At 72.2% G+C, this 57539-nt stretch carries 48 protein-coding genes and 2 pseudogenes (2 of these 50 running past the window's edge); 26 read left to right on the top strand and 24 right to left on the bottom strand.

What is annotated here, in order from left to right; genetic code table 11:
- The 3 genes and pseudogenes from B4N89_RS44010 to B4N89_RS44000 form a co-directional block, all read left to right on the top strand.
- A protein-coding gene (locus B4N89_RS44010; protein WP_143658304.1) for a hypothetical protein crosses the window boundary here: on the top strand, window positions 1–714 show its 3' portion. Its footprint begins 138 nt before the window's first position; the window shows 714 of its 852 coding nt (coding positions 139–852); its start codon lies beyond the left edge, outside the window; its stop codon occupies window positions 712–714.
- Between the two features lie 207 nt (window positions 715–921).
- Window positions 922–1428 (top strand): annotated as a pseudogene (locus B4N89_RS53620) (serine/threonine-protein kinase); the annotation flags it as partial.
- Window positions 1429–2464: 1036 nt separating this feature from the next.
- On the top strand, window positions 2465–3028 hold the full coding sequence (locus B4N89_RS44000) for a helix-turn-helix domain-containing protein (RefSeq protein WP_078982218.1): 564 nt from the start codon (window positions 2465–2467) through the stop codon (window positions 3026–3028).
- Window positions 3029–3070: 42 nt separating this feature from the next.
- Here B4N89_RS44000 and B4N89_RS52350 read toward each other — a convergent pair whose 3' ends face one another.
- A complete protein-coding gene (locus B4N89_RS52350; protein WP_161501028.1) occupies window positions 3071–4162 on the bottom strand; it encodes an AraC family transcriptional regulator in 1092 nt (363 codons plus the stop codon).
- A gap of 386 nt (window positions 4163–4548) precedes the next feature.
- On the opposite strand from B4N89_RS52350, the gene B4N89_RS43990 reads away from it, so the two are divergent.
- Both B4N89_RS43990 and B4N89_RS43985 read left to right on the top strand, forming a co-directional pair.
- Window positions 4549–5565, top strand: coding sequence for a helix-turn-helix domain-containing protein (locus tag B4N89_RS43990; RefSeq protein ID WP_143658303.1), 1017 nt, complete (start codon window positions 4549–4551; stop codon window positions 5563–5565).
- Window positions 5552–6745: a hypothetical protein gene (locus tag B4N89_RS43985; RefSeq protein ID WP_078982215.1), complete on the top strand. Its 1194-nt coding sequence runs from the start codon at window positions 5552–5554 to the stop codon at window positions 6743–6745. Before B4N89_RS43990 ends, B4N89_RS43985 begins: the two co-directional genes overlap by 14 nt.
- A 40-nt stretch (window positions 6746–6785) precedes the next feature.
- On the opposite strand, the gene B4N89_RS43980 is transcribed toward B4N89_RS43985, so the two are convergent.
- On the bottom strand, window positions 6786–7691 hold the full coding sequence (locus B4N89_RS43980) for a hypothetical protein (RefSeq protein ID WP_078982214.1): 906 nt from the start codon (window positions 7689–7691) through the stop codon (window positions 6786–6788).
- Window positions 7692–8195: 504 nt separating this feature from the next.
- Between B4N89_RS43980 and B4N89_RS43975 the strand changes: the two genes are divergently transcribed.
- Window positions 8196–9191, top strand: a complete 996-nt coding sequence (locus tag B4N89_RS43975; RefSeq protein WP_078982213.1) for a hypothetical protein — start codon at window positions 8196–8198, stop codon at window positions 9189–9191.
- A 101-nt stretch (window positions 9192–9292) separates the two neighbouring features.
- On the opposite strand, the gene B4N89_RS43970 is transcribed toward B4N89_RS43975, so the two are convergent.
- On the bottom strand, window positions 9293–10438 hold the full coding sequence (locus B4N89_RS43970) for a Glu/Leu/Phe/Val family dehydrogenase (protein ID WP_078982212.1): 1146 nt from the start codon (window positions 10436–10438) through the stop codon (window positions 9293–9295).
- 164 nt (window positions 10439–10602) lie between these two features.
- Between B4N89_RS43970 and B4N89_RS43965 the strand changes: the two genes are divergently transcribed.
- Both B4N89_RS43965 and B4N89_RS43960 read left to right on the top strand, forming a co-directional pair.
- Entirely contained in the window at window positions 10603–11589 is a 987-nt protein-coding gene (locus B4N89_RS43965) for a LysR family transcriptional regulator (protein WP_078982211.1), read from the top strand.
- Window positions 11590–12209: 620 nt separating this feature from the next.
- Window positions 12210–13040 (top strand): hypothetical protein, encoded by an 831-nt coding sequence (locus B4N89_RS43960; RefSeq protein ID WP_078982210.1) that lies wholly within the window; start codon window positions 12210–12212, stop codon window positions 13038–13040.
- A 736-nt stretch (window positions 13041–13776) separates the two neighbouring features.
- Here the strand turns inward: B4N89_RS43960 and B4N89_RS43955 are convergent.
- The 6 genes from B4N89_RS43955 to B4N89_RS43930 all read right to left on the bottom strand — a co-directional run bounded on the left by B4N89_RS43955 (window position 13777) and on the right by B4N89_RS43930 (window position 21480).
- Window positions 13777–15732 carry an endo-1,3-alpha-glucanase family glycosylhydrolase gene (locus tag B4N89_RS43955; protein WP_235619339.1) on the bottom strand — a complete coding sequence of 652 codons (1956 nt, stop codon included), beginning with the start codon at window positions 15730–15732 and terminating at the stop codon, window positions 13777–13779.
- Between the two features lie 257 nt (window positions 15733–15989).
- Window positions 15990–16913, bottom strand: coding sequence for a hypothetical protein (locus B4N89_RS50385; protein ID WP_161501027.1), 924 nt, complete (start codon window positions 16911–16913; stop codon window positions 15990–15992).
- Window positions 16914–17076: 163 nt separating this feature from the next.
- On the bottom strand, window positions 17077–17808 hold the full coding sequence (locus B4N89_RS43945) for a hypothetical protein (protein WP_143658302.1): 732 nt from the start codon (window positions 17806–17808) through the stop codon (window positions 17077–17079).
- A gap of 88 nt (window positions 17809–17896) precedes the next feature.
- Entirely contained in the window at window positions 17897–18943 is a 1047-nt protein-coding gene (locus tag B4N89_RS43940; RefSeq protein ID WP_161501026.1) for a carboxylate-amine ligase, read from the bottom strand.
- Window positions 18944–19153: 210 nt separating this feature from the next.
- On the bottom strand, window positions 19154–20077 hold the full coding sequence (locus tag B4N89_RS43935; protein WP_078982205.1) for a hypothetical protein: 924 nt from the start codon (window positions 20075–20077) through the stop codon (window positions 19154–19156).
- Entirely contained in the window at window positions 20074–21480 is a 1407-nt protein-coding gene (locus tag B4N89_RS43930; protein ID WP_078982204.1) for a vWA domain-containing protein, read from the bottom strand. Before B4N89_RS43930 ends, B4N89_RS43935 begins: the two co-directional genes overlap by 4 nt.
- A 523-nt stretch (window positions 21481–22003) precedes the next feature.
- On the opposite strand from B4N89_RS43930, the gene B4N89_RS43925 reads away from it, so the two are divergent.
- From B4N89_RS43925 to B4N89_RS43910, 4 genes are all read left to right on the top strand, one after another.
- On the top strand, window positions 22004–23221 hold the full coding sequence (locus B4N89_RS43925) for a carboxylate-amine ligase (protein WP_078982203.1): 1218 nt from the start codon (window positions 22004–22006) through the stop codon (window positions 23219–23221).
- A gap of 197 nt (window positions 23222–23418) precedes the next feature.
- Window positions 23419–24234, top strand: coding sequence for a class I SAM-dependent methyltransferase (locus B4N89_RS43920; RefSeq protein WP_078982202.1), 816 nt, complete (start codon window positions 23419–23421; stop codon window positions 24232–24234).
- A gap of 132 nt (window positions 24235–24366) precedes the next feature.
- Window positions 24367–25218, top strand: coding sequence for a metalloregulator ArsR/SmtB family transcription factor (locus B4N89_RS43915; protein WP_078982201.1), 852 nt, complete (start codon window positions 24367–24369; stop codon window positions 25216–25218).
- Window positions 25215–25835: a dihydrofolate reductase family protein gene (locus B4N89_RS43910; RefSeq protein WP_078982200.1), complete on the top strand. Its 621-nt coding sequence runs from the start codon at window positions 25215–25217 to the stop codon at window positions 25833–25835. Before B4N89_RS43915 ends, B4N89_RS43910 begins: the two co-directional genes overlap by 4 nt.
- Window positions 25836–25855: 20 nt before the next feature.
- Here the strand turns inward: B4N89_RS43910 and B4N89_RS43905 are convergent, their stop codons facing one another.
- On the bottom strand, window positions 25856–27178 hold the full coding sequence (locus B4N89_RS43905) for a phosphoribosyltransferase (protein WP_078982199.1): 1323 nt from the start codon (window positions 27176–27178) through the stop codon (window positions 25856–25858).
- 298 nt (window positions 27179–27476) lie between these two features.
- Here B4N89_RS43905 and B4N89_RS43900 point away from each other — a divergent pair, with 298 nt between their 5' ends.
- Both B4N89_RS43900 and B4N89_RS51030 read left to right on the top strand, forming a co-directional pair.
- Window positions 27477–28448 carry a universal stress protein gene (locus B4N89_RS43900; protein WP_078982198.1) on the top strand — a complete coding sequence of 324 codons (972 nt, stop codon included), beginning with the start codon at window positions 27477–27479 and terminating at the stop codon, window positions 28446–28448.
- Window positions 28449–28962: 514 nt separating this feature from the next.
- Window positions 28963–29337, top strand: a complete 375-nt coding sequence (locus B4N89_RS51030) for a hypothetical protein (RefSeq protein WP_201261174.1) — start codon at window positions 28963–28965, stop codon at window positions 29335–29337.
- Between the two features lie 70 nt (window positions 29338–29407).
- Here the strand turns inward: B4N89_RS51030 and B4N89_RS43885 are convergent, their stop codons facing one another.
- From B4N89_RS43885 to B4N89_RS43875, 3 genes are all read right to left on the bottom strand, one after another.
- A complete protein-coding gene (locus tag B4N89_RS43885; RefSeq protein ID WP_078982196.1) occupies window positions 29408–29881 on the bottom strand; it encodes an SRPBCC family protein in 474 nt (157 codons plus the stop codon).
- A gap of 176 nt (window positions 29882–30057) precedes the next feature.
- Window positions 30058–30513 carry a MarR family winged helix-turn-helix transcriptional regulator gene (locus B4N89_RS43880; protein ID WP_078982195.1) on the bottom strand — a complete coding sequence of 152 codons (456 nt, stop codon included), beginning with the start codon at window positions 30511–30513 and terminating at the stop codon, window positions 30058–30060.
- Between the two features lie 67 nt (window positions 30514–30580).
- Complete coding sequence (locus B4N89_RS43875; RefSeq protein ID WP_078982194.1) at window positions 30581–31489, bottom strand: LysR substrate-binding domain-containing protein; 909 nt, start codon at window positions 31487–31489, stop codon at window positions 30581–30583.
- Window positions 31490–31575: 86 nt separating this feature from the next.
- Between B4N89_RS43875 and B4N89_RS43870 the strand changes: the two genes are divergently transcribed.
- Complete coding sequence (locus B4N89_RS43870) at window positions 31576–32913, top strand: aspartate aminotransferase family protein (protein ID WP_078982193.1); 1338 nt, start codon at window positions 31576–31578, stop codon at window positions 32911–32913.
- A gap of 135 nt (window positions 32914–33048) precedes the next feature.
- Window positions 33049–33696, top strand: coding sequence for a TetR/AcrR family transcriptional regulator (locus B4N89_RS43865; RefSeq protein ID WP_078982192.1), 648 nt, complete (start codon window positions 33049–33051; stop codon window positions 33694–33696).
- A gap of 12 nt (window positions 33697–33708) precedes the next feature.
- Here B4N89_RS43865 and B4N89_RS43860 read toward each other — a convergent pair whose 3' ends face one another.
- Both B4N89_RS43860 and B4N89_RS43855 read right to left on the bottom strand, forming a co-directional pair.
- Window positions 33709–34923, bottom strand: coding sequence for a GDSL-type esterase/lipase family protein (locus B4N89_RS43860; RefSeq protein WP_078982191.1), 1215 nt, complete (start codon window positions 34921–34923; stop codon window positions 33709–33711).
- A complete protein-coding gene (locus B4N89_RS43855; protein WP_078982190.1) occupies window positions 34920–35537 on the bottom strand; it encodes a TetR/AcrR family transcriptional regulator in 618 nt (205 codons plus the stop codon). The genes B4N89_RS43860 and B4N89_RS43855 overlap by 4 nt, the downstream gene beginning before the upstream one ends.
- A gap of 426 nt (window positions 35538–35963) precedes the next feature.
- Here B4N89_RS43855 and B4N89_RS43850 point away from each other — a divergent pair, with 426 nt between their 5' ends.
- Window positions 35964–37529, top strand: a complete 1566-nt coding sequence (locus tag B4N89_RS43850) for an ABC transporter substrate-binding protein (protein ID WP_078982189.1) — start codon at window positions 35964–35966, stop codon at window positions 37527–37529.
- A 122-nt stretch (window positions 37530–37651) separates the two neighbouring features.
- Here B4N89_RS43850 and B4N89_RS43845 read toward each other — a convergent pair whose 3' ends face one another.
- Window positions 37652–38416 carry a class I SAM-dependent methyltransferase gene (locus B4N89_RS43845; protein WP_078982188.1) on the bottom strand — a complete coding sequence of 255 codons (765 nt, stop codon included), beginning with the start codon at window positions 38414–38416 and terminating at the stop codon, window positions 37652–37654.
- A 172-nt stretch (window positions 38417–38588) separates the two neighbouring features.
- Between B4N89_RS43845 and B4N89_RS43840 the strand changes: the two genes are divergently transcribed.
- The gene (locus tag B4N89_RS43840) at window positions 38589–40289 is read left to right on the top strand and encodes a DUF885 domain-containing protein (protein WP_078982187.1); all 1701 of its coding nucleotides are present in this window, start codon (window positions 38589–38591) and stop codon (window positions 40287–40289) included.
- 82 nt (window positions 40290–40371) lie between these two features.
- On the opposite strand, the gene B4N89_RS43835 is transcribed toward B4N89_RS43840, so the two are convergent.
- On the bottom strand, window positions 40372–41553 hold the full coding sequence (locus B4N89_RS43835) for a cytochrome P450 (protein ID WP_235619338.1): 1182 nt from the start codon (window positions 41551–41553) through the stop codon (window positions 40372–40374).
- Window positions 41554–41859: 306 nt separating this feature from the next.
- Window positions 41860–43452: an amidase family protein gene (locus tag B4N89_RS43830; RefSeq protein WP_078982185.1), complete on the bottom strand. Its 1593-nt coding sequence runs from the start codon at window positions 43450–43452 to the stop codon at window positions 41860–41862.
- A gap of 211 nt (window positions 43453–43663) precedes the next feature.
- On the opposite strand from B4N89_RS43830, the gene B4N89_RS43825 reads away from it, so the two are divergent.
- Complete coding sequence (locus B4N89_RS43825; RefSeq protein ID WP_201261173.1) at window positions 43664–44521, top strand: oxidoreductase; 858 nt, start codon at window positions 43664–43666, stop codon at window positions 44519–44521.
- 40 nt (window positions 44522–44561) lie between these two features.
- Here the strand turns inward: B4N89_RS43825 and B4N89_RS43820 are convergent, their stop codons facing one another.
- Window positions 44562–45113 (bottom strand): GNAT family N-acetyltransferase, encoded by a 552-nt coding sequence (locus B4N89_RS43820; RefSeq protein ID WP_078982184.1) that lies wholly within the window; start codon window positions 45111–45113, stop codon window positions 44562–44564.
- Window positions 45114–45356: 243 nt separating this feature from the next.
- Here B4N89_RS43820 and B4N89_RS43815 point away from each other — a divergent pair, with 243 nt between their 5' ends.
- On the top strand, window positions 45357–46178 hold the full coding sequence (locus B4N89_RS43815; RefSeq protein ID WP_078982183.1) for an alpha/beta fold hydrolase: 822 nt from the start codon (window positions 45357–45359) through the stop codon (window positions 46176–46178).
- Window positions 46179–46337: 159 nt separating this feature from the next.
- Here the strand turns inward: B4N89_RS43815 and B4N89_RS43810 are convergent, their stop codons facing one another.
- On the bottom strand, window positions 46338–47501 hold the full coding sequence (locus B4N89_RS43810; RefSeq protein WP_078982182.1) for a cytochrome P450: 1164 nt from the start codon (window positions 47499–47501) through the stop codon (window positions 46338–46340).
- A gap of 295 nt (window positions 47502–47796) precedes the next feature.
- Between B4N89_RS43810 and B4N89_RS43805 the strand changes: the two genes are divergently transcribed.
- Window positions 47797–48213 (top strand): nuclear transport factor 2 family protein, encoded by a 417-nt coding sequence (locus B4N89_RS43805; RefSeq protein ID WP_101897580.1) that lies wholly within the window; start codon window positions 47797–47799, stop codon window positions 48211–48213.
- Window positions 48214–48283: 70 nt separating this feature from the next.
- Here B4N89_RS43805 and B4N89_RS43800 read toward each other — a convergent pair whose 3' ends face one another.
- Window positions 48284–49366 (bottom strand): MerR family transcriptional regulator, encoded by a 1083-nt coding sequence (locus B4N89_RS43800; protein ID WP_078982180.1) that lies wholly within the window; start codon window positions 49364–49366, stop codon window positions 48284–48286.
- 106 nt (window positions 49367–49472) lie between these two features.
- On the bottom strand, window positions 49473–49871 hold the full coding sequence (locus tag B4N89_RS43795) for a VOC family protein (RefSeq protein WP_078982179.1): 399 nt from the start codon (window positions 49869–49871) through the stop codon (window positions 49473–49475).
- Window positions 49872–50146: 275 nt separating this feature from the next.
- On the opposite strand from B4N89_RS43795, the gene B4N89_RS43790 reads away from it, so the two are divergent.
- The 5 genes and pseudogenes from B4N89_RS43790 (at window position 50147) to B4N89_RS43770 (ending at window position 55512) form a co-directional block, all read left to right on the top strand.
- Window positions 50147–51091, top strand: a complete 945-nt coding sequence (locus B4N89_RS43790; RefSeq protein ID WP_078982420.1) for an endonuclease/exonuclease/phosphatase family protein — start codon at window positions 50147–50149, stop codon at window positions 51089–51091.
- A gap of 173 nt (window positions 51092–51264) precedes the next feature.
- Window positions 51265–52059 carry a DUF1206 domain-containing protein gene (locus B4N89_RS43785; RefSeq protein ID WP_101897579.1) on the top strand — a complete coding sequence of 265 codons (795 nt, stop codon included), beginning with the start codon at window positions 51265–51267 and terminating at the stop codon, window positions 52057–52059.
- A gap of 89 nt (window positions 52060–52148) precedes the next feature.
- Window positions 52149–52471 (top strand): annotated as a pseudogene (locus B4N89_RS52345) (DUF5701 family protein); the annotation flags it as partial.
- A gap of 130 nt (window positions 52472–52601) precedes the next feature.
- Window positions 52602–54926 (top strand): xanthine dehydrogenase subunit D, encoded by a 2325-nt coding sequence (gene pucD / locus B4N89_RS43775; RefSeq protein WP_078982176.1) that lies wholly within the window; start codon window positions 52602–52604, stop codon window positions 54924–54926.
- A gap of 103 nt (window positions 54927–55029) precedes the next feature.
- Window positions 55030–55512 (top strand): nucleoside deaminase, encoded by a 483-nt coding sequence (locus B4N89_RS43770; protein WP_078982419.1) that lies wholly within the window; start codon window positions 55030–55032, stop codon window positions 55510–55512.
- Between the two features lie 92 nt (window positions 55513–55604).
- Here the strand turns inward: B4N89_RS43770 and B4N89_RS43765 are convergent, their stop codons facing one another.
- Complete coding sequence (locus tag B4N89_RS43765; protein WP_078982175.1) at window positions 55605–56600, bottom strand: RICIN domain-containing protein; 996 nt, start codon at window positions 56598–56600, stop codon at window positions 55605–55607.
- Window positions 56601–56676: 76 nt separating this feature from the next.
- Window positions 56677–57539, bottom strand: partial view of a right-handed parallel beta-helix repeat-containing protein gene (locus B4N89_RS43760; RefSeq protein ID WP_078982174.1) — the 3' end only. 1768 nt of this gene lie beyond the right edge of the window; 863 of the gene's 2631 nt are visible here — the last part of the coding sequence; the start codon falls outside the window, past its right edge; the stop codon is at window positions 56677–56679.

The following is a 57539-nucleotide window of genomic DNA, read 5'->3' as shown; positions in this document are numbered from 1 at the left end:
GCGGCGACCGCACGCCTCCTGCGCCGTCCGGTGCGGGCCACCGCCGTCGAGCCGGACGGCACCGTGTTCCCGCTCATCGTCGCCGAGAACGGCGAGGTGGCCGCGGCGAACGACCCGGCCGCCCCACCACACAAGCGGCGCTCGCGCCCCGGCCGACGCAAGCGCGGCCCGGACGCCACCACCGCACCGGCCCCGCGGTTCGGCGAACCAAGCGGGCCGACGACCGCGTTGGGCGCCCCCGAAGCCCCGATGCGGGGTACCTCGCGACCGTCCGCCTCGGTGGATGCGCCGGGGCCGACCGTCGAGCAGGCTCGGAGCGTTGCCGAGATCGCGCGGTTGTTGCGGGCCGGCGACGGTGAGCGGGCGATGACGCTTGCCGCCGCCCTCGATGCGGCCGTCGAGGCGGGGGATGATCGTCGGGCCGTGCCCGCCGCGCGCGAGGTGCACGCGTATGTGGCGCTGATGACCGATCGGCCGGGACTCGCGGTGCAGTTGTACGCCGATGCCGCACTGGCCCGGGTCGACCGGCCCGAGGAGACCGCCCGGATGGCCAGGAACGCGCACTACTCGTGGTTGCGCGTCGCCGAGCCGGAGTCCGCGTACGGTCTCGGCTCGGTCGTATTGCGCGCCTACGAGGCCGTGCCCGACGACCCCGGGTGCGAGGCGGTTCGCGACCGGATGCGCTCGTTGCGCTCGCGGCCGTCCGACGCATAGCCCGCAGGCGCCCCGGAACGCCCCGGCGCGGCCCCGGAATCCGCGTCGTCCCGATCGCGTGACGACGATGATCCGGATCGCGTTCGCGAACCCGGGCCTACCCACGGGTAACGGGGTGAAGAGGGGCCGGAACCCCTGCGCTAGGGTGACGCCGTGCCCTCACCGCTCGCCGGCCGTTTCACCCTCGTCGACCCGGTCGGGACCGGAATGTCCGGCTCGGTATGGCGGGCGTTCGACCATCGGTTGGGCGGCTACTGTGCCGCCAAGCTGGTGCGTCCGGCCGACGCGGGTCTACTGCTGCGCGTGGTGCGCGAACAGGGCTTCCGGCTGGAGCACCGGCATGTCGCGTCGCCCTACACGTGGGTGGCCGACGGCGATGTCCTGATCGCGATGGAGTTGTTCGCGGGCGGGTCGCTGGAGTCGCTGATCCGCGACTACGGCGCGCTGCCGGAGCCGTACGCGGCGGCGATTCTCGGCCAACTCCTCGACGCCTTGGACCACGTGCACACGGTGGGCCTCCTGCATCGCGACATCAAACCGGCGAACGTGCTGCTCGATGTGACCGGACACGACATGCCCCGCTGCCTGTTGGGCGACTTCGGCCTGGCGCTGCCCCGCGAGGGACCGAGGCTGACCGAGTCCGGCCACGTGGTGGGCACTCCGGGCTACCTGCCGCCGGAGGCGTCGCTCGGCGCGGCGCCGGACGTGCGGCGCGACCTGTACGCGCTGGGCGTGCTGGCGTGGCAACTGCTCACCGGCCACGAGGCTCCGCCCGACGAGTCGCCGACCGCGCCGGTGGGAGCCGGTCCGCTGTGGGACCTGGTGGGCGCGCTGTCCCGCGCCGACCCGCGCGAGCGGCCCGAGAGCGCCGCGCGGGCCCTGGCGCGGTTGCGGGAGATCGAGGGGAGCGTCGGAGAACGCGAGCCGGCGGTCCCCGCGTTCACCGCCGACGGGGAGCCGATCGAGGTCTTCGACGTGCTCGGCCCGCTCCCCGAGTACGCTCCGGCGGGGCCGACCCTGCGGGGCGTGCCGCGCGATCCGCAGGCCCGGGCGGACGGTGGGCCGGGGGCGCGGGGGAGCGCCGCGCTGCGCTTCGTGCCGCTGCCCGGGCCGATGCCCGAACCCGTGCCGGGGCCCACCTCCGGACCCGGGCCCCGGCCTACGGCCGCACCCACGCCCGCGCCGACGCCCGCGCCGACGAGCGATGCGCCGCCGCGCCACGTACTCGGCGCTGCCGAAGGCCTTCGGGGTACGTTCGCACCCGCCTCGCCGCCGGCCGGAAAGGCGCGTCCGTCGACACGTGTCGTGCGGCGGCGCGGCCTGCTGCTCCTGGGCGGACTGGCCGTCATGGGGGCGACCACGGCGTGGTTGACCATCGGCGGGGACCCGGCCGACCCGGCCGCACCGGAGTCGCCTCCGCGGATGACGGGCTCCACCGTGACGGAGGCGGTGTCCCCCGGCACCCGTCCGGCGCCCACCCCCACGCCGGCACCGGGTCCCCGTCGCCCGTCGCGGGCGGCGCCCCCTGTGACTGGTACGAGGTGTCGGCCGAGGCACGGACCACGTCGGGCACGCGGGTGCGCTGCACCTATCGCGACGACGGCACGTTTCGCTGGACCCCGCTCGGGACACCGTGAAGCGAGCCGGAACCCGCGCGATTTCCGATCCTGTGCCGAAGGCCACGCGACGACCGGTCACCGGAGTCGAAATTGCAATTGCAAACGTGTCGTCCGGGGAGCATCATGCGACGATGACGAAGGCACCGGGGGACCAGGAAGCCATCGCGCGCAACCGCGCGCGGCAAACCCAGTGGTACGGCGAGCCGTTGCAGGATCGCTTCCGCCGACTCCTGGGACGACTGGGCAAGTCGCAGCTGGAACTCGCGGCCGTGCTGGGCCTGTCCGCGCCGATGCTCTCCCAACTGATGTCCGGTCAGCGGGCCAAGATCGGCAATCCGGCCGTGTTGTCCCGGCTCCAGGAGATCGAGGCGCTGGTCGCCTCCGCCGACTTCGAGCGGCTGCCGGCCGCCGACCGGACCGTCGCGCTGGAGCGGATCAGATCGCATCAGCCCAGCACTCGTACGGCGTTGCGGCTGAACGGGCCGGAGGTGCTGACCGGGCCGCCCGCCGATCCGGTCGCCTCGGTGCGGGCCGTGCTGCGGGCGGCGGCCTCGGCCGCCGAGATCGAGGCCGCGGCCGAACTGCTCGCGGCGGAGCACCCGGGCCTGGCCGAGGTGTTGCGCGTGTACGGCACCGGGCGCACCGCCGACGCCCGTGAGCACTTCCGGGCCACCGTGCCGCCTCCGCCGGGGTGAGCCGGCGGCCGGCGGCGCCGCCGACCGCCCGATCGCGCCCGGTCATCCCGCGGCGCGCGACACCTTGTCCTCGGCGGCCCCGTGCCGCAGGGTGTACGACGGCAACTGCCCATAGGTTTCGCGGTACATCGACCCGAAGCGCCCGAGGTGGCCGAAGCCCCAGCGCAGGGCGATGTCGGTCACGGTGTCCCGGGACCTGCCCTCGGCCACGTTGACCAGGTCGGCGTGCGCGCCCGCCAGACGCACCCGGCGCAGGTGGCCGACGGGGGTCACGCCCAGGTGCACGCGGAACTTCTCCTGGAGGGTGCGCACGCTCATCCCGGCCGCCGCGGCCACGGCGCCGACCGAGATCGGCTCCCCGGCGTGTTCGGCGCAGTACGCCAACGCCCGGCGCAGCCCGTTGGGTTCGTCGGCCCCCGAGCCGGTCCGCAGCGGACCGGTGCCGTGGGCGGGCGCGCAGGAGAGCAGGCCGTGCACGAGGACCTGCTCGAAGTGCCGGGTGGCCGTGCGCGAACCGACCAGGTGCCCGCCGCCCGAGTCGACCATCGTGGCGAAGTCGCGGGCCAGGGAGAGCCACTGCCGCACCCCGAGGTCGCCGGCGTCCAGGTAGGGCCCCAACTCGCGGGAGCCCCAGGGCGAGCGAACCACTCCGGTGCCCATGGCGCGCTGCATCACCTCGCCGGGGATGCGCAGGAGCACCACGGAGGTGTCGGGCTCCCAGGACAGGCGCGACGGGCGATCGGGGCCCAGGACACAGGGGGAGAGCGTGTTCTCCGTGCCGTCGATGAGCACCCGGCCCCAACCGCGGTGGCGGATGGGGATGAGGTAGTCCGGCGAGCTGCCGTCGAGGTACACGTCGGCCCGAGCGCCGTAGGCGAGTTCGTGGATGGTGACGACGCCCTCGTGCAGGGCCCGGAAGGTGGCGTTGATCCGACCGCCGGGCACGCGCAGGCGGTGCGGGCCCAGGCGGGACGCGACCGCCGCGTGCACGGCGGCGGGGTCGGTACCCCGGTAGAGCACACGTCGGTGGGGGCCGGCATCGCTCGGCCGGGGGCGCGGTATCGCGGGCGCGGAGCCGGGGCCGGCCTGCTTCCGCTCGACCAGGACGGGTCGGAAGTCTGTCGATGCGGACATGATCTCCTGGCTCTTCACGTCGCGGGGACGGTTCACGGGTGATGCGGCGCGCCCGTCGTCGCGGCGCGGCGCGGCAGCCGACGCGACGGACGGGTCCCGGATCGGCGACCCGGCGACCGGGCCGCGGGCAGCGTCGCGGCCGCCCGTGGGCGGGAGAATCAGGCGTCGGTGATACGTACCCGTCGGCCCCATTTGCCCGTCCCGCATTGCGTCCGCCGATCGTTTGGGACATTCGAATGTCACGGACCGCGTTCGATTGAACGCCGGTTTGTAGATTGTGTATCGGAGTGGGAATCGACATAAGGTCGAGGACGTTACCTAGGACTGGTAAATTCACCGGTAACTACGTGGGCCGCGTAGGGTCGGCTCAGTCACGGGGGCTCAGAATGTCTAAAATTGAAGACCGAAACCCGCTGCCTACCGCACTGTTGGCCACCCCGGCCATGATCAGGGCCTGCGCCGACCGCGATCTGGGGGCCATATTCCGGCTCGCCCAGGATGACCTCGGATTTACTCTGAGCAAATTGGCGCGGCTGTGCGAGATGACGCCGAGCCGAGTCGCCGATTACGTCAAGGGAAGGGCTCAGGTCCGCCAACAGCACGTGGTCGAGCGTGTTTCCCAGGGCCTGCGCATTCCCGGCGAGATGCTGGGTCTGGCCCCGCAGCCGTGGGAGGAGGACGTGCCCGCGGAGGCGCCGGCCCCGGTCGCGCCCGGCACCTGGACCCGCGCGCGGCGCACCGCCGGCGCCGATCGGCGCGAGCCCGGGCAGCGGGGCGAGGCCGACTACTGGGAGCCGACCCCCCGGGACCCCTCCCCGGATGCGCCGCACCCGTTCGGCGACGCGGTCGAACTCTCGCTCGACGTGGACATCGTGGTGGACCGGGACGGACACGTGCGGCTGACCTACCGCCAGGTGGTGCTCAATCTGACCGGCCGCCCGCTCACCCGGATGGTCCGGGAGTTGTGGTTCGAGCGCACCCGCGGCCGGCTCACCATCACCCCCACCGACGCGTGCGACCGACAGATCGCGATCCAGCGGCTGTACGACACCACCGGGCTGACCAAGTTCGCCTGCCAGATCTCGCCCCCGGTGCCGCCCGGGGAGACTACCGTCATCGAATACGTGTGCGAGGGAGGGATGTTCGTGGACGCGACGTACTGGCACCAGGCCATCGCGCGGCCCACGCGACAATTCTCCCTGAGCGTGACCCACCACGGTGTCGCCGAGTTCCGCGGGTGCGGCGCGGTCGAGGAACATCCGGACGGCTCGGAGAACTCGATCACCCAGCACACCCGCTGGAGCCTCGACGAGGACCGACTGCACGTGACGCTCTCCAGGCAGGACCTGGTCGCCAACGAATACGTGACGCTGCGTTGGGATGTGGTTCATGACAGTGCGTAACGAGGTCGAAGCGGCGATCCGCGCCTGGCACCGCTTCGAGATCGAGCGGGGCGGTGCCGCGATCATCGACTTCGACTTCTTTCCGCGGGCCGATCCGGTGCCGGCGGCCGGCAGTCGGCTGGAGGTGCACGCGCGGCTGACCGCGCTCGCGTCGGCGCCGGAGGTGGCCGAGGTGCCCGGCCTGGCCGGCCGGCTGGCCGCCGATCTCGCCTACCTGGGAACGCAATTGGGCGAACGGCCCGCCCTCGGCCCGTATGTGCGGGCCACCCAGGGATGCGCGGTCGCGGGCTGGTCGGCCGACTACGTCGGCGAACGCGGCCTGCTGGCCCAGCGGCTCCTGGACAAGCTGGGGATCGGCTGGCACGAGGCCACCGATCGGGACCTGTGCGTCCTGGAGGAGCCGGTGGCCGGCGAGCAGGTGTCCGCCGAGATCCGGGCGGCGGCCGCCGGGTACGAGCCGGCCGTCCGTGCGCTCACCGGCTCGCACGCGGCGTACGAGCTGAGTATCGAATGTGTCGACGTCGACGCCTACTGGGCCTACTGGCTCGACGGCGCCGGGTTGAACGTGCGGCTGCGGCTCAATCCGCGCAACGCCCGCTTCACCCGGGCCGGCACCCGGCAGTTCGCCCTGCACGAAGTGCTCGGCCACGGCCTCCAGGCGGCGAGCTTCGCGGACCGCTGCGGCAGCGAGGACGTGCCGTGGGTGCGGGTGTTGTCCGTACACGGGCCCACCCAGGTGGTCCTGGAGGGCCTGGCCCAGGCGATGCCGCTGCTCGTGGCACCCGACGACGACGTGCTGATCGCCCGGGTACGCCTCGACCACTATCTCCAACTGGTGCGCAGCGAACTGCACCTGGCGATCAATCGGGGCGTCGGCGCCGGCGCGTGTGCCGCGCACGCCCGCGCGCGCGTGCCGTTCTGGGACGACCAGGAGATCGCCGACCTGATCGGCGACCGCGGGGCCAACCCGCTCCTGCGCTCTTACCTCTGGGCGTATCCCGCCGGATTCGACTGGTTCGTCCGACTGATCGAGGAGGGCGGCCCGGTGGCCCGCGAGGTGGTGCGCGAGGCATATCGCAGCCCGCTGACCCCCGACGACCTGCACCGCCTCTGGGCCGGGGGACCGTGCGTCGGCGGCAGCGGAAACCCGGCGCCGCCGCGCCCGCTCGCCCACCCCTGACCGCGCCGCACCGGGCCCGCGATCGGGCCCGGTCGGCCGCTCAGGAACCGGTCCGCGCCGCCGTCAGCCGCCGCCGCGCCGCGCGTGCCCCCGGCGAATCCGCGGCCCCGCCGACCGCGTACGCGTGCAGCACCAACGCGCCCGCCGCGTCCGCCGCCACCGGGTCGGTCACGCGCAGCCAGCAAAAGTGCGCGTTGGCGGCCATCCGGGCCGGCGCCTCCCCGCTCCCGCCGTCACCGAGCGTGGCCGCCTCGGCGTACAACCGCACCGCCACCTCGGGATGCCCGGTGGCCAGCGCCACGTACCCGTGGACCTCGCGCGCGGCCAATCGCTCCGCCGCACCGGCCGCCGTCGTGCCCGTGCGGGAGTCCAACTCGGCGGCCAGCGTCAGCGCGCCGGCGTGGTCCCCGGTGCCCATCGCCGCCCGGATCAGGTCGAGCAGTCGGCGCTGCTCGGCGCCGGGCACCGGCACGCCGGCGCCGAAGGCGTGCGCCGCGGGGGCCGGCGGACGCGCGTTCGCGGCCGGCCGCGGCGGGGTCCACGACGGCGTCGCCACACCGGCCTCGACCGGCGTCGCCACGGCGCCCGGTGCCACCGTCGCCGGCGGCGCGCCCTCGGCCGGGGTCGGCTCGGCGGCCGAGGGGGACCCGGGGCGACGCAGGCCGAATATGCCGCGCCGACGCGCGGCCGGGATCGGCGCCCCCGCCTCGGCGATCGAGCGATCCGCGTACACGTCCAACGGGAAGATCGTGCCGTCCGCCTCCCGCGCGTGCACCCGCACCGGCTGCCCGAGCAACCGCGCCCGCTCGGCGACCACGGCCAGCGCCGCCCCGCGCGGATCGTCCCCCGGGGACACGACGACCACCTCTCCGGCCACGCGCACGGAGTGATCGGCCGAGATCTCGACGAGGACGACGGGTCGGTCGGCTGCGACGTCAATTGCCACGGGGGGCTCCTCGATATCAGGAATCGGCACTTACGCGACATGGGGGTGACGCGCAGTGGAAATCCGGTTACGGCGGCGATCGACGGGAGGTCGCGATCGAATGCCCCCGGCGCCGCGTCGATGCGCGGACCGGCCGGAATGAAACGGGACGGAACTGAGCGGAACTGAGCGGAACTGAATCGGAGCATACATAGGAGAGCGTTCGACGAACAGCGGCAGGACCTCGAACGGCGCAACAGTTCGACGTCGAACTCTTGGCTTCCGATATTTCCCGGCGGCCGATTCACGGCATCGATGTTTCCGGCGTATTACCATCCGTCGACAGCACCGGACCGCCGCTCGTCGCGGGCGATCCGGCGGCCCGGGTCCGCAATGTCCCGCATTCCATGCGGTTACCTTTCGGTTTACCGAGAACGGGTAACCGTGGCGACCTTTGCGTGCCCGCTCCCTGCCGGGATCCTGGCAACCGCCAGGCACGATCTCGCATCGGCGGAGAGACGACGCATGAAACTCACGAACAAGGTCGACGTTCTCGGCGGGCCCAGGGACACGATCGAGTTCCCGTCCCCGGCCCGGACGGCCGCGGCGGTCCGACGCCTCGCGGCGGTATACCCGCACACCGCGCTGCCGAGCATCCACGAGGAACTGGTCGCCGTCCGGCGACACGCCACCACCCTGCGGGCACCGGGCGACCCCGACGACTCGCGCGTCGACCCGCTGACCAAGGCCCTGGCACGCGGCGTGTCCGCGTGGGCCCTGCACGACCTCGGCGACACGCGCGAAGCACTGGCAATGGCCCAGGCCGGCCTGCTCGACGCGGTCGTGGAGGCGCGCGACCCCAGCGCCGAGGTCTGGCTGCGCGGCGTACAGTCGCTGATCGCCTACCGCGCCGGCTGGGTCCACGAGGCACTGCGCTACGCCCGACTGGGCGCCTCCGTACGCGACATGGGGGTGGGCACCGCATCGGTCTGGCTGCACTCCCTGGTCGCCCTCACCCAGGCCACCCTCGGCGACGCCCTCGCCGCCTCGGCGGCACTGCGCGCCGCGGCCGACGCCCGCAAGTCGGGCCGCCGCGACGAACTGGACGAGATCGGCGGCCTGCTCGTCTTCGACCCGGCCGAACAAAGCGCCTACGAGGCACTGACCCGGGTGTTCATCCCCGGCGCCGAACGCCGCGCGATCGAATGCGGCGAGACCGCGCTCGGCATGTACGCCTCGATCACGCCCGAACGCTATTCGAGCGCCGACGAGATGATCGCCCGGGTGTCCATCGCACTCGCCTACGCGAACCTGGACGAGATCGACGCGACCACCGAGGCGCTACGCCCCGTGCTGCGCATCGAACCGTCCTGGCGCGTCGACGGATTGCGCTCCCTCGTCATGCTGGTGCACGAGCGCCTGCGTCGGCCGATGCGCGTGCGCGAGACGCGGGTGCGCGAACTCCAGGAGGAGATCGAGACCTTCTGCCAGATGCCGCTGTCCCTGGACACCCACACCTGAACCCGATGACCTCCCGGGAACCTCGCCGGCGGCGTCGCGCGGAGCCGCCGCGCCCGCGGACGGGTGACCCCGGGCCCGGAGTTCGCGCCGCGACGCAACGGTCAGGAGGCCACCCGTCCCTTCAGCCGCATCGCCGCCAGGACCCGCTCCTGCGCCAACGCGCGAGCGGCCTCGTGCGACGTGACCCCACGACGCGCGCTCTCCTCGTGCACCCGAACCGCGTTCTCCCGCAACTTCGTGGACACGCTCGCCCGGATCACCTCCGCGTCGGGCCGGAACGCGGAATACCGCGCGTCCATCGCGAACCCGGCGGCCACCACGCCACCCGCGTTCGCGATGAAGTCGGGCACCACCACGACCCCGCGCTCCGCGAGGACGCGCTGCGCGGCCGGCGAGGTGGGCAAATTGGCGCCCTCCACCACCAATCGGGCGGTGATCCGACCGGCCACCCCCTCGTCGATCACGTCCTGCAGCGCCGCCGGGACCAACACCTCCGCCGGCACGACCAGTTCGGAGCCCAATGCCTGCACCACCCCGCCGGCGTACTCCTTGACCGCGAGATCGCCGAACTCCGCGTGCAGGCGCAACAGGCGCTCGACGTCCAGACCGGCCGGGTCGCACAACGCCCCGTGCACGGAGGAGACCGCGACCACCGTCGCACCCAGCTCGGCGAACCGGCGCACCGCGGCCGAACCGACCGCGCCCAACCCCTGGACCACCACCCGCGCCCCGTCCAGGGTCAGGCCGATGCGCGCGGCCAACGCGTCGGCCACCTCCGCGACCCCGTACCCGGTCACCCCGAGCCGGTCGTAGGGCACCCCGCCCAATACGGCGTCCGTGCCCACCGCGGCCCCGCGGTCGCCCAGTTCGTCCTGGATGATCGCGGCGTCGTCCTCGGTCAGCCCCATGTCCAGGCCGAACACGTACTCGGCGGGCACCTCGTTCGACAACGCCCGGGCGAACGCCCGCAGTACGGCCTCCTTGTCCCGACCGGTGGGATCGCCGACGATCCCGGCCTTGGCGCCCCCGTAGAAGAGGTCCACCGCGGCCCACTTCCACGTCATCACCCGGGCCAACCGGGCCACTTCGCCGGTGGTCACCGTGGGGGACATCCGGGTACCGCCCTTGCCCATCCCACGGGCGGTGTTGTCGATGACCAACACGCCCTTCATACCGGTTCGGGTGTGTGACACGGAGACGACCTTCTCCGGCCCCCACTGATCCATCAGCGACAGGACATCCGACATGGCGAAGCACTCCTCGAGAGCCAACGATCGATTCGGTCGACGTGCTCCATCAGCGTCGTGGCCGGCACCACAGGTGCCAAGATCCGCCAGACCGCGACCTCTTTCGAGCCAGGGCAAGGAACTCTGATGCTCAACCCCCGTTCGAGCCAGGCCAAGGAAATGTGATGCTCAACCCCCTGCATCTGCGCACGCTCGTCGAGGTGGTGGTCACCGGATCGTTCGCCCGCGCCGCACGCCGCACCGGATACACGGCCTCCGCCGTGTCCCAACAGATCGCCGCCCTGGAACGCGCGGTGGGCACACCGCTGTTCGAGCGCGAGGCGCACGGGATCCGGCCGACCGGGATGGCCTTCACGATCGCCGAGCGGGCCCGTGAGTCGATCGCCGTACTGGACAGCCTGGAGCGCGACATCCGCGACGTGGTCCAGGGCCGCAGCGGGCGCCTGCGCCTGGGCACCTTCCCCACCGCCGGGGAACGCCTGGTCCCCTCGGCGGTGGCGGAGTTGACCCGTTCGCATCCCGGCGCGGAGATCCTGCTCGACGAGGCCGAGCCCGACGACCTGCTGCCGCAGGTGCAAAAGGGCGACCTGGACCTGACCCTGGTCTTCGCCTACGACCTGGTGCCCCGGGTGTGGCCCGTCGAACTCACGGCGTTCCCGCTGATCGAGGAGACCTTGGTCGTGCTGGTACCGACCGGGCATCACGCGCTGCGCCATGCCGACGGCATCGACCTCGCCGCCCTGGCCGACGAGCGGTGGGTGGCCAGCAGGCCGGGAACCGCGGGCGCCACCAGCCTGTTCCGGATCTGCGCGGCGCACATGTTCGCCCCCAGGGTGGCCTTCCGGAGCAACGACTACGACGTGGTCCAGGGCCTGGTCGCGGCCGGCGCGGGGGTGGCCATCGTGCCCGGCCTGGCCTACCAGCCCCGCGAAGGCATGGTCGCCGTACCTCTGGCGCAGACCCCGTCGCACCGCCGGGTGTCCGCGCTGTATCGCACCGCCAACCACAACCCGCTCCTGAAGGCCGCCCTGGACGCGTTCGTGCTCGCCGGGCGCGGCCTGGAGGGCCCTTTCGTGCGCGCCGACGAGTCGATCCGATCGGCGCCCGGAGAGGACGAGGCGCCGACGACCGAACTCGAGGAGGCGGTCTGATCGGCGTGTTCGAGTAATGGGTGGTTGCCAGGTGACGGAAAGCGGGTTTCCGACTTCCGCCGCGCGGTCGGGATTTCGATATTCGAGGCGGCGGTCCGGCATCTGCCGTGATCGCCGATTCGAAATGCTTCGGGAAAAAGGGGAGTGGTTCCCGGGGGCATGGCCCCGGGTGACGGTGGGTGGCCTGTACCGGTGTCGAAACGGATGAAGAGAGGGGGCAAAACGGAAGGAACCGGACTGATTGCCCAGCGATGCGACCCCGACGCGCCCGCTCGTGGGCGTCGCTCTCCGTGGACGCAGGCTGTCGCGGGCCGGGTGATCCGGTCTCCGGGCCCGGGGGGACAGGGACGGCGCCGCATTACCGATCCATTCGCCCGCCTCAGTGAAGCAAAGGGCGGATCCCGACGTCAAGGACACCGGACGAATATCCATTGTGCGCGGCCGGCACTCATCGGCGGCATTCCGATTTCGGCACGGAAATACGCGTCCATCGGTGTGGATGGCCCTATGGTGTCCCCGATGCGCGATCGCCGACTCGCGCCGTCGCACGCGCAGGGAGGTCTCGATCGAGACCGGACGACGCGGGCGCGGCGCGCGTCGACAATCCACGGGAGGCGCACATGATCGACCCGGCTTCGGTGCCGGCCCTACCGGTGATCGTGATCGAGACGACCGCGCGGGGCGAGACGGTGGTGGACGGTGTACTCGTGCCCGCGCCGGTGGAGTTCGCCCGCACGGAGGCGATTCGTCGGGTCTCGGTCGAGGCGCTGAGCCTTGGCCGGGCGGTGCGGGCCGTGGCCGTCGAGGCGGACGGCACCCGATGGCCGCTGATCGTCGACGGGAACGGCGAGGTGACGGCCGTGGACGCGCATCCGGCCCCGGACACCCCGCCCCGTCCACCGCGACCGGTGCTCGTCGAGGGACCGCCCGGCCGGCCGGCCGCCGGCCGACCCGACGCCGCGCCGGTGGAGGTCGAGACGGTCGAGAGCCCGCACACGACCGGCGTCGAGCCCGTCCCCGAACCGATCCCCGACGCCTCCGCCGCCGAGCGCCGACACGCCCTGCTCGTGCGGATCCGAGCCGCGGTGGAAGCCGAGGACTGGACCGAGGCGCGCACCCGTGCCGTGCAGCTCACCGCGGACGATCCCCGTCCCCCACGGGGCGCCCGGGAAGTGCGCGCCTACGTCGCCGCCCTGACCGGGGAGCCCGAACTGGCCGCGAGGATATACGCGGACCTGGTCCTCGAACCGGAGGCGGACGCCGAGTCGGATACGGCGCTCCGGCACCTCGCGGACAACGCGTATACCAGTTGGCGGCGCGTGGCGCGGCTGCGAGCCAGGCTCGACGTCGGTCCCTCGGTGCTCCGGGCCCAGGTACGGGCACGCGGCGCCGACGACCCGGTGACAAAGGCCGCGCGGCGTTGGTTGGAAGAGCTGCGCCTGTTGGACTGACGGGCCCGGCGCCGGCCGGTGCCCACCCCGGTCCGCAAGCGCCAGAGCCGCTTGTCCTTCACGCCATATTCCTTCAGCCTGTGGGCACTTGGCCCGATGCGCGACATGGCGCAGGCTGGTCGCATCGAAGAGCCCGACCCCGACTGCAGCGGGTGCTCGCCTTCGACGAGAACCCACGGTTCTCCCGAACCAACCCTCGCCATCCTTCGGGAACGGAAGGAAATCCGACATGATTTGCTCTGCTTCGTCCATGGGTGGAGGCCGCGGAGGTCGCGGTGGCGGCACCCGAGGCGGTACTCGCACCGGCGGCACGAAGCCTCCGCAGAGCGTGCAGCGGTCGGTCGAGTTCTGCGACCGGTCGGCCGACCACCCGACGTCCGCCGAGGCGGCTTCAGGGAACTGAGCGGCGCGGGCTCGGACGACGGCCGGGCGTTCCCCCTCAACGGCGCGGGGGAGACGTACCCTCCCGGCACTCGTTGCCCGAGCCCGCACCGCCCGTACCCGTACGGCGTTCGGAGTCTCACCCCCGTCCGATCCCGTGCGAGTCCACGACGGCCCGGATGCGCGACCCCCATCGCGCATCCGGGCCGTCGTGTTTGTGTGTCGTGAACCGGACCGAGGTCGGAGCGCGCAGCGTGCGATGGTCCCGACGCCGAGCCGAGAGTGTGCCGAACAGGCGACGGGGCCGGGCCTGTTCGGGCCCGGCCCCGCCGGTCGTACTTCCTGCCGTGACGCGTCAGCCGGCGTCGGGCCGGCCGCTGCTCGTGCCTCGGTAGCCGAGATCCTGCGCGGCGAAGTCCTTGCGCACCACGTGTGCGGAGGAGACCGTCGCGACCGTGGCCGCTCCGCGCGCGATCGACGCCGAGTTGGTGCCGTAGGCGAGCGGGAACAGCCTCGCCTGCACACCGGCGGCGGCCTGGTAGCTCTGGCCGGCGCCGCCGATCGTCGCGTTCACCGTCGCCGGGGCGACGAGGAACGTGAGCACCTCCACCGAGTCCCTGGGCGGGTTGGTCCCCGCCCTGGGGGTCATCAACTTCGTCTGACCGCCCGTCGGCCGGGCCGCCGCGAACTGGACGCGATGCGTGAGATACGCCGTGTCCCGGGTGATCGCGGGCCACGCCCCGGTCTTGAGCCGGACCAGGTAGTAGTCCGAGATGTCGACCCAGGTGTGCCCCGAGTTGGCCGAGGGCGCGAACTGCGTGCCCTCGGAGTAGTCGTTCCAGGTGGTCAGTTGCACCCAGTCGGCGCCGCCGGAGATGGTGTTGTCCCAGGAGACCCGCAGGTTCTCGGTGTTGTTCGCCTCGTCGTAGATCCCCTGGTTGGGACGCTCGTCCTGCACCGCGACCGGCTGCATCCAGATCTTGCCGAGGCTGTGCGCCTTGGCGATGTCCGACCGGATGTTGCCCTGGCGGTTGGGACTGCGATTGCCCCAACTGGAGAACCCGTAGCTGACCGAGGCGTACTTGTCGGCGTTCGCCGAGAAGTTCAGGAACACCGGGACCAAGGCCACCTCGATCCGATGGGACTTCTCCATCGCGGTGATGAACTGCCCCCACCACTGCGGTGTCTGCTGCTCCGCCTTGAAGGGGGAGATCACCACCCGACCGTCCGCGAGACGCCGGACGGAGGCAGAGGACGCCAGATCGGCCATCGCCGTGGCCAGACCGGCGGGAGTGACGTCCTTGAGCGAGGTCATGTCCGGCATCGGCACGATCGTGAAGCCGGGATCGGTGCTCTCGGCCGCCTTGATCAGCGTCTTGAGCCTGCTCCAGTGCGCACCGGTGGTGTTCAGTACGTCGACGGTGAAGCCGTCCACACCGGCCGCGGTCGCATCCCGGATCTCCCGCCGCATGTCCGCGAGTTGCCAATCCCCGGACAGCGGCGCACGCGGCACCGGCCGATCCCGCAGCAGACCTCCGTAGGCGGCGTGCTTGCCGCTCTCGCCCGCCGGGTCGAGGTAATTGCGCTGGTAGTAGTCCTGATTCGGCTCCTTGTTGTCGAGGGAGGCGGGGTAGGGGGTGAAGTAGTGCGCGTACACCTTCTTCTCGCTCGCGCGCAGTGCCGCCGTGGACGGCATCTCGAAGGGCAGCGCCCCGGTGGTGGGGGTGGACGGATCGGTCCAGCGGACCGAGAGCCGGGGAGCCTGGGCGGCTCCCGCGCGCGTGGACTGGAAGACGCCCTGCGCACCCTTGGCCGCGGTCAGCGCGAAGGCGTACGAACCGTTGCCGGTGAACGCCGAGGACACGTCGATGGATCCGACCTGCCCCGCGGCGAACCCGTCGCGCGAGCCCACCTCGTCCCCGAACGCCGGCTGCCGGTTCCAGGTCAGCGTCTTCGCCGACCAGGAACCGGTGACCTTGTGCACCTGTACGGAAGTGTCGGTGGTCCGGGCCGAGTACAGGTCCAGATCGAGCCGCACATCCCGGGCGCCGGCGGGCACGCCCGCGACGGTGAACCGAAGGAAGGCGCGACGCTCGGAGCGCGCGACCCCCTCGCAGGTCTCCGGACACACCGACAACCAGGTCTGCGAGTCGTGGGTCCTGGCCGGAGCCACCTGGCTCACATAGGCGTTCTCGGTGGTGGGCACCGTGGCCTTGGAGTTGTCCGAGTTCCCCGACGCGACCCCGAAGGTGACGGCACCGCCGACCAACAGGAACGCGGGCAACACGAATTTGAGCGAACGAAATCGCAAGAAGCCCTCCACGGTACTTCGAGGCAACCGAAGTCGACTTACCCGCGATCGGCAGGGGCCCGTGAACGGGCCACGACACATCACGGCCCGGCCCCGAAAGGGACACCGGCGCGGTGCGACGTCGGGAGCCTAGGGCAACGTCCCCCGGGGTGCGAGGAGCGTCGGGCGATCCGCGTGTTCGGGATGTCGGGCCCCGAGCGGGCCGCCCGTTCGCGGGCGGACCGGCCCAAGGGCCCGGGAGGTCCGGGGTCGGGCGATCAGCCCGCGGCGCCCGGCCGGCGGGGGTCGCGCCGGTGGGGGCGACGGCCGATCAGCAAAAGTGCGCCGACCCCGGAGACGAGCACCGCCGCGGACGCGCCGGCGATCCGGAGCACGCCGTCATTCGCGCCGGTGTGAGCCAGTTGGCCCGGCGCATCGCCCGAGGCGGGCGGAGTGCGCTGGTCGTCGGGAGGCGTCGAGGCCGACGCCGACGCCGAGGGCGAGGTGGAGGGGGGCTTCGACGTCGCGGAGGCGGAGGTCGAGGGGCTCGGCTTCGAGGTCGACGGGCCGGCACTGGGCACGGCGGTGGTCGGCGGAGCCGTGCTGGACGGCGGCGCCGACGTCGGCGGTTTGGTCGACGGCTTCGGCGACGACGGCGCGCATTCCTTGCCGCCGTTCCAACCCGCGATCAGGTCGGTGGGGAACTTCGCGTCCGGATAGCGCGGCAGCGGATTGGCCTTCCCGTCGAAGACCTTGTCGTTGCCGTACAGGTCGATCTGGCCGAAGCACGGCGGTGCGTGGCGGGCGATGTCGAGAGCGGCGCCGCGGTGCGCACCGGTGAGGGACACCGTGCGGGATCCGAGATAGCGCTGCACCCCCGAGGTCTTCCAGGTGGGGCCCTCCGCGCTGTACGCGGCGAGGGTGACCTTGTACGTGCAGGACTTCGGCACGTTGCCGGCGATCCGCACGCTCACCTTGGTGGCGAGGGACCCCAACAGGCCCGCCTTGGACCAGGTCTTGCCGTCGTCGACGGACCATTCGATGGCGACCGTCCCGCACGCCTTGGCGTCGTCTTCGGTCGCGTGGGCGGTTCCGGCGCCGGCCACGCTCGCGACCAGCGCCACGGCGCCGGCGCCCAGGCCCGTGACGAATCTGCCGGGCACGCTTGGTCGGGCCGTCGTGTCGGTGTGACTTCGTTGCACTGTGCTGCTCCCCGGATTGGGTGAGGGGTGACGACTCGATCCACGGGCGGAGGGAGTCCGGGGGCAGGTTCGCGCCGCGGGTGTGTCCGAGGAAGGGCGAGTCGATCACCCGGGACGGGTATACGCGCGGGTAGCCGCCGTCCGCCGTCCCCGTCGTGCGCCGTCAGGCCGACCGGGCTCCGACGCCTTCCGGCAACACCCGGCCCACCCAATCCCGTACCGCGGCCTCGGTGGACGCGGTGTCGGTCGACTCGCGTCGGTCGAAGACCCGGAACCGAGCCGCGTCGTCGGTCGCCAGGCGCTCGAACAGGACGGCCTTGTGGTGGAGTTGCGCCGGGTCGAGCAGCTTTTCGTGGTCCTGCGCGCGCAACCGCTCGACGACGGCTTCCGGTTCGTCCACATTGATCAGGACGACGTCGGGGAGCGGTCGCCATTCGGCGACGGTCGCCAGGAACCGGCGCGCGCTGCGGTGCGCTCGGTCGACGTCGTCGGGGTGCCGGGTGACCGCGTCCTCCACAGCCGCCGTGTAGATGCCCCGCTGCTCGACGACCGTGCGCCCGGCGGCCAGGAACAGCCGGGCGGATTCGTAGCGGTGGGTCTGCATCGCGATCAGGGTCAGCGTCTCCGAGGCGGACCGTCCGCCCCTGATGTACGGGTCGCCTCCGACCGCCTCGGCCAGTGCCATCAAGGTGGCGAAGTCCGGCCGGGCGTTCGGTTCACGGGTGGATCCGACGAAGATGCGCGGGGGCGAGATGATCGACCGCAGCAGCGCCGAACTCACCTCGTACGCCTCCAGTCCCTCCACCCCCACGAGCAGGCCGGGGCGTCTGACGCGCCCGCCCGTGGTGACCTTGGATTCGCGTTCTCGGGCGGGCTGCCGCGTTTTCTGAGACATGGTGGAATGCTGCGCCGGGGGACCGATCGACAACAGGCCGCGACGGGCATCAGCGACGGGTAAACCGCATGGTAATAAGGAGAGTTCGTCAACCGTGCGCGGTGAGCCGGGCGGTGGGTGCCGGGGCGGTGTCGGTGACGGCCACGCAGGCCATGGTGCGGGCCAACTCCCGGTCCACGGCGGCGCTCGGGCCACCGGCTCGCGCGGCGCCGCGCTGCCGCGCGGCCCCGGTGCCTTCCGTGAGCACCCGCTCGATCGCGGTCTCGACCCGGTCGAGGTCGTCGGTCTCGCGCAGGTACGGGGCCATTTCGGCCACCAGGGCACGGACCACCGTGGCCGCAGGACGTGTCACTGCGGCCACGGGGTCGATCAGGTCGTGCGCGAGCCCGGAGCGCGCCGCGTGCCGCATCGCCTGCCGGGCGATCGTCGGCGAGCCTGCGGGCGGCGTCCGGTGCGCGACGACGGCACGGGAGGCGTGGCGGTAGAGCGCGCGGAACAGGGCCGCGATCGCGACGGTCGCCTCGACGTCGGCGATGGCGTCACAGACGCGGAGTTCGAGCATGGGCGCGTGCGGCGACAGGCGCAGTGGCGGGTGGAACGCCTTCCGGGGGGAAGCGCCGGCGCCGCCCACCGCCTGCGCCGGGGCCGAGGCGTCCAGGCGGTGCCGGCGCCAGCTGGCATGACCGGTGTCGCGGCCGGCCCAGTACGGCGAACTCGACGACAGCGCCAACAGCGTGGGTACGTGCGGCATGATCCACGCGATCGCCCGAGCCGCCACCTCGTCGTCCTCGGCCTCGACGCGGACGAACATGCCGCAGGTGAGCCGGCCGCCGGTGGGCTCCGCCGCGGCCGGCTCGTCCCGGCCGGGCAGGGGCGCGGTTCCGCTTGCCAGCGCACCCAGGTGCAGGCCTGCGGCACGCTGGACCAGGATGCCCCGAAGGGCGACCAACTCGCCGCGCAAGTCCCCGAGTTCGTGGTGCGCGGAACCTACCAGCCGGATCGTCGAAGCGGTGTCCCGGTCCCCGACGAAGGCGCCGATCGGAAGTCGGTCCAGAAGTCCGCGAGCCGACGGCACCACCTGCTTGGTGGTCAAGTCGACGACGTGGAACTCCTCTTCGATACCCAGCTTGAGCACAGTGACCCCTTCATCGGCCTCGGCAGGACGCCGACAGGGTCCGGGTACCCGTGTTGCGGGACCCCCGTCCCGTCGCCTGCCGCCTCGGACCCGTTCGATCGGCGTCCGGAACAACGGAGCCCATCGTCGCCAAGGGCCCGCCGGGACAAAAGGACGGGGCGGTTACCACGTCTGGGTAAATCTGCCGGTAGCCCGGAGGTTCGGTGCGGTTCAGTCCGCTCCGGGCGGGGGGCCGGGCGGGCGCGGGGGCGGGGCCGGCCTCGCGTGGGCGCCCCACGGCGAGACGGGTGTCGGGGCGGGCGCGGCGGACCGGCGGCGCAGCGCGTAGGCCCCGGCGCCGGCGGCCAGGAACGCGGCGACGGTTCCGCCCAGCGCGACGCCCCAGTCGGTGGCCGTGGACGACGTGTCGTCGTCGGCGGTCCGGCCCGCTCCACGCGCGGACGCGCCGGCGGCGCCTGTTCGGGTCCGGGTGGGCGGTGGCGCCTCCGTTCGGGTCCGTCCTTCGTTCTCGGGGTCGATCGGCTGATCCGGGCGTTGAAGGGGCGCGCCCTCGACGGATACCTCGAGCGTGATGGGGACCACGACGCCGCGCTGGGGTCCCTGGGCACCCGAGATCGAGACCTGGATGTAGTAGGCCCCGCGCAGGGCGTAGCGGTCGTCCTTGAACTCCTTGACCGAGCCCTTCGTCCCGTCGAAGTTCTCGTACTTCTTGCCGTCGCCCACGGTCCACGCCCCCGAGGACACCTCCAAGTGCGTGGTGCGGGGCGTGAGCTGCATCGGCGGGGCGGCGGTGTTCGGGATGGCCTCGCGCAGCGGGTTGTAGAGGTTGACGACGAAGCGCGGGCCCTGCTTGTGCGGGAAGTCGGCCGGGATGTCGACGGAACCCTTGACCGACAACTTCTGGCCCGCCTGCACGTACACGCGCCAGAACAGGAAGTCGCCCACGACCAGGCTCTCCCGATGCACGCCGGAGACGAGCGTGCCCGCGCCGTTGAACGAATAGCCGCCGGCGGCATCGGTCGCCGCGGGGGGCTCGGCGCCGGCCGCCGTGCCGGTGAGGGCGATCGGGGCGGTCAGGGCGGTGACGGCGGTCAGGGCGACGGTTGCCCGGCGGATGCCCGGTATGCGGCTCATGCTCGGTTCCGGCGGCGGCGCGAGGCGGTGGCCACGAAGGAGCCCAAGCCGCCGCCGAGGAGGATCGCGCCGGCGACGAGGGCGACGGTGGTCGTGGTGCCGGGACCGTTGTCGTCGTCGGCCGCGCGGGCGGAGACCGGGGCGCGGGAGTCGTCGGCGTTCGCGTCGGGGGCGGCAGCGGCGGTGGCCGTGGCGGTGGGAGCGAGGGCCGGGTCGCCGTCGGGCTGGATGGCGTTCGCCCGCTTCGGATGGCTGATCAGGAGTTCGAGGAGGATCCGACGCTGGGGGTCGACCTCGGCGCTGTGCGAGATCCGCAGGCATCCGATGCCGTCGGGCGCCTTGGCCGTGTTGTGCTTTCCGCCGGTCGCGCCGGTGGTGACGATGTTGTTCGCCTCCAGGGCCACGCCCTCGCTCAGGAGCCAGCTCTGCGGCAGGTCCGGCGGGCCGGAGCGGATGAACAGGTGGGCCAGGAACGCCGAGTTCTCCCGACCGTCCTCGTGGCGCATGCGCTCCGAGAAGATGGCGGTGGCGCCGATGGCCAGGTCCTCGTCCGGGTTCTTGCGGATGCGATACCAGAGGTCGCGGCTGGTGGTGAACGCGTCGAGATACTGGCCGTCCTCGACCATCGGCGCGTTCGGGCAACCGGTCGTGGCGCCCTGGACGGGGCGTCCGGAGGCCGCGTACGGGGTCGCGGCCCGCCGGAAGAGGCCGGTCATACTGGACACCAGCGACTCGGCGTCCTTCGCGTCGGCGTAGGCCCCGCCACCGGCGGTGGTGATGCACTTGAGCTGGTCGCGTGCCGCCCCCGAGACGTTGAAGCCGACCGCGTCCACCGTCAGCCTGGTGCCGCCCGCGTTCAACTCCTTGGCGACCTCGCACGGTTGCGGCGGCGCGCAGGTGTCCTCGCCGTCCGACACGAGGATCACGTGCCGCTCGCCGTGCGTACCGAGGTCGTTCGAGGCGGCCCGCAAGGCGTTGCCGATCGGGGTGAATCCGATCGCGGTCAACCCGGCGACCTCCTGCCGGGCCGCGTCCTTGGCCTCCGCGGTCGGCGTCGCGACCGGAACCAGGAGTCGGGTGTCGGCGCAACCCTGGACCTTGTCCGTTCCCGGGTAGGTCGAGCCGTAGACGCGGATGCCGACCTGCGCGGTGACCGGAGCCGCGTCGATGATGCGGTTCACCGCCTGCTTGGCGGCCTCCAGGCGCGTCTGTCCGTTGCCGGCGTCGTTCTGCTTCATCGAGCCGGACAGGTCGAGTACCAGCTCCACCTTGGCCGGTTCCGGCGGGCCCTGCGGCGCCGGATCGGCCGCCGCGACGGAAGCGGGCCCGCACAGCGCGAGGAACAGCGCGGCCGGCGTCACGGCCGAGCATGCGCGTAGGTATCGGATCACAGAGTCGATCATGGGAGCCGGAACCTCCGATGCCAAGGGGGAAGGTCCATCGAACCCGCTGCACCGATCGCGGTCCGGCTCATCCTGAACGCCGAAGAACGAGGCGAATAGCCGGATCGCGCGGCCGGCCGGCCGGACGGACGGCCGCTCGCCCGACCGGAGACGGGCGGTGAAGGGGTGGCGCCGAGGGCGGGCCTGGTGTTGGGTTGGGCTTTGCGTCGGGTCGGCCCCGGTATCGCGTCCGGTTCCCGAACACAGGCTCAGAAGCGCCGTTGCTCAGCGTAAGACTTCTTGGACCCAGCGGGTCTTGGCAGCACGGTCACCAAGTCGCAGTCTTGTCCAACGGCCTTGCAAGCCAACGGATTTCGGCTGCTTCGGCGACCCGCCCGAGGGCGCGCCGACTTCGCTCGACCTCGGGGACGGCCCGACCGTCGAGGGCACGGGACGCCACCGACGCCTTGGCTGTCCGGCCGACGGAGGACACGCGGGCGGCGGAACACGTGCAGCCGACACTGGACACATCTCAAGGGGACGCATGTCGATTCGGACTGTGGGTGTCGAAGAAGAGTTTCACATCGTCGACCGTCGGACGGGGAGGTTGAGCCCGGCGGGTACGGAACTGCTCGCCGAGCTCCCGGCGGCCGGCTTCACCGGTGAGGCCAAGGAAGCGTCCATCGAGACCAACAGCCAACCACACCGTGAACTGGCCGATCTGCGGGCCGACTTGATCGCCTCCCGAAGTCTGCTCGCCCGTGCGGCCGAGAAGATCGGCGTGGCGGTGATCGCCTCGGGCACCGCGCCGCTGATGGACCTGGCGGATTCGCCCCAGGCTCCGGGTGATCGCTACGCCTCGATCAAACGCGACTACGCCCTGGTGGCGGACGAGCAGGTGATCTGCGGGATGCACGTCCACGTCGGGATCGAGGACCGCGACGTGGCCGCGCGGGCGATGGCCTGGATCTCGCCGCATCTGCCCACCCTCCTCGCGCTGTCGGCCAGTTCCCCCTACTGGCTCGGTACCGACACCGGATACGCGAGTTGGCGCAACATGCTCTGGCAGCGCTGGCCGTCGGCGGGCCCGGCCGACGCCTTCGCCTCGGCCCGGGAGTACGACGCCATGTTGGAGGGCCTGGTCCGCTCGGGGGTGATCCTCGACACCGGCATGCACTACCAGGACCTGCGGCTGTCCTCGCACGTGCCGACGATCGAGATGCGCATCTGCGACGCGTGTCCGGACGTGGACACGTCCGTGCTCATCGCCGTGCTCTTCCGCGCCCTGGTGCACCGCGCGATCCGGGCCGTCGAGGCGGGGGAACGTCCCCCGCAGCACTCGCCCGCCTGGCTGCGCGCGGCGACCTGGCGGGCCGCGCGCTCGGGTCTCGAAGGGCAGTTGATCGATCCGACGACGATGGCCGGCGACTCGGCGCGCACGGTGATCTGGACGCTGATCGAGAACCTGATGCCGGATCTGGTGGCGGCGGGGGACTTCGCCTTCGTACGCGCGGTGACCAAGCGAATGTTGGACGCCGGGAGCAGTGCCGCGCAGCAGCTTCGGGTCGACGATCCGTCGCCGCGGGCGGCGGCGCAATTGTTGCGGGCACAGACGGTGGCGTTCGGTGAGATGCCGGGTGCGAGCGCCGGTGCGACGACGAACGGCGTCGCGCGCAGGAAGCGTTCCGGCGGTGTGATCGAGGGAGAGGGTGTGGATTCGAGCGTGGAGCGGGTGACCGATACGCCCACTTTGGTTGCCTGATGTTGCTGGTTTCGTGGCGATGAGTGAGTGCTTGTCGGAACGGGTGCACGGATTCTCGTGCACCCGTTCTGCTTTGCCGTGAGCTTTGCCGCAAGCCGGGTCTGTCCACATTTTGATATACGAATCTCATCATTCGACATGACGGCGTACGTTGGGGGGTGCATCGGCGAACTGGGATCGCGGGAAATGGGGATGTCATGTCGAAGGAATCCGCCGTATACACGCACGGGCATCACGAATCCGTGCTGCGCTCGCACACCTGGCGGACCGCCGCCAACTCGGCGGCCTACCTGCTCGACCGGATCGAGCCGCACATGAGGATCCTGGACATCGGGTGCGGGCCGGGCACCATCACGGCCGACCTGGCGGCACTGGTCCACGACGGCCGGGTCACCGGCGTCGACCATGCGCCGGACATCCTGGACCAGGCACGTGCCACGGCAGCCGAACGCGGGCTGGACAACGTGGACTTCGCGGTCGCCGACGTGCACGCCCTGGACTTCCCGGACGACACGTTCTGCGTCGTACACGCGCACCAGGTGCTGCAACACGTGGGCGACCCGGTACAGGCTCTGCGGGAGATGTACCGGGTGACCAAGCCGGGCGGGTTCGTCGCCGTCCGCGACGCGGACTATCCGGCGATGGTCTGGTTCCCGCCCACGCCCGGCATGGACGAGTGGCTGGACCTGTACCTGCGGGTGGCCCGCGCCAACGGCGGAGCACCGGATGCCGGCCGCCGGCTCAAGTCCTGGGCGCTGCGCGCCGGTTACCCCGACATCACCGCCTCGTCGAGCACCTGGTGCTTCGCCGACCCGGCGGAACTCGCCTGGTGGAGCGGACTGTGGGCGGACCGCACCCTGGCCTCGGCCTACGCGGACCGCGCCGTCGACGGCGGCCATGCGACCCCCGACGAGCTGCACACGATCTCGGACGCCTGGCGTGAGTGGGGGAGCCGCGAGGACGCCTGGTTCTCCGTCCAACACGGAGAGATCCTCTGCCGCAAGGCGGCCTGATCGCCGAAGGCCGGGCTGGCGAGTGCCCCGCGAGCGAATACTCGGGGTTTGATAACAGGCTCTGTGAAGGCTGAACCAGCCTTCCGCAAGTATTCGTTGACACGAATATTCGTGACGGTGAATACTTGAGCCATGGACGAACTCCTTGTCGCACTGGCCGATCCGGCTCGTTGGCGACTGGTCGTGTTGTTGGCGGAGCGGCCTCGGGCGGTCGGTGTGCTGGCACGACTGGCCGAGGCCCGGCAGCCGCAGACGACCAAGCACCTCCAGACGCTGGAGCGAGCCGGGATCGTCGCGTCGCAGCGCAGCGGGCAGCGCCGGATCTACGCGTTGCGGCCCGGCCCGCTGCGAGAACTGGCCGCCGTGCTGGGGCGGATCGCCGACACGGCCGAGCGGGCCGGCGGGCCGGGGGAGACCCACGACCGCTACGGGCGCAGCCTGGAGGCGGAGCGGCTCGCCGCCGGGGAGGCCGGGTGGGCCGACGGCCGCGCGTTCGGATTCGCCCGGTCGTTGCCGGCGCGACCGGATGCGGTCTGGCCGTATCTGACCGAGGCGACTTTGCTCGGTCGATGGTGGGTGCCCGACGACCTCGGGGTCGCCGCACTGGTTTTCGAGGCGCGACCGGGCGGGCGGGTCGTGCTGGAGTATCGCGACCCGGAGGACGTCGACGACACCGGCCCGGTCGTCGGCCGGGCGGAGGGCGTCGTCGACGCGGTACACCCCGGCAAGCGCCTCGCGTATCGACTCTCGCCGCTGCTGCCCGACGGCGGGCCCGCCTTCACCTCCCACGTCGAGCTGGACCTGCGCCCCGACGGCGCCGGCACCCGGCTCGACGTGCGCCTGCGGATCACCGACAGCACCGTCGAGTCGGCCGACTTCATCGCCGGCATCGAGATCGGCTTCGGCCAGAGCCTGGACAAGCTCGCGGCGACCCTCGCCGCGGGTGCGCACACCCCCGACACCGACACCCGGAGCACGAGATGACCACGCAGACCACCGGACGCAGGATCGTCACCAACATCGCGCTGTCCCTCGACGGCCGCTACGCCCGCCCCGAGGTGCCCGAGGACATGAGCTGGGTCATGCCCTACGCCCTCACCGACGTCGCCCGCGATCACCTCACCAGCCTCTGGGAGCCGGCCACGACGGCGCTGCTCGGGCGGGTCAACGCCGAGGGGTTCCTGGGTTTTTGGCCCACGGTCATCGGCGCGGAGGGCGTCGACCCGCGCGACGAGGGCTTCGCGAAGTGGCTCGTCGGCACCGACAAGGTCGTGCTCTCCTCCACCCTCGGCGAGGCGGCGCCCTGGGAGCGGACGACGATCGTGAACAAGCCGACCGCCGAGGTGGCCGCCGACCTCAAGGCGACCGAGGGCGGCGACATCCTCGTGCTCGCCAGTGCCGGTGTGATCAAGGCGCTGCTCGCCGCGGATGCGGTGGACCGCCTGGCGCTGACCGTGTTCCCGGTCTTCCTCGGCGGCGGCCCGCGCCTGTTCGAGGACGGCCTGCCGCCGGCCGAGTGGACGCTCACGGCGCAATCCGCGGGCGAACACGGCACGCTGTGTCTCGTCTACGACCGCGTACGCGGGGGGCTCACGGGGTGACGCCGGACCGGCCGGCGCGGTCACGACGGTGGTGGCGCCGAGGTGTGGTGCCGCGGGTCGGCGGTGAGCCAGGCCCGGGCCAGGTCGGCGACGGCGGCGAGGGTGCCGGGTTCGGTGAAGAGGTGGCCGGCGTGGGGGACGACCGCCAGGTCGCTTTCACAGCGCAGGTGGGTGCGGGCCCGTTCGTTCAGGGCGAGGACACTCGGGTCGTCGCCGCCGACGATGAGCAGCGTGCGGGCCGTGACCTCGGGCAGGCGGGGTGTGGCCAGGTCGGGCCGGCCGCCGCGGCTGACCACGGCGCTCACCCGGTCGCCGAGGTCGGCCGCGGCCCACAGCGCGGCGGCGGCGCCGGTACTGGCGCCGAAGTAGGCGACGCTCGCCGTCCGGGCCCGGGGTCGGTCGCGTAGTGCGCGGGTGACGGCGACGAGGCGTGCGGCCAGGAGTTCGATGTCGAAGACGTTGCCTCGGGCCTGTTCCTCGGTTGCGGTGAGCAGGTCGAAGAGCAGGGTGCCCAGGCCGGCCCGGTTGAGTGCGTCGGCCACGAAACGGTTGCGCGGGCTGTGCCGGCTGCTGCCGCTGCCATGGGCGAACACGACGATCCGGTCGGCTCCGGCGGGGACGGTGAGCCGCCCGCGCAGTCGCACGGCGCCGGCGGGCAGGTCCACGTCCTCGTCCGTCGGGCCGGCCCCGCCCGACGGGCCCGGTGTCGGCATCCGCGCGGCGGCGCGGGCCAGGCAGTCGACGACCTCCTCGTCGGTGGTCTGGGAAAAGTCCGAGTAGAACTGCCCGACCGCCATGAAGCCGAGGGGGTTGTGCGGACAGACCAGTTCGTCGGCGTCCGCCCCCGCCGACCAGCCGGACGGGGCGACGGGCACGGCGAGGACCACGCGGGCGGCGCCGCGGGCCCGCACGGTGCGGCAGGCCGCGAGGGCGGTGGATCCGGTCGCGATGCCGTCGTCGACGATCAGGACGGTGCGGTCGGCGAGTTCGGGGGGCGGCCGGCGGCCCCGGTAGCGGTGCGCGCGTTCGACCAGCAGGGCCCGCTCGCGCTCTTCGATGTCCCGCAGCGTGGTCGCGGAGATGCCCGAGGTGCGCACCACGCGGTCGTTGAGCACGCGCGTTCCGTCCTCGGCGATGGCACCCATGCCCAGTTCGGGTTGGGACGGCACGCCGAGTTTGCGCACCAGGCATACGTCCAGGGGTGCGTGCAGGGCGTCGGCCACCTGCGCCGCGACCGGTACCCCGCCTCGGGGCAGGCCCAGGACGATCACGTCCTCGCCGGCGAGGTGGGTCAGCCCGCCGGCGAGTTGTCGTCCCGCGTCGACTCGATCGGTGAAGAGCATGGTTCCTCCTCCGTCCGAACGCGGGGAAGAGGCCGGGTCCGGGGGGACGGTTCCGGGGGCGACCGCCGGCGGCCCGGGGAATCGGCGCCCGTCGGTGGGGTTCGAGCGCGGGCGCGATGGGTGGTCGCGGCCGCCGATGACGTCTCGTCCCGCTCCTTCGATTCTGCGACCGCGGCGCAGCGCGTGCCCGTCGTCGCGGCGACGGGCCACACACGCGAGACAGACACCGGGCGGACGAGAGACAGTGGAAGGACAGCATCGCCATCGAGGGGGGTTCCCTGGGTCACCGGGAGCTGTCATGACAACCGGACGTCGGCCCGTGGTGGTCGGAGTCGAGAACTCGGCGGCGGGCATGCTCGCCGTCTCCTGGGCGGCCGACGAGGCCGCCCGACACGCGCTGCCGCTGCGCCTGGTCCACGCGTCGGAGTGGCCGGCGGATCCGGCGGGCGCGCAGGCCGAGGCGGAGCCGAGCCGGTACGACGGCCGGCTGCATCGGGCGCACGTCTTCGACTGGTCGGTCGAGACGTATCCCGAGGCCGAGATGCCCGTGGTGCGCCGCAGCTGGGCCGAACGTCGGCGTGCGGCGGACGAGGCGCTGTTGGACAAGGCGCGGGTGGTGGCGGCCAGGCGCAGACCGGACGTGCCGGTGACCACGGCGGCGGTCGACGGCCGGCCGGTGGACGTGTTGCGGGCGCAGGCGCGCGAGGCGAGTGTGCTGGTGCTCGGGTCGCGCCGGTTGTCCGCGTTCACCGAGTTGTTGACGACGGGCAGCATCGCGGTTCCGGTGAGTGCGCACGCGCCGTGTCCGGTGGCGGTGGTACGCGGGCCCGAGCCGATCACCGGCGAGCCGCCGACGGTGGTGGTGGGCGTCGACGGATCGGCCGGGTGCGAGCGGGCGGTCGGGTACGCCTTCGAGACCGCTTCGTTGCGCGGCGCGGGCCTGCGGGCGGTGCACGTGCGTGCGCCGACGGCGAGCATGGTGGCCGCGTTCGGCAGCGAGGCCGAGGTGGAGGAGGCGCTGATCCGGCTGGGCGAGACGCTGGCGGGGTGGAGCGAGAAGTATCCGGACGTGCTGGTGGAGCGGGTGACGGTCCTGGGCCATCGGGTGCGCGCGTTGGCGGATGTGGCGGCGGACGCGTTGTGTCTGGTGGTGGGCAGCCGGGGCATGGGCGGTTTTCGCGGCATGCTCCTGGGCTCGGTCACCAACGGTCTGATCCACCACGCTCCCGGGCCGCTGGTGATCGTTCCGCAGGGCGGCGACGTCGGGTGAGCGCGCGGGCTAGCCGGCGTGCGGGAACCGGTGTCGGAGCCGGTTCGGGGCGCCCGGCGGCGCGGCGCGGGTGGATCACGAACGGGTCGAGGACGCGTCGAGGTGCCGGATCCGGGTAGGCGGGCGGGCGAGTGCTCCGGGCGAGAGAACCGTCGGTGACACGTCGGGAGCGATCCGAGCGGGAGACGGACGGGAGGTCGCGCGGACGGATGCCGCCGAGAGACCCCGGGGCGAACCCGGGCAGTGATCCGAGGGAGACAGTGTGATGACCATTCCCATGCCGGTGGACCCGGATACCCGGCCGCCGCAACCGACGCCCTGGCCGGGCCCGGGCCCGGGTCCGGAACCGGTGCCGGAGCCGCCGCGACCGGGGCCCACGCCCGAACCGGAACCGGGCCCGGAACCCGAGCCGCAGCCGGTCTGACCTCGGCGATCGTGTCGGCGTGTGCCCGGTCGGGGACGGGCGTAGCGTGGATGGGTGGGGGTGCCGCACGCAATCCCTAGCGGAACGGATGTGAGCGTCGTGATCATCATCGGACTCTTCATCGCGGCGGCGAGCGTCGCATTCGCGGCCCTGCTCGTCGCGTACAACACCTCCGGCGGTCCCGAGTACACGGTGAGCATGTTCGACACCGACATGGTCACCCTGGACACGCTGGCGGCGTTTTTGGCCGGTCTGGCGCTGGCGCTGCTGTTCTGCGCGGCGCTGGCGATGGCCATGACGGGGATGCGGGCGCGGGCGCGGCGGCGCAACTCCGCGGCTCGCGTGGAGGGTTACGACCGGGGCGGCCGGGTGGCCCGCTACCGGGCCGCGCACGAGTGGCAGGCGGATCCGGCGCGGACCGAGCGTGCGGATGTGCGTCGGGAGCCGCCGGAGGGCACCGTGTGAGGGTGGCTGCCCGATGACGAGGCCGGTTCGGCGGATGGCCCAGCCGGCCTCGTGGTGTGGTAGGCCGGTGTCAGTTCGGGGGGATGCGGCCGGCTTCGGTGGGGCCGGGAGTGTCGCGCGTCTCGCCGGGTGCCTTCGTTTCGACGAGTTCCTTGAAGCGCAGCAGGTCCGGTCGGACCCGGGTCGCGGTGAAGGGCGGGGTGGTCTCGGTGGTGTCGGTGAGGCCTTCGGGTTCGACCTCGGTGACGACGTCGATCGTGGTGTGGTCGGCGTCGACCGCGCGGAAGGTCACGAGCGCGTGGTGGCGGGGTTCGTCCGACACGGTGCACCAGGAGACGCGTTCGTCGGGGAGTTCCTCGGTCTCGGTGCCGAATTCGCGGGTCACGCCCGCGGTGTAGGTCTTCCAGTAGTGGTGATGGGCGTCGAGCCGGACCACCTCCTCGACGCCGTCCATGAACCGCGGATACTCCTCGAAGCGGGTCCATTGCAGATATGCCGTGTGCAGCGGGACGTCCACGTCGACGGACTCGGTCATGGCGCTCATACCGGTCACCTCCCACGGTGGGGCGAACCATATGTCTGCGGCGTGCCCTGGGGCCGCGAGCCCAAACGACCGCCGGCGCGGCGGTACGGGTGCGGGTGGGGTGGGAGATGCCGGCGGGGCGGCAGGGGAGGATCGAGGCCGCCGCCGAGGGCCGCCGGCGGGGTGTGGACGTCGGGTCATCGCTCGTGGGGTCGGCGGGTGCGTCTGGTGTCGACGTTGGTGGTCAGTGTGGTGAGGAGGTCGGGGAGTTCGGCGACGGTCGGCTCGGGCAGTCCGGTCACGGTCTCCTCGGCCAGGGTGCACCATGCCTGTTTGATCCGCTCGACCAAGGCGGTTCCGCTGTCGGTGAGTTCGACGACGGCGGCGCGTTTGTCGGTGGGCGCCGGGGTGCGGCGGATGTGGCCGGCGGCTTCGAGTTTGCGGGTCATCAGGGTGACGCTGGGGGGTTCGCAGCCGAGTGCGTCGCTGAGCCGGCCCTGGATCATCGGGCCGTTGCGGGCGAGTTCTAGCAGCAGTGCCTCCTGGCCGGGGTGCAGGCCGAGCGGGGCGAGCAGGGTGGTGATCCTGGCCCGGTGGCGCAGGCTCAGCAGGCGGATGGCCTGGTTGAGGGCGTCGGCCCGGTCGAAGTCCATGGCTCTTCTCGGCTCTCCTCGGCGGATCGCTTATGCGCATAACATTATCAAGGGGTCGGGCGCGGAGTCAGGCGCGGCCCGGCAGCGGTGGTCGCGGGCGGTCGCGGAGTACGTCCAGCACGGCCCGGACCGCCGCGCGTTGCGGCGAGCCCCGGCGGATCGCCGCCGTGATCGTCCGGGTCTGCGGTGTGGCCAGTTCGCGGGTGAGCACCCGATAGCGGTGATCGACCGCCAGACCCGGCAGCAGCGCGATGGACAAGCCGGCCTCGACGTGCTGGAGCGTCATCATGTAGTTGCTGAACCGGCACACCACCCGCGGTTCGAAGCCCGAGCGGCGGCACAGGCGCAGCGCGAGGTTCGCCATGTACGACTGCGGCATGTCGAACGCCCACGGCTCGTCCGCGCAGGCCGCCAGGTCCGCGGTGCCGCGCCCGGCGGCGGGGTGCCCGGGCGGGACCACCAGCACGATCGGATCGGTGCCGAGGGGGACCAGGTCGAGGTCGGGGCCCAGCGGCAGTTCGTCGAAGTCGGTGGTGGTGATGATGACGTCCACGTCGCCGACGCGCAGCGCCGGCATGCTCTCGTGCGGCTCCAGCTCCAGCAGTTGCACGTCCAGGCGCGGATGTTCGCGGGCCAGCCGGGTGACCGCGGGCACCGCCATCGAGTGGATGGCGCTCTGGAACGCGCCCAGGCGTACCGGTCCGGCCGGTTCGTCGGCGAAGCCGCGCAGTTCCTCCTCGACACCGTCCATGTGGTCGAGGATGGCCCGGGCGCGGTGGGCGAGGATCAGCCCGGCCGAGGTCAGCCGCACCCGGCGGCCGGTGCGCTCCAAAAGGCGGGTGTGCGTCTCGGCCTCCAGGACGGCGAGCTGCTGGGAGACGCTGGACGGGCTCAGGTTGGCCGCCTGGGCGACCGCGCGCACGGTGCCGAGGGTGTGCAGTTGGCTGAGCAGGCGCAGCCGCCAGGGGTTCATCATCTCGCCATTGTTGTACGGCGTAGCCGAACAGCAGGGCCACAATCGTGTGCTGGACGTGTGCTCCGGGCCCGACCTACCGTCGGGACATGGCTGCTTCGACCACCTCCTCGTCGCCCTCGCCCGACTCGTTCTGGACCGACGCCGAGCGGCATCTCGTGCGCTACGGCGGCGAGTTCACCCGCGAGATCATCGACCGCGCCGCCGGGAGCTTCGTGTTCACCGCCGACGGCCGGCGCATCCTCGACTTCACCTCCGGGCAGATGAGCGCGATCCTGGGCCACGCGCACCCGGCGATCGTGGACACCGTGCGGCGGCAGGTGGCGACCCTGGACCACCTGTACAGCGGCATGCTCAGCCGTCCGGTGGTCGACCTCGCCCGGCGGCTGGCCGATACGCTGCCGGATCCGCTGGAGAAGGTGCTGCTGCTGACGACCGGCGCCGAGTCGAACGAGGCGGCGATCCGGATGGCCAAGCTGGTCACGGGCCGGCACGAGATCGTCTCGTTCGCGCGGTCCTGGCACGGCATGACGCAGGCCGCCGCGTCCGCGACCTACAGCGCGGGGCGCAAGGGGTACGGTCCCGGCGCGCCCGGCAACTTCGCCATTCCGGTGCCGAACGTGTACCGGCCCGACTTCGTGGCGGCGGACGGAACGCTCGACTGGCGGCGGCAGCTGCACTTCGCGTTCGACCTGATCGACGCGCAGTCGACGGGCAGTCTGGCCGCGTGCCTGGTGGAGCCGATCCTCAGCTCGGGCGGCATCATCGAGCCGCCCGTCGGCTACCTGGCGGCGCTGCGCGACAAGTGCCGCGAGCGTGGGATGTTGCTGATCCTGGACGAGGCGCAGACCGGCCTGTGTCGTACCGGGGACTGGTACGCGTTCGAGCGCGACGGCGTCGTGCCGGACATCCTCACGTTGTCCAAGACGCTCGGCGCGGGGCTGCCGCTGGCCGCGGTGGTCACCAGCGCGGAGATCGAACAGCGGGCGCACGAGCGGGGGTTCCTGTTCTTCACCACGCACGTGGCCGACCCGCTGCCGGCGGCGGTCGGCAACACCGTGCTGGACGTGCTGATCGCGGATCGACTCGACGAACGGGCCCGCTCGCTCGGCGCGTTCCTGCGTCGGGGGTTGGTCGAACTGGCCGAGCGTCACCCGGTGGTCGGCGACGTCCGCGGTCGCGGGCTGCTCGCCGGTCTCGAACTGGTCGACGACCGGGACGACACGAAGCACGGCTCCGACGAGCTCGGCGCGCGTGTCACGCGGCGCTGTCTGGAGTTGGGGCTGCACATGAACATCGTGCAACTCCCGGGCATGGGCGGGGTGTTCCGGATCGCGCCGGCGCTGACCGCGACCGAGGACGAACTCTCGCTGGGGTTGAGCATCCTGGACGAGGCGATCGGCGACGCGTGCGCGGGTGGGCGGTAGGCGGGTGCCTGCGGTGGGTGGGGGCCTGCGGAGGATGGTCCTGTGGCGGGTGGGCTCCGGAATATCATTCAGGTTCGTGATAGCCTCTAACCGGAATGCGGGGACGCGGCTGTGCGGGCGAAAAGGTGACGGGTCATGGCGGAAAGCGAGACGAACACCCCGCGGGAGCGCTACCGCACCCAAGTGCGGACGGAGATCAAGCAGCACGCGTGGGAGCAGATCGCCACGGCGGGTGCGTCCGCGCTCTCGCTGAACGCGATCGCCAAGCAGATGGGCATGAGCGGGCCCGCGCTCTACCGCTACTTCGCCGGCCGTGACGAGCTGATCACCGAGTTGATCCGGGACGCGTACCGCAGCATGGCCGACGCCGTCCGGGTCGCCTTCGAGAGCGGCGCGGACGTGGCCGAGACGGCGCGCGCCATGCGCCGGTGGGCACTGGCGGATCCGCAGCGCTACCTGCTGATCTACGGCACGCCCGTCCCCGGCTATCACGCCCCCGACGACATCACCGCGATCTCCGGCGAGATCATGGCCACCCTGCTCGACGTGTGGAGCGCGCAACCGCCGGCGCAGCACGCCACGACCGCGCTGGAGGCGCACCTGGCGCAGCACCGGCGCTGGGCGGGCGAGCACCCCGCGCCGGCGGCCGTGCTGCACCGGGCCCTGATCTTCTGGACCCGGCTGCACGGCCTGCTGTCCCTGGAACTGGCCGGCCACTTCGTGGGCATGGAGTTCGATCCGGAGCTGCTGTTCGAGGCGGAAGTCGCCGAGCTGCGGGGATAGCGGGGACGGCGGTCAGCCGGCTTCGGCTTCGGCTTCGGCTTCGGTTTCAGCCTCGGCGGACAGCGGGCCGGCGGGGCCGAAGGCGAGGCGGGCGAAACGTTCGCCGATGCGGCGGTGGGCGGCCGGGTCCGGATGCAGGTCGTCGGGCAGTGGGAGTTCGGCCTGGTCCGCCGCGCCGTACAGGTCGAGGCCGTCGAGGTGGTGCAGGTTCGGGTCGTCGGCGGCGCGCCGCGCGACGATCCGGGCCAACTCGTCCCGGATCACCGTCAGGGTCAGCCGCCCGGCGGCGACCTGCGCCCGATCGCCCGTGGCCATGAACCGCAGGCGTCCCTCGGCGATCGCGGCCGGGTCCACGGCGCACGGCCCCGGGGTGTGCTCGTGGATGGCGCAGTGGATCGGCGATACCACCAGCAGCGGGGTGTCGGGGTGTCCGTCGCGGATGGTGTCGAGGAAGCCGTGCACCGCCGGGCCGAACGCCCGCAGCCGCATCAGGTCCGTGTTGACGATGTTGATGCCGATCTTGAGGCTGATCAGGTCCGCGGGGGTGTCGCGCATGGCGCGGGCGGTGAACGGGTCGAGCAGGGCGCCGCCGCCGAAGCCGAGGTTGATCAGCTCGACGCCGCCCAGAGCCGCGGCCAGGGCCGGCCAGGTTCCCGTCGGGGTGGCCGCGTTGGAGCCGTGGCTGATCGAACTGCCGTGGTGCAGCCACACCTTGCGCCCGTGCGCCGGTGCCGCGTGGATGGGGGCGTCGCCGCGCAGCGCGACCAGCCGAGTGCTCTCGTCGTGCGGCAGCCAGATCTCGACGTGCTTGTCGTGGGTGGGCAGGTCGGTGAAGCGCACGGTGCGCACCGGGCCGGGGCGGGTGTGCGCGGTCCCGGTGGCCGGGTCGATGGTGAGCGTGTCGCCGTCGGGCACGCTCGCCCGGGCGGTGTGGCTTCCGTCGACGAGGAGTTCGTACACCCCGTCGGGGCGCGGCGGGGCTCCGGGGTAGACGCGCTTGGTGGCCACGACGTCCAGTTCGAGGACGGTGGCCCGAGTGCGCAGGGCCAGGCGTACGCCGGAGGGCTGGGACTCGGCCATGGCCAGTTGGCCGTCCGGGATCTGCCGGCGGGCGTGCGCGGGCAACCGGTGGGGCACTACGCCGCGTTCGGTGTGTTCCAGGTCGAGGGCGCCGCGCAGCAGGTCGGCGGTGAGGGGAGTGACGGTGTGGGCGTACGGGGTGTTCATGGTCGGGGTCTTTTCGCTGTACGGAGATGGCGGGGGAGGGGTCGGGAGGTGGTGGGCCAGGTGCGCAGCAGGCCGTCGAGTGCGTCGAGAATCGCGGTCCAGCTCTGTGCCGAGTCGGGGGAGCTGTGCGCGAAGCCGCCGTTGGACTCCAGGTCGACGAAGCCGGCGAAGACGCTGCCCAGCAGCCGGACGGCGTGCGTTTGGTGCGGTTCGGCCAGGTCGTATCCGCGCAGCAGCGCGCGCATCATCCGCGCGTGCCGGACGCCGGCACTCGCGGCGGCCGTCTGCGGGTCGAGCCGGTATCGCGCGGCGGCGAAGCGGCCCGGGTGGGCGAGGGCGTAATCGCGGTAGACGTTCGCGAAGGCGGTCAGCGCGTCCTTGCCCGCGCGCCCGGCGATGGCGGCGGAGACCCGGTCGGCGAGTTCCTCCAGTGCGAGCAGCGCGATCCGGGTCTTGAGGTCGTGGGCGTTGGCGACATGCGAGTACAGGCTCGCGGTCCGTACGCCCAGCCGCCGGGCCAATTCCGCGGGCGTCGCGTGCGCGAACCCGACCTCGTCGGCCAACTCGGCCCCGGCCCGCACCACGCTTTCGGCGGTCAACCCCGCGCGCGCCATGTCCGCCCACCTTTGCTCATCCGCTCTCGGGTTCACCTGAATGAATTATGTGCATGCCTAATCTATTTAGGCAAACGAGATGTCTCGTTCGGGCCGCGCGGCGCTCGGTCGGGGGACACGAAGGGGGCGCGCGGCGCGGCCAAGGTCGCGAGGACTGCACGGCGCCGCACCGCCTGCCGTTGGCGATTCGGACGGATTCGATGATCGCTCTTCGTCCGCGGCGACGATACGAGGTGTGCGGGCGCTGCCTACCCTGAGCGTCCACTGCGGCAGTCGCGCCGTTCTCCGAGGAGGTATCCAGATGGGACGATCCGACGCGGTCGGGTCCGGTGTCCGGACGGTGGATCCGAACATTCGTACGTCGAGCGCCGCCGCATCGGGAGGCGAGGGGCGTACGCGCTTCGCCGTTGCCGCCGGTGGTGCACGATGAGAGGCGCCGCGCGGGCGGCGGCCGGCGCGGTGGCGCTGGGGGTGCTCGCCACCGGGTGCGGCGGCACCGGCTCCTCGAGCGCGGGCGGGAGCGACACGATCACGATCGGTATCTCCGAGGACCCGGCCAACCTGTCTCCGCTCACCTCGCTGTCCAGGATCACCTCGCTGATGTCGCGGTTCTCCTACGACGCGCTGGTCAACACCACGGTCGACGGGCAGATCGTCTCCGGCGTCGCCGAGAAGTGGGAGTCCGACCCCCTGTCGGCCACGTTCACCCTGCGGCGCGACGTGCGGTGCGGCGACGGCCAAGTGTTGACCGCGTCCGCCGTCGCGGCGCAGTACAACTACATCGCCGACCCGAAGAACACCTCACCGCTGTACGGCCTGGCGGTGGCGCCGGGAACCGTCGCCACCGCGGACGACGCCACCAACACGCTCGTCCTGCGCACCCCCGAACCCACCCCGTTCCTGCTGCGCGGCGCCACCCAACTGCCGCTGGTGTGCCCCTCGGCGCTCGCGGCGCCCGACACGCTCAACCACGCCACCGACGGCACCGGGCCGTACCGGCTCGTCGAGGCCGCGACGGGTGACCACTTCACCTACACCAAACGGCCCGACTACGTCTGGGGACCGGGCGGCGCGAACTCGGCCGAACTGCCCGAGCGGTTGGTGTTCAAGGTCGTCACCAACCCCTCGACCAGGGCCAACCTGCTGCTGGGCAAACAGCTCGACATCGCCTCCGTGACCGGCGCCGACCGGGTCCGGCTGACCGCGGCGGGGCTGAAGTACCGCGTCGAGCGCAACCCGTACGGGATGTTCCTGTACAACGAGGCGCCCGAGCACGTCACCGCCGATCCCGCGGTGCGCTGGGCGCTGACCGCAGCGCTGGATCTCAAGCAGTTGGGGGCGGTGGCCACCGGCGGCAAGGGCTCGACGCCGACCCGGGTCGCGGTCACCATGCTGCCGACCTGTTCGGCGGACGCCGTGAGCGCGAACATCCCGCCGCACGACCCGGCTCGCGCGGCGGCCGCGCTGCGTGGGGCCGGGTGGACCAAGTCGGGCGGGCACTGGACCAAGGACGGCAGGCAACTGTCCATCGTGCTGCCCTACATGGGGACGGCCGGTTCGGAACTGCTGTCCGCTGTGGAGCTCGCGGTCGAGCAGTGGCGGTCGTTCGGGGTCAAGGTCAACCGTCGACCACTCACCGCCGGGACCACCGGAGAGGTGCTGGCCTCCGGGCAGTGGGACATCTCCTGGACGCCGATCACGCTGACCCAGCACGACCAGCTCATGCCCTTCTTCAGCGGCCCCAAGGGGCCCGACGGGCTCAACTTCGGCGCCGTCGACAACCCCGAGTACCAGCGCCTGGTGGGCCTGGCCATGAGCAAGCCGGACACCGCCGGCTGCGCCGAATGGACCGCGGCCGAGGCGGAGTTGGTCAAGCGCGTCGACGTGATGACCTTCGCGGACATGCTGACCCCGTACTTCGCCACGCGCGGCACCACGTTCAGCATCGACGGCAGCGGAATAGACCCGATGTCCCTACGCCGAACCCGCTGACGCGGGCGAAGATGTGGGCCCGACCCAAGCGGCCGGGCCCACTCCCCGCGCGACCCTGCACACGATGCCCCCGGCGCGCCCGGCGACCGACCCGAACCGGCCGGAGAATCACGGCGGTTCCCTCACGCGCGAGCGAACACCGCGATGTCGTAGCGCTCCGGCACCGGCCGGGGCGTGTCCTCGGGTTCGGCGGCGGCGTCGATCGCCAGGCGGCGCAGGCCCTCGTCGTACTCGGCGGCGGTCAGGTGGGTGAACTTCGATTGCGGTCGTGTGGTCATCCGCGCGTGGAACTCGCGCAGGCTCGCGGTGACCGGCTGCACGAGGGAGCCGATCTCGCGAACCGCGAACCCGCAGGCGGTGAAGTCGGCCACGACCTCCTCCCTTCCGGGGAAGCGCTGTTCGTCGCTGTCCCGCAGGCGGGGCCAGTAGTGGTAGACGAGCGCGTCCAGGCGCTCGCGGAAGGTCGTACGGATCACCACGACACCGTCGGGCCGCAGGACGCGCGCCAACTCGCGGGCACAGGCGCGGCGATCCGGCAGGTGGTGCACGACGCGCGAGAGCAGGGCGAGATCGAACAGTCCCTCGCGCGTGGGCACCGCGTCCGCGCAGCCGCCGACGTAGCGCACCCGGGGGTGGGCGTTGTACCGCACGGCCTCACCGAGCATGGCCACCGAGGGATCGACCCCGACCACGAGCGACGCCCGCCCCCACTCCGCCAACGCCGCACAGAACATTCCGGTCCCCGCCCCGATCTCGACCACCACCGGCGCCGGCCGAGGCGCAAACCCCCCGATCACCTCCGCCCAGACCCGAAGCGCCCCCGCGGGCATCTCGTTCCCGACCTGATAGGCCCCGGCCAACCGCACATCGTCATAAACCCGCCCCATCCCCCAATCCTCCCCACCCGAACACCCGCCGACACGACCCCTGGGCCGAGCGGCATGAACGGGCAGGGCTCGGTCGGGGGCCATGTTCGGGATTCGGTGCGGGTGTCGGGTTGGGGGAGGTGGTGGGGGAACGGGCGTGACGTGGGGGTTGTCGGCGTATGAGGATGGGGGCATGTCAGTCAACAGTGTTCCGCTTCCGCGTCAGGTCGCCGACTCCTATGTCGACGAACTCGTTGTGCTCGATCCGGTGATGGGGACGTTTCTCGGTGTTGCGGAGTGTTCCGGGCGGTTGCCCGATCTTTCTCCCGATGGGCAGGAGGCGCGGGCCGCGTTGGCGCGGGCCACGCTTGCCGCGCTGGGCGAGGCCGAGCGGCGGGACGGGGCGGAGGTGGAGGTCGAGCGGCGGTGTGCCCGGTTGTTGCGCGAGCGGTTGACGGCCGAGCTGGCCGTGCACGAGAGCGGGGAGGGGCTGCGGACCGTCGGGAACATGGGCACGCCGATGCACTTCGTGCGTGAGGTGTTCACCGTGACGCCCGCGGAGACGGACGAGGACTGGGCCGCGATCGGCCGGCGGCTGGGTGCGGTCTCGCACGCGCTTGCGGGCTACCGGGAGTCGCTGGAGCTGGGCCTGGAGCGCAAGTTGTACGCGGCGCCCCGCCCGACCGGGGCGTGTATCGACCAGCTCGGCGAGTGGGCCGACACCGACGGCAACGGACGCGGCTGGTTCGAGGACTTCGCCGCCGCCGGCCCCCAGGCCCTGCGCGCCGAACTCGACGAGGCCGCACGCGCCGCGACCGCCGCGGTGGTGGAGCTGCGCGAGTGGATGCGCGACGTGTACGCCCCCGCCGTCGCCGACGCCCCCGAGGTCGTCGGGCGCGAGCGGTACGCCGTGTGGTCGCGGTACTTCAACGGCGCCGACCTCGACCTCGACGAGGCCTACGCCTACGGCTGGTCGGAGTACCACCGCCTCCTCGGCGAGATGCGCCGCGAGGCGGAGAAGGTCCTGCCCGGCGCCGCCACGCCGTGGGTGGCGCTCGCGCACCTGGACGAGCACGGTACGCACATCGAGGGCGTCGACGAGGTGCGGGCCTGGCTGCAGGCCCTGATGGACGAGGCGATCGAGCACCTCGACGGCACCCACTTCGACCTCGCCGAGCGGGTGCGCCGCGTCGAGTCGTGCATCGCCCCGCCGGGCAGCGCCGCCGCGCCGTACTACACGCAGCCGTCCGAGGACTTCAGCCGCCCCGGCCGGACCTGGCTGCCGACGATGGGTCGCGACCGGTTCCCCGTGTACAACCTCGTGTCCACCTGGTATCACGAGGGCGTCCCCGGACACCACCTCCAGCTCGCCCAGTGGGCGCACATCGCCGGCGACCTGTCCCGCTACCAGGCCACCGTCGGGGTGGTCAGCGCCAACGCCGAGGGCTGGGCGCTGTACGCGGAACGCCTCATGGACGAACTGGGCTTCCTCACCGACGCCGAACGGCGCCTGGGCTACCTCGACGCGCAGATGATGCGCGCCGCGCGGGTGATCGTCGACATCGGCATGCACCTGGAACTGGAGATCCCGGCCGACGCGCCGTTCCATCCCGGCGAGCGCTGGACGCCGGACCTGGCGCAGGAGTTCTTCGGCGCGAACAGCGGCCTCCCCGACGCCTTCGTGGACAGCGAACTCACCCGCTACCTGACCATGCCCGGCCAGGCGATCGGCTACAAGCTCGGCGAACGCGCCTGGCTGCTGGGCCGGGAGAACGCCCGACGGGCGCAGGGCGCGGCGTTCGACCTGAAGGCGTGGCACATGAGCGCGCTGTCGCAGGGGTCGTTGGGTCTCGACGACCTGACCGACGAACTCTCCGCGATTCCCGCGCCGTAGCCCGAACCCGTGCGCGGATTCCGACCGGATGGGCGGTACCGGTCGGGATCCGCGGTGGGCGGGCGGATCGTGGTGGGGCGCGCTACGCGGCGACGAGCGGGAGGGTGTGCAGGCCGCGCAGGATGTTGTGGACCCGCCGGGTGGGCGCCCGGTCGGGCGCGGCGGCAAGGGTGTGGAAGCGGGCGCCCAGGGCGGTGAGCACCGCGTCGAGTTCGAGGACGGCCAGGTGGTTGCCGGCGCACTGGTGCACGCCGAGGCCGAGCGCGAGGTGGTCGCGGCTGTCGGGGCGGGTGACGTCGAACGTGTCGGCGGTCGGGCCCCATTTGGCGCGGTCGCGGCCCGCCGAGCCGTAGAGCAGGAGGAGTTGTTCGCCGGCGGGGACGACGGTGTCGCCGATCCGGATGTCGCGGCCGGCGCGGCGGCCGAACCACTGGATCGGGGCCTCCATCCGCAGCGCCTCGGCGAAGACCGCGTCGCCCGGGACGGCGCGCTCGCGGACCAGGCGCCACTGCGCGGGGTGCCCGGCCAACAGGTGCAGGGCGGTGGTGACGGCGTGGATGGTGGTGTCCATGCCGGCGACGGTGTAGGAGAGCATCAGCGGGACGGCCTGGGATTCGTCGATGTCGCCCCGGTCGGCCGCGGCGTGGATGGCGCCGAGCCAACTGTCCGGCGCCACCCGCCCCCGCGCGGCGAAGCGGTCGAGGTAGGCGAACATCTCCTCGGCGCGCGGGAACGCGGCCCGGGTACGCGCGCTGTCGGGGCCGAAGGTGTCGAACGTCGCGTCGGCGAGGTCGAGCAGCCGGGCGCGGTCCCGGTCGGGTAAACCCATCAGGCGCATGACCGTGCCGGAGACGAACGGTGCGGCCAGGTCGGCCACGCCGTCGAACACCTCGCCGCTCGGAAGAGCGTCGACCAGAGCGCGGGCGTGCGCGTGGATGCCGGCGGTGAGGGATTTCAGCGCCCTGGGCGCGAGTTGGCGCGAGAGCACCCGGCGCAGGCGCACGTGGGCGGCCCCGTCGGTGCCCACCACGGTGTCGGTCAGGACCCGCTCGTTGACCTCGTCGGTCAGGGCCAGGGCCCGTTCGCTGGAGTAGGTGATCGGGTCGCGGAGCGCGTCGGCGACGCCCGCGTGGCGGGGCAGGGCCCAGACGCCGTGCGCGTCGAGCCGTACGACGGCGCCGAGTTCGCGCAGCCGGGCGTAGGTCGGGTAGGGGTCGGCGAGGACGGCGTCGTCGAAGAGATCGATCCCGGAGGAGACGTGCACGATGGCCCTTTCGTCGCGAGGCCGGCGCCCGCGTGTGGTGCGACCGCCGCCGACGGTGATCGGAAGGCAGGGCGGCCATGATCGGCCGAGCCCCGACCCCGGTCAAGGGCGCACGGACGCACGAACGGCGCAGACGAGCGCCCCATGCGGACCCGGCCCCTCCGGGGTGTCCGGGGATCGCGAGGCGCCCGTCCGCCATGGTGTCGCCGGTCGGCGCGACGCCGCCTTCGGGCGGCGGGAGTTCGGATCGGGCGAGGCGACGGGCCCGGCCGGAACCGATGGTTCGGTCGGGCCCGTCGCAGCGGGTCAGGAGCCGATGGTCGGCAGGTAGCGCGGGGCGCGCCAGGCGTGCAGGTGATGTTCGATCGAGGCGCCCAGGGACAGGAGTTCGCCGTCGCGCAGGTTGCCGGTCATCAGGAGCAGGCCGACCGGCAGTTCGCCGACGAAGCCGGCCGGTACCGACATCGACGGGTATCCGGACACGGCGGCGGGGGTCGAGGACGGGATCACGTCGTTGTCGCCGCGTACACAATCGGTGGTCCAGGCGGGCGGGTTGGTCGGCGAGGCGATGGCGTCGAGCCGTTCGGCGGCCAGTGTCTCGTCGATCGAGCGGCGGGACAGATCCTTCAACTCGGCGCGCATCGCCCGGTAACGCGGGTCGGTGGTGGGCGGCGCGACCAGGGCCTGTTCGAACAGCTCCTGACCGGCGAAGCAGGTCTGCTCGGCCGGGTGGGTGCGGTTGAACTCGATCAGCTCCGCGAGATCGCGCGGGCCCTTGCGGGTGGCGAGGTAGGCGTCGATGTCGCGGTGGAACTCGCTGAGCAGGGCCGGGAATTCCAGTTCGGCGATGCGCTCCTGGTAGGGGAGCTTCACCTCGACCACCTCGGCGCCCGCCGCGCGCAGGCGCGCCGCGGTGCGGGTCATCAGGGCGTCCACGTCCGGGCCGAGCGTCGGCAGGCGCCACAGGCCGACGCGCTTGCCGCGCAGGCCGTCGGGGCGGGCGGAGGCCGCGGCGAGGTCGAACGGGTCGCCCGGGCGCGATCCCCGGCCCTCGGCGAGCACCGCGAGGGTCAGCGCGGCGTCGGTGACGTTGCGGGCCATGGGTCCCGCGGTGTCCTGCTCGGCGGAGATCGGCACCACGCCGGACGAGCTGACCACGCCCAGGCTGGGTTTGACGCCGACCACGCCGTTCGCCCCGGACGGGCACACGATCGAGCCGTCGGTCTCGGTGCCGATCGCCACCTGCGACAACGACGCGGCCAGCGCGGCGCCCGAACCGGCCGACGAGCCGCAGGGGTTGCGGTCCAGGACGTACGGGTTGCGGGTCTGGCCGCCCACCGCCGACCAGCCCGACGTCGGCTTGGCGCCGCGGAAGTTGGCCCATTCGGACAGGTTGGTCTTGCCGAGGATCACCGCACCCGCCGCGCGCAGCCGGGTCACCAGTACCGCGTCGGCGTCGGGCGGGCTGCCGGCCAGTGCCGTCGAGCCGGCGGTGGTCGGCAGGTCGCGGGTGTCCACGTTGTCCTTGAGCAGGACGGGAATGCCGTCGAGCGGGCCCCGGCTCTGCCCGCGCCGGTACCGGGCGTCGCTGGCGGCGGCCTGGCGCAGCGCGGTCGGGTCGGTGCGCAACACCGCCTTGATCGTGGGATCGACGGTCTTGATCCGCCACAGGTAGGCGCCGGTGAGCGCGGTCGAGGTCAACGATCCGCGTGCCATGCGGGTTTGTAATTCCGGGATGGTCACGGTGTCGAGGTCGATGCCCAACCTCGGCGGCGCGCCCGCCGCCGACGGTGCGCCGTCCGGGCCGGCGGCGGCGTCCGCGTGGGCGCCCGGCGCGCCGGCGAACAGGCAGCCGACGACCAGGGCGGTGACCAGTGGGGGAACTCGTTTTTTCGTCATGGGAAAGACCATGGGAGCCATCGCACTACACGGCCGACGTCCGACACAAGCGGCGCCGATGTCGACGCGCTGAGATCCCGGAGGGGGTTTGGGAATGATTGAGGAGCATTTCGAGAGGCTTGGTTCCGAAGGCGGAGGGGACGAACAGGGCCGATGGGAGCCCTGTGGCAAACATCGGCAAGTGGTTTCGAGGGCCGTTAGGGTGTCGCCCGTGATCACAGAGCGATGGACCTTGGGCGGCGATACGAGCGTCGCCAGGATCGGCTACGGAGCGATGCGGTTGACCGGGTGGCCGAAGGGCGAACCACCCTCCAGGGAAACGGCGTTGGCGATTTTGCGGCGGGCCGTGGAGCTGGGCGTGAACCACATCGACACGTCCCACTACTACGCGCGCGACGGGATCGCGGCCAACGAGCTGATCCGGGAGGCGCTGCACCCCTACCCCGACGACCTGGTCATCGTGACCAAGGTCGGCGCACTGGTCGAAGGCGCGGACGTCGCCCGGCCGGCGGCGGACAAGACCGGACTCACGCCCGACAACCTGCGCCGCGGCGTCGAGGCGAACCTGCGCTCGCTCGGCCTGGACCGCCTGGACGTGGTGAACCTGCGGATGGGCGACCTCGACCGGAGCCTGACCCCCCTGGCCGAGCCCCTGGAAACCCTGCTCGCGCTGCGCGAGGAGGGCCTGATCCGGCACCTGGGCGTCTCCAACGTCACCGCCGCCGAGTTCGCCCAGGCCCGGACGATCGCGCCGATCGTGTGCGTGCAAAACCTCTACAACCTGTCCCGGCGCGAGGACGACGCACTGGTCGACGCCTGCGCGGCGGCCGGCGTCGCCTACGTCCCGTACTTCCCCGTCGGCGGCTTCCAACCACTGGCGGCCGCCCGCCTGGACGCGGTGGCCGCGCGCCACGGGGCGACCGTGTCGCAGGTGGCGCTCGCGTGGCTGCTGGCCCGCTCGCCCAACATCCTGCTCATCCCCGGGACCGGCTCGCTCGCCCACCTGGAGGAGAACATCGCCGCCGGCGCGCTGCGGCTGACCGGACCGGACCTGGCCGAACTGGACTGAGCCGGCCCCGGGTCGAGGACGACGGGCGCCAACCCCCGCCCTACGGGTCGGACCGGGTCAGTGCGTACAGCACGACGTCGACCCGGCCGCCGTGCAGGCGGCCGGCGTTACGCAGGATGCCCTCCCGGTGCAGCCCTGCCTTGACGGCCGTCTTGCGCGCGGGGATGTTCCCGACGGCGGCCCGCAGTTCGAGGCGTTCGAAGCCCTGCTCGATCAGCAGCCACTGTCCGAGCGCGCGGGTGGCCCGGGCGGCGATCCCGCGTCCGCGAGCCCACGGGGCGACCCAGTAGCGCACCTCGGTGACCAGGTCGTCCCAGTCGGTGCGGCGCAGCCCGATCGCACCCAGCAGTCGGCCGTCGGCCGCGTCCCCGATCACGAAGTGGATGCCGTCGCCCGACTCGCGCCGGGTGTGCGCCGTCTTCGTACACCAGTCGACGGCCGCCTCCGCCGAGTACGGGCGCGGCAGCGGTATCCAGCGTTGGATCACCTCGTCCGTACAGGCGGTTCGGGTGTCCTCGACATCGCCGGCGGTGAACGGTCGCAGGGTGATCGGGCCCGCGGGCAGGGCCCGTTCGGGAAAGACGTCGCTCACGGACAGGATTCGCCCCCTCGTCTCGAGTCGCACGATTCTGCCGCCCGGACCGGCCACCGCGTAAGTGTCCCGCGCGGAATTCACCCGCTGCGCCCAATTCCCGAATCCCACGCCCAAGCGGCGCGGATGACAGTGTTGCTCCGTGCGGGTGACGCCGGCGTCCGGGAAGATCGGACGCGCGTTCGCGGTTCACCGCGACGCCGAACGGCGGATCCCCCATGGCCCGAGCAAGGAGACGGCGGCATGCCCCACGTACGGTTGAACGGCGCGGATCTGTACCACGAAGTCACGGGCGAGGGCGATCCGCTCGTCCTGGTCCACGGCTCCTGGACCGACCACACCGGCTGGGGGCCGGTCCTCCCGGCGCTCGCCGCCTCCCACCGCGTGCTCGTGTACGACCGCCGGGGCCACAGCCGCAGCACCGGCGGGACCGGACCGGGCAGCCGTACCCAGGACGAGGACGACCTCGCGGCACTGCTCGAACGGCTCGACCTGGGACCGGCGCACGTCGTCGGCAACTCCTTCGGCGCCTCCATCGCCCTCGGACTGGGCGCGCGCCGGCCCGAGTTGCTCCGCGGCCTGATCGCGCACGAGCCGCCGCTGTTCGCGACCGTGGCGAACGACGCGCAACTGCGGCCGCTGATGCGCGTGGCCCAGGATCGGATCGACGCGGTGGCCGAGCGGCTGAGCGCGGGCGACGACCGGGGCGGGGCGCACCTGTTCGTCGAGGAGGTCGCACTCGGACCCGGGATGTGGGAGCGGCTGCCGGACCGGGCACGCGAGACCTTCGTCGGCAACGCGGGCACGTTCCTCGACGAGCTGAACGATCCGCACTGGGACGAAATCGACTTCGCCGGCCTGTCCGCGCTCACCGTCCCCGTGCTGCTGAGCTACGGCACGACCAGCCCGCCGTGGTACGCGAAGATCGTCGGCGGACTCGCCGAAGCGATCGCACACGCGCGGATCCGCCCCCTGGACGGCGCCGGACACGTCCCCCACACGACGCACCCGGAACTGTACGCCGCGACCGTGACGGGTTTCCTGGCCCACCCGACGGCGGCGTGACCCGTCGCGTGTGATTCGGGCGAACGGCCCGCACGGCGTGGGTAATTCCGCCGAGCGGGCCGTTCGGGGCGGGCGCGGGTCAGCGCCAGGGGTCCTTCGGGTTCCAGATCAGTGGCGGCGTGTTGGTGAGAACGCGCCGGATGACGGCCATCATGGTGGTCACCTCCTCTTCGAAGCGGGCGATCGGGTCACGGACTCGGTGGTGCGGTTCAGGGTGAACGGTCGCGGCGCGGCGGCGTTGGTCACGACCGGCCGCTCCTCACCGCCGACGACGCTCAGGCGGGCGTCGTGGGCCAGCGCCGCCACCGCGTCGGTGGTCATGGTCTGGGCGATGACGGCGCCGCCGCAGACGAACGGGCCCGTGCTGAAGGGAAGATAGGGGCCGCACGCCTGCGGGTGGGCCCAGCGTTCGGGCCGGAAGAGGTCGGGCCGACTCCAGCGTCGTTCGTCGTGATGCAGGAGATAGGGGCTGACCGACAGGATCGTGCCGGGCGACAGTGCCACGCCACCGAACACGACCGCACGCGGCGTCGGGCGGCCCACCATCCAGACGAACGGACGATGCCGCGCGGCCTCGCGCACGATCCACTCGGCGGGCCACGGCCACGACTCGCCCGGCGCGCCGTGCAGACCGGCCAGCAACACGCTCCAGGCCACGGCGTAGCCGACGTTGCCCACGATCGACCGGTACAGCAACAGGTACAGCTCGGCCACGACCGGGTCCCGCGTCCGCTCGGGACAACCGCCGACGACGGCGTCGAGCAGATCGCGCGGCTCGCCCCGACCGTCGCCGCGTGCCCGGCGTTGCGCGATCTCCCGGGTCAGCGCCGCGAACAGCCTGGGACGCAGCAGCTCCGTGCGCAGCCGGCCGCGGATCGTCGGTGACCGGATCAGCAGACCGGCGCCGACGGATCGCGCCGACAGGAGCCGCAGTTCGGGTGCCGACGTCGGGTGCAGCAGCAGATCCGCCAGACATCGACGCACCAGCGCGGGGCCGGTCTCGGGCCAGCGTGCGGCCGTGGGGAGTTCGGCCACTGCCTCGGCCAAGTTCTCGCGATACTCGGGTAATCGCGGTCGGATGGTGTTGCGTACGGTGTGACCGAGCGCGATCTGGGCCGATCGCGAGGGCAACAGGTCGCCATAGAAGGTGGACAGCCCTCCGTTGAATTCCGGATCGCGCAGCACCATCAGGGCCAGGTCCGAGTCGCCCACGCACCAACCGCCCCAGGGCAGTCGGAAGACGTCCGTGACACGAGCGCGGGACAGGCCGTCGAGGAACCCCAACGGATCCCGGTGGAACCGACGCAGATCTCCCCTACCCATCGAGCGGTCTCCCCCTCCGGCAGGCGGCTGTCGGGTACGGCGGACGCGCGCGTCCGCCCGCCCCCGCGACAGGACCGGCGACCTCACGTCAGTATCGGCCGCCCCCTGCCGCCGAACAAGGCGGCAATCCAGCCGAATCGCCTCACCCGCGACACCGCCACCGCAGGGGTGATCGGCCGCGAAAACCGGGTCTCGACGGGCCGCGTTTGTGATGAGGTGGTCCGTATCCGCGTCCGCGTTTGTATCCACCTCCATATCCACGTCCACGTCCACGTCCACGTTCAAGGAGGTTGTGGTGTCCGCAACGCCGCAGGAGATCTTCGGTAGGTACATCCACTCGGGAACCGTGACCCGCAACGCCGACGCCCTCGCCGAGTGTTTCACCGAGGACGGCGTCTTCGAGGCCCCGCTCGTCCCCGCCGGCGCCGGCTTCCCCAGGCGGCTGGTGGGCCGAGCGCAGATCCGCAGTGCGATGGCGGCCCACTACGAGCGGCAGGCGAAGACCGACGGACCGACACCCAACTTCGAGAAGTCCGGTTACGTCCTGCACATCACCTCCGACCCCGACGTCTTCATCGCCGAGATCGACTCGGTCTTCGACGGCGAGGACGGCGAGGCGGATACGGCGGTGTGCCTGGTGCAGATCTTCCGCGTCCGGGACGGCAGGATCGCCCGGCTGCGCGACTACTTCGCCCCGGCCCTGGTGGAGTGAGCCCCGCCGCACCGATCCCGCCGCACCGATCCCGCCGTACTGATCCCGCCGCATCGATCGCGGCCGCCGGCTACGCCTGTTCGCGCGGGTCGACGACGTCGGCGACGACGCAGCTGACGTTGTCGGGGCTGCCGAAGTCGTGCGCGAGGGCGACGAGTTCGCGGACGGCGCAGCCGGGGTCGGGGGCGTCGGCGAGTACCCGGTGGATCTCCTCCGGCGGCACGATCGTCGACAGGCCGTCGGAGCAGAGCAGGTATCGGTCGCCCCTGCGGGCGTCCCGCAGCCGCAGATCGGGGGTGGCGTCGGTGCCGTGGCCCAGGGCCTTGAGCAGCAGTGACCGCTGCGGATGGGAGGCGCCCTCCTCCGGGGTGATGCGACCCTCGTCGACCATCGACCGCACGATGGTGTGGTCCTGTGTGACCTGGAACAGCTCCGCGTCGCGCCGCAGGTAGGCGCGGGAGTCGCCGATGTGGACCAGGGCCAGGTGCGCGCCGGTCCACAGCATCGCGGTCAGGGTCGTGCCGCCGGCCTCGGGCGAGTCGCTGCCGGTGACGCCCTGCACGGCCCGCTTCGCCTGTTCGACGGCGTCCTCGAGCACGTTGAGCAGGCCGTCCGCCGGGATGCCGGCCGTTTCGAGGTGCTTGAGGGCGTCGACGGCGGCCGCGCCCGCTTCGGCGCCCGCCGTGCCGTAGCCGTCGGCGACGGCCAGGAGGTGGGATCCGGCGTAGGCGGTGTCCTGGTTGGTGGGGCGTACCCGGCCGGTGTCGGACAGGGCGGCGTAGCGAATGGCCAGGGGCGTGGCGGGTGCGGTCATGGCCGAATCCCTCCGGGACAGGTGGTCGACGAGGAAGCCGGCCAGATCCCGGCGCGCCACGACGTCGGCCTCGACCCCGGCCCAGAACGCCCGGACCTCCCGGGCGGCGGGACCGGGTTCCAGCTCGCAGACGTGCCGGATCCGGGACAGTGGCATGCCCAGTCGGCGCAGCCAGGCGACCAGCCGGGCCCGGTCCAGTTGTTCCGGCGCGTACAGGCGGTATCCCGTCACCGGATCGACGCGCGCCGGTGTCAGCAGGCCCAGTTCGTCGTAGAGGCGCAGCGCCTTGGGCGACAGTCGGGATGCCTTGGCGAACGCCCCGATGGTCGACAATTCCATGCCGGCTCTTCTCCTCGTACCGGGCCCGTTGCCCGGCTCCACCGATGGTGTGGCCTGCCCCGGGGGGAAGGTCAACCGAGGGCCGGCCGAGCGTCGACGTTCGCCGTCAGCGGGCGAACTTCGCGATGGCGGCCGGGGTCACGGGGGTGAAGAAGTTGACGAGGTTGCCGTCGGGGTCGCGGAACAGGAGCGCGCGGTTGCCCCACGGCATCGTGGTCGGCTCGTTGACGAAGTCGGTCACGACTCCGGTCAGGTCTCGGTGGACGGCGTCCACGTCGTCGACGAGGAATTCGATGACGACGCTGCGGTTGTCGCCCGCGCGGGCGGAGCCGGGGGCGAACAGGGGGACCGTGCGGGTGCTGCCGATCGCGAGGGTGGTCGAGCCGATGCCCAGCTCGGCGAAGTCTTCGGTGAACCGGGTGGCCGGCGCGCCGGTGACTTGCTCGTAGAAGTCGACGAGGCGGTCGACGTCGTCGGTGATGATGCGGATCGAGACGAGGTTCACGGGATTCTCCTGAGAGGGGTCGACGCCGCCGCCGGGTGTCGGTCGGTGCCTTCGAAGACGCACGCTACGGGTGATAGCGGACGGAATCCGTCCGGTATCGGCGAGACACGGCCGTGCCGCTCGGCCTGGTCGCGGCGCGGCGTCGGCCGGGGCGTCCGGGTGAAACGGTGGCGGGTGTGCGGGGATTCGGCGGGACGCGCAGGCGTATCGCGCGGAGACTGGGTGCGACCGGGCGTACGCGCGGCATGCCGGACAGCGGGAGGTGCCCCATGCGGGTGACGTTGGCGACGTGGAACCTCGAGAACCTGTTCCTGCCGGGGGAGCAGGACGGCCCGAAGACGCAAGCCGAGTTCGACGCGAAGCAGGACTCGCTCGCGGCCACGATCGAGCGGCTGAAGCCGGACCTGCTCGGGGTGCAGGAGGTCGGCAACCCGGACGCGCTGCACGACCTCGTCGGCCGCCTGGACGGGACGTGGCACACCGAGGTGTCCGCGCACCCGGACGGCCGGCGGATCCGGGTGGGGTTCCTCAGCCGCCACCCGCTCACGGTGACCGCCGATGTCACCGCCTTCCCCAGCCAGTTCACCCCGTTGCAGACCGCGGACACCGGGGCACCGCTGAACGCGATGGGTCGCGGCGGGCTCGCGGTCGCCCTCGAACCGGTGCCAGGGCGGACGCTGCACGCGGCGGTGTGCCACCTGAAGTCGAAGCTGCTGACCTATCCGGGGAATCGGCACAGCCCGAAGAACGAGAGCGAACGCGCCCGCTACGCGGCGTACGCGCTGTGGCGGCGCGGCGCCGAGGCGACCACGATGCGTGCCCTCGCCGACGAACTCCTCGGCGGCGACGGTCGCACCCGCGACGTGATCGTGATGGGCGACCTCAACGACACCCCGCTCGCCGCGACCACGCAGATCCTGTACGGCCCGCCCGGATCGCAGATCGGCACCGGCGGCTTCGACCGGCCGGACAAGGGGGACGCGGCGCGGTTGTGGAACCTCGGCCTGAAGATCCCCGTGGAGCACCGGGTCTCGCGTGTCTTCGAGGGTCAGGGCGAACTGATCGACCACCTTTTGGTCAGCCACCAACTGCTGCAACGCCTCGAGGAGGTGTTCATCGGCGCCGACGGCCCCCTGCCGTCGATCAACGCTCAGCCCGTCGAACGCCAGGGCGCGGCCGGCTCCGACCACGCCCCGGTGGCCGCGCATCTGACCTTCTGAAGCCCGGCGGCGCGACGCCGCGAGATCGATCCGTCGATGCCCGGGCGGCATCGAAAGCCGGCCTCGGGGCAGGCGCGGGGAGACGGACACAGAAGGGTCTCTTCGCGATGAGGACAACGACGACCGGACTACGAAACACCGCCGTGGGGCGTTCCACGGCGGGCGGTACCGCGATGGCCGCCGCAGGGCGCGCGGGGTTCGTGGCGCGTGGCGTGGTGTACCTCCTGGTCGGCGTCCTGGCCCTGCGAATCGCCGTCGGCGATTCCGGCCGGCAGGCCGATCGGGGCGGTGCGGTGAAGGAGTTGGCCAGGCAACCGTTCGGCGGCTTCCTGGTGTGGGCACTGGGGATCGGCCTGGCCTGCATGGCGTTGTGGCGGCTGTCCGAGGCGGTGTTCGGCGCGGCGGGGCCCGGCGGGCGCGACGCCTCCACGCGGCTCGCGTCGCTGGCCCGATTCGGGTTCTACGCGTTCGTCGCCGCCTCGGTGATCGCGCTGGCCGCCGGGCGCAAGGACGGGGCCGGCGGCTCGGGCGGCTCCGAGGAGGGAGCCTCCGACAAGCAGTCCAAGGGGGCCACCGCCGAGGCGCTGGATCTGCCCGCCGGCCGCTGGCTGGTGGCCGCGGCCGGGCTCGTGGTGGTCGTCGCCGGGGTCTGGATCGCGGTACGGGCGCTGTTGCGCAAGTATCGCGACCACCTCCAGCTCGGGCGCATGTCGGCGCGCACCGAGCGGGTGGTCGACACGCTCGGCGTCGCCGGCGGGGTCAGCCGCGGTGCGGTGTTCACCGCGGCCGGGGTGTTCGTCCTGGTCGCGGCGGCCAAGTACGACCCGGACAAGGCCAAGGGCCTCGACGACACGCTGCGCACGTTCGCCGACACGCCGGCCGGTCCGCCGCTGCTCGGGGTGATCGCGGTCGGGCTCATGTTGTTCGGGGCGTTCTCGTTCGCCATGGCGCGGTGGCGAAAGGTGTGACATGTCGGGTGCTCCCGGGCCGGTCTCCCGGGAACGGCGCCGGCGGTGGGAACGTTGCGCGCGGTCGCGGCGTCGACCCCGAGCCCGTCCCCCTCGTCACCGAACCCGGGAGCGACCGAGGCGACGACATGGCCGATCGGAGCGCGGACGAGGCGCTGCCCGCCCTCACCGCGCGATCTCGCACCCCGATGGTCCTCACCGAGGGCATCCACCGGATCCGGCGACGGCCCGACGTGCCGGAGCGCAACCACTGCTCCATGACCATCGGCTCCCGGCCGCGCAAGGCCGACGGCGCTTGGACACGCGCACCCCGGTGATCCGGATCGGCAACGGCACCGGGCGCGACGGCGGCGAACGCCGCAACGCGCCCAGGGCCGGCCGGTGCTGGGCCGGGAATCGGCACACCCGGCTCGCGCTCTTGGAGGAGTCTACGGAGAGCCGGCCCCGGCCCCCGGGCCATTTCGGGTCTTCGACCGCTAACCGGGCCCACCGGAGGTGCTGTGTACTCCTCACACAGGTATCCGGACACTGGAGGCTCCCCGATGGTCGTGCCGACCTCACCAGCGCGCAGCCCGCAGGACCTCGACGAGGTGATCACCGGCGGGATCGGCGACAGCCCCCCGCGGCCGGACGGCACGCTCAAGGTGCGCGGAGAGTTCGCCTACTCCTCCGATCTGTGGGCGCCGGACATGGTGTGGGGCGCCACGCTGCGCAGCCCGCACCCCTACGCGCGGATCGTCTCGATCGACATCGGCCCGGCACTCGCCCATCCGGGCGTGTACGCGGTGCTGACCCACGAGGACGTGCCCGGCGAGAACGTCTACGGCCTCAAGGTCGCCGACACGCCGGTGCTCGCCGAGGACGTCGTGCGCTACCAGGGCGAGCCGATCGCGCTGGTGGCCGCCGACCACCCGGAGACGGCACGGCGCGCGCTGAAGAAGATCGTGGTCGACTACGAGGTGTTCGAGCCGATCACCGACCCCGAACGGGCCGCGCACGACGACACGTTGCCCAGTCTGCACCCCGGCGGCAACGTGGTGCGCCACCAGCCGATCACCCGGGGCGATCCGAACGCCCGAGCCGACGTCGTGGTGTCGGACGTGTACACCGTGGGCATGCAGGACCAGGCGTTCCTCGGACCCGAATCCGGCCTGGCCGTCCCCCACGAGGACGGCGGCGTGGACCTGTTCCTGGCCACGCAGTGGCTGCACGTGGACCGGCGGCAGACCGCGCGGGCGCTCGGACTCCCGCCGGGGAAGGTGCGGTTCACCATGTCCGGGGTCGGCGGCGCCTTCGGGGGCCGGGAGGACCTGTCGATGCAGATCCACTGCTGCATGCTGGCGCTGCACACCGGCCGCCCGGTGAAGATGGTCTACAACCGCGAGGAGTCCTTCTTCGGCCACGTGCACCGGCACCCGGCGAAGATGTACTACGAGCACGGCGCGACCGGGGACGGCAGGCTCGTCTACGTCAAGGCGCGGATGTACTTCGACGGCGGCGCGTACGCGTCCAAGACCCCCGTCGTGGTGAGCAACGCCACCTCGCTCGGCGTCGGGCCGTACGAGGTGCCCAATGTCGCGATCGAGGGATGGGGGCTGTACACCAACAACCCGCCGTGCGGCGCGATGCGCGGCCTCGGCGCGGTACAGCCCGCCTTCGCCTACGAGTCGCAGATGGACAAGCTCGCGAAGGCGTTGGGCATGGACCCGGTGCGGCTGCGCCGGATCAACGCGATCGCCGAGGGCTCGACCATGCCCACCGGTCAGGTACTGGACTACCCGGCGCCGGTCGCCGAGTTGTTGGAACGCCTGGAACGCCTGCCCCTGCCGCCGGAGCGGGACGCGGGGCCGGTGGACGTACGGGAGTTGCCGGGCGGCGGATCCAACACCACACACGGCGAGGGTGTCGTGCGCGGCGTCGGCTACAGCGTGATCATCAAGAACATCTCCTACGCGGAGGGCGCCGACGACTACTCCACGGCGCGGGTACGGCTGGAGGTCGTCGGCGGCGCCCCGATCGCGATGGTGCACACCGCGGCGGCCGAGGTCGGCCAGGGCCTGGTGACCGTGCAGCAGCAGATCGCGCGCAGTGAACTGGGCGTGGAGCGGGTGAACATCCACCCCAACGACACCGATGTCGGTGACGCGGGGTCGAGTTCGGCCTCCCGGCAGACCTACATCACCGGCGGCGCGGTCCGCGACGCGTGCCGGGCGGTGCGCGAGGTGCTCCTGGCGCGCGTCGCCCACCGGTTCGGCGAGGATCCCGCCGACCTGTCGCTGAGCCGGGGCAAGGTCGTCTCCGCGATCACGGGCGTCCTCGCCGATCTCGTCGACGTGCTCGGCGACGACGTGATCGAGGAGACCCGGGAGTTCCACCACCGGCCGACCTGGGCGATGGATCCGGTGAGCGGGCAGAGTCCTCGGGTGCACGTGCAACACGCCTTCTCCGCACACCGGGCGGTGGTGGACGTGGACACCGAACTGGGCCTGGTCAAGGTCGTGCGACTGGACTGCGCGCAGGACGTCGGCAAGGCGGTCAACCCGGACGCCGTCGTCGGACAGATCCACGGCGGCTCCGCGCAGGGCCTCGGGCTCGCCGTGATGGAGGAGATCCGGGTGCGGGACGGCCGGGTGCGCAACCCGTCGTTCACCGACTACCTGATCCCGACCATCGTGGACATGCCGCCGATGACGGTGGACGTGATCGAGCGGGCCGACCCGAACGCGCCTTACGGGGTGCGCGGTGTCGGTGAGCCACCGACGATTTCCGCCACCCCGGCGATCGTGAACGCCATCCGCGACGCGACGGGGCTGAACCTGACGCACACCCCGGTCGGCCCGGAGCACATCTGCCGCATCGAGCCGTGACGACCGCTCCGTGACGGCGCGTCCGGGCGCGTCCGGGCGCATCCCCGTACTTCGATTTTCCGCACCCACGAATGGAGTCACCGTGACCGCGCATGCCCAGGAAATGCCCGCCCGAGAACTCGAACGCGCCTGGATGGACGAGGCGATCAGGCTCGCCACGACCAGCGTGACCGCCGGCGGCGGTCCGTTCGGCGCACTCGTCGCCAGGGCCGACAAGGTGATCGCGATCGGGCACAACCGGGTCACCGCGACGCTGGACCCGACCGCGCACGCCGAGGTGAGCGCGATGCGGGCCGCCTGCCGGGAGTTGGACACCTTCTCGCTCGACGGGTGTGTCCTGGTCACCTCGTGTGAGCCGTGCCCGATGTGCCTGTCCTCCGCGCTGTGGGCGCGCGTCGACCGGATCGTCTACTCCGCCGACCGGCACGACGCGGCGGTGGCCGGATTCGACGACCGCAAGTTCTACGACCTGTTCGAGAAGAAGCCGAGGTCGATGTGGCCGACCCGGGTCGAGCAGTTGGAACTGCCCCATCGCACCGCGCCGTTCGACGCGTGGCTGGCCAAGTCGGACCGCGTCGAGTACTGACCCGGCCGCCGCCGCGCCCGGGGCGGCGTGTCCCGAATGCCGCGCCGGCCACCTTGCTGCCGCAGGGTGGCCGGCGCGGACGGGGTTCGCGATCAACGCATCCAGGCCTGGTTCCAGTTGCCGTGGCAGGGGTAGAGGCGGATCCCCGCGCCGTCGCCGGAGTTGTTGTTCCAGATGTCGGCGCACATGTTGGCGGTCTTCGTGTAGAGGGTGTTGTTGCGCAGCGCGAACTGCTGCGCGGGATTGCCGCTGCAGTAGGCGAGTTGCACGATGGTGCCGGAGGCGGTGCCGCCCCAGGCCGCGTCCATGCACAGGCCCTTGGTGCGGATCGTGCCGTCGGAGCGGATGTCCCACTTCTGGTTCACGTCGCCGTTGCACGACCACAGGATCAGTGGCGTGCCGTCGGAACCCGACGAGCCGCTCAGGCACTTCCCGGAGGCCGGGTTGCGCAGGGGGCTGCCGGGGACGGTGCTCTTCGCCGGCGGCATCTGCGGTCCCGGGCCGCCGACCAGGGGTTTGGGTGCCTCGGTGCGCGGTTGCTGCTTGACCGGCGTCTGCTTGGGCGCGGGCGGTGCGACCGGGCGCTGCGTCGTGGGCGGCGGATCGGCAGCCGGCGGGGTCGTCGCTCCGGCGGGGCCGGCCTGTCCCGGTGCGCCCGGAGCACCCGGCGCTCCGTCGGCCCCGGGCAGGCCGTTCGCCCCGGGCAGCCCGTCCGCCCCGGGGGCTCCCGGTGCCCCGGGTGCTCCGGGTGCACCCGGCAGGCCGTCGGCTCCGTTCGCCCCGGGTGCGCCGCCCTTGCCGGGCGCGCCGGTCTTGGCGCCCACGGCCGAGACCGTGCGGTGGTGGTTCGCCGTATCGCCGCTCGCGCTGCTCTGGGCCACGGTCACCGCCAGCGTGCTGACGACGACGATGCCGGCGGCGGAGGCGAGGGAGATCCACACCCGCCGCCCGGGCAGGAGGCCGCGCGCCGGACGGGGCGGCCGGCGGGCATACGCCTGCGCGAACGACGGCGCGGCTCCCGCGGCCGCCGTAGGCGCGGACGAACCGCCCGGCGGGGCAAGCGTGTTGGGTTCATTGGGTTCGGACACGAACTACTCCTCTATCAGCCACGAGCCATCGGCCACAAGCCATGCGTCGGCACCGGGATCGGCCGACGAAACCCGGTCAATCCGAGCCCACCAACCGCGGCAGATCCATCTCGTCCAGGACCATCAACTGCCGCGTGTCCGGAGCGTCCAGATCGGCCATGCGCATTGCCTGACGTTCCGTCATCTGCTGGAACACCTGCCGCGCGGTACGGCCGTTGCCGAACTGCGCGCCACGCGGCATCGCGGTGAACAACTCGCCGAGCGCCTTGCGCGCGGCGGTGCTGAGTTCGTAGCGGTGCCGGCCCGCGTGGTGTTCGACGATGCGCACCAGATCGGTGGCGGAGTAGTCGTCGAACAGCAGGCTGCGGGTGAAGCGGGAGGACAGACCCGGGTTCGACGCGATGAACCGCTCCATCTCGTCCGGGTATCCGGCGACGATCACGACGACCTCGTCACGGTGGTCCTCCATGAGTTTGACGAGGGTCGCGACGGCCTCGCCGCCGAAGTCGTTCGCCACGCCGGCGGGCACGAGGGCGTACGCCTCGTCGATGAACAACACGCCGCCCCGGGCCCGGTTGAACGACTCGGTCGTCTTCGGGCCGGTGTGCCCGACGTATTCGCCGACCAGGGAGCTGCGGTCGACTTCGACGAGGTGGCCGCGCTCCAGCAGCCCGAGGGCCTTGAGCAGCCGGCCGTACAGGCGAGCGATGGTGGTCTTGCCGGTGCCCGGGTTGCCCGCGAAGACCAGGTGGCGGCTGAGCGGCGGCGCGGGCAGTCCGGCCTCCTGGCGCATGCGCACCGTCTGCATCAGCTTGACCATGCCGCCGACGTCGCGCTTGACGCCGCCGAGGCCGACGAGTTCTTCGAGTTCGGCGAGCAGGTCGTCCAGGGTCTCCGGCGGCGGCGGTGCCTCGCCGAGTTCGGCCAGGTCGACCACCG

This window comes from Embleya scabrispora, from assembly GCF_002024165.1.
GTDB lineage: Bacteria > Actinomycetota > Actinomycetes > Streptomycetales > Streptomycetaceae > Embleya > Embleya scabrispora_A.
Note: the sequence above shows the minus strand (reverse complement) of the source record. Positions and strands in the feature narration are given on the sequence as shown.

Bases quoted from the DNA above. Each gene is read 5' to 3' on its own strand.
- B4N89_RS44000 (WP_078982218.1), top strand. From the start codon at position 2,465: ATGACGAAGGCACCGGGGGACCAGGAAGCCATCGCGCGCAACCGCGCG.
- B4N89_RS52350 (WP_161501028.1), bottom strand. From the start codon at position 4,162: ATGTCCGCATCGACAGACTTCCGACCCGTCCTGGTCGAGCGGAAGCAG.
- B4N89_RS43990 (WP_143658303.1), top strand. From the start codon at position 4,549: ATGTCTAAAATTGAAGACCGAAACCCGCTGCCTACCGCACTGTTGGCC.
- B4N89_RS43985 (WP_078982215.1), top strand. From the start codon at position 5,552: ATGACAGTGCGTAACGAGGTCGAAGCGGCGATCCGCGCCTGGCACCGC.
- B4N89_RS43975 (WP_078982213.1), top strand. From the start codon at position 8,196: ATGAAACTCACGAACAAGGTCGACGTTCTCGGCGGGCCCAGGGACACG.
- B4N89_RS43970 (WP_078982212.1), bottom strand. From the start codon at position 10,438: ATGTCGGATGTCCTGTCGCTGATGGATCAGTGGGGGCCGGAGAAGGTC.
- B4N89_RS43965 (WP_078982211.1), top strand. From the start codon at position 10,603: ATGCTCAACCCCCTGCATCTGCGCACGCTCGTCGAGGTGGTGGTCACC.
- B4N89_RS43960 (WP_078982210.1), top strand. From the start codon at position 12,210: ATGATCGACCCGGCTTCGGTGCCGGCCCTACCGGTGATCGTGATCGAG.
- B4N89_RS43945 (WP_143658302.1), bottom strand. From the start codon at position 17,808: ATGTCTCAGAAAACGCGGCAGCCCGCCCGAGAACGCGAATCCAAGGTC.
- B4N89_RS43935 (WP_078982205.1), bottom strand. From the start codon at position 20,077: ATGAGCCGCATACCGGGCATCCGCCGGGCAACCGTCGCCCTGACCGCC.
- B4N89_RS43930 (WP_078982204.1), bottom strand. From the start codon at position 21,480: ATGATCGACTCTGTGATCCGATACCTACGCGCATGCTCGGCCGTGACG.
- B4N89_RS43925 (WP_078982203.1), top strand. From the start codon at position 22,004: ATGTCGATTCGGACTGTGGGTGTCGAAGAAGAGTTTCACATCGTCGAC.
- B4N89_RS43920 (WP_078982202.1), top strand. From the start codon at position 23,419: ATGTCGAAGGAATCCGCCGTATACACGCACGGGCATCACGAATCCGTG.
- B4N89_RS43915 (WP_078982201.1), top strand. From the start codon at position 24,367: ATGGACGAACTCCTTGTCGCACTGGCCGATCCGGCTCGTTGGCGACTG.
- B4N89_RS43910 (WP_078982200.1), top strand. From the start codon at position 25,215: ATGACCACGCAGACCACCGGACGCAGGATCGTCACCAACATCGCGCTG.
- B4N89_RS43905 (WP_078982199.1), bottom strand. From the start codon at position 27,178: ATGCTCTTCACCGATCGAGTCGACGCGGGACGACAACTCGCCGGCGGG.
- B4N89_RS43900 (WP_078982198.1), top strand. From the start codon at position 27,477: ATGACAACCGGACGTCGGCCCGTGGTGGTCGGAGTCGAGAACTCGGCG.
- B4N89_RS43885 (WP_078982196.1), bottom strand. From the start codon at position 29,881: ATGAGCGCCATGACCGAGTCCGTCGACGTGGACGTCCCGCTGCACACG.
- B4N89_RS43880 (WP_078982195.1), bottom strand. From the start codon at position 30,513: ATGGACTTCGACCGGGCCGACGCCCTCAACCAGGCCATCCGCCTGCTG.
- B4N89_RS43875 (WP_078982194.1), bottom strand. From the start codon at position 31,489: ATGATGAACCCCTGGCGGCTGCGCCTGCTCAGCCAACTGCACACCCTC.
- B4N89_RS43870 (WP_078982193.1), top strand. From the start codon at position 31,576: ATGGCTGCTTCGACCACCTCCTCGTCGCCCTCGCCCGACTCGTTCTGG.
- B4N89_RS43865 (WP_078982192.1), top strand. From the start codon at position 33,049: ATGGCGGAAAGCGAGACGAACACCCCGCGGGAGCGCTACCGCACCCAA.
- B4N89_RS43860 (WP_078982191.1), bottom strand. From the start codon at position 34,923: ATGAACACCCCGTACGCCCACACCGTCACTCCCCTCACCGCCGACCTG.
- B4N89_RS43855 (WP_078982190.1), bottom strand. From the start codon at position 35,537: ATGGCGCGCGCGGGGTTGACCGCCGAAAGCGTGGTGCGGGCCGGGGCC.
- B4N89_RS43850 (WP_078982189.1), top strand. From the start codon at position 35,964: ATGAGAGGCGCCGCGCGGGCGGCGGCCGGCGCGGTGGCGCTGGGGGTG.
- B4N89_RS43845 (WP_078982188.1), bottom strand. From the start codon at position 38,416: ATGGGGCGGGTTTATGACGATGTGCGGTTGGCCGGGGCCTATCAGGTC.
- B4N89_RS43840 (WP_078982187.1), top strand. From the start codon at position 38,589: ATGTCAGTCAACAGTGTTCCGCTTCCGCGTCAGGTCGCCGACTCCTAT.
- B4N89_RS43830 (WP_078982185.1), bottom strand. From the start codon at position 43,452: ATGACGAAAAAACGAGTTCCCCCACTGGTCACCGCCCTGGTCGTCGGC.
- B4N89_RS43815 (WP_078982183.1), top strand. From the start codon at position 45,357: ATGCCCCACGTACGGTTGAACGGCGCGGATCTGTACCACGAAGTCACG.
- B4N89_RS43810 (WP_078982182.1), bottom strand. From the start codon at position 47,501: ATGGGTAGGGGAGATCTGCGTCGGTTCCACCGGGATCCGTTGGGGTTC.
- B4N89_RS43800 (WP_078982180.1), bottom strand. From the start codon at position 49,366: ATGGAATTGTCGACCATCGGGGCGTTCGCCAAGGCATCCCGACTGTCG.
- B4N89_RS43785 (WP_101897579.1), top strand. From the start codon at position 51,265: ATGGCCGCCGCAGGGCGCGCGGGGTTCGTGGCGCGTGGCGTGGTGTAC.
- pucD (WP_078982176.1), top strand. From the start codon at position 52,602: ATGGTCGTGCCGACCTCACCAGCGCGCAGCCCGCAGGACCTCGACGAG.
- B4N89_RS43770 (WP_078982419.1), top strand. From the start codon at position 55,030: ATGCCCGCCCGAGAACTCGAACGCGCCTGGATGGACGAGGCGATCAGG.